Origin of the sequence: Hyphobacterium sp. SN044 (assembly GCF_021864465.1) — a bacterium.
Classification (GTDB): domain Bacteria; phylum Pseudomonadota; class Alphaproteobacteria; order Caulobacterales; family Maricaulaceae; genus Hyphobacterium.
Window position 1 is genome coordinate 502652 of record NZ_JAKKUV010000001.1, and the last position, 54854, is coordinate 557505.

General features: G+C 65.4%; 56 protein-coding genes (2 of these 56 running past the window's edge). 22 read left to right on the forward strand and 34 right to left on the reverse strand.

Annotated features, from left to right (window positions below; all coding sequences use genetic code 11):
- The 12 genes from L5876_RS02565 to L5876_RS14740 all read right to left on the reverse strand — a co-directional run.
- Positions 1-624, reverse strand: the 5' portion of a protein-coding gene (locus L5876_RS02565) for an SDR family NAD(P)-dependent oxidoreductase (protein ID WP_236954519.1). It extends 96 nt beyond the left edge of the window; the window shows 624 of its 720 coding nt (coding positions 1-624); it begins with the start codon at positions 622-624; the stop codon falls past the left edge of the window.
- Positions 621-2093 carry an amidophosphoribosyltransferase gene (gene purF, locus L5876_RS02570; RefSeq protein ID WP_039710659.1) on the reverse strand — a complete coding sequence of 491 codons (1473 nt, stop codon included), beginning with the start codon at positions 2091-2093 and terminating at the stop codon, positions 621-623. Before purF ends, L5876_RS02565 begins: the two co-directional genes overlap by 4 nt.
- A complete protein-coding gene (locus L5876_RS02575; RefSeq protein WP_236954520.1) occupies positions 2090-2695 on the reverse strand; it encodes a CvpA family protein in 606 nt (201 codons plus the stop codon). Before L5876_RS02575 ends, purF begins: the two co-directional genes overlap by 4 nt.
- A gap of 3 nt (positions 2696-2698) precedes the next feature.
- Positions 2699-4081: a DNA repair protein RadA gene (gene radA / locus L5876_RS02580; protein WP_236954521.1), complete on the reverse strand. Its 1383-nt coding sequence runs from the start codon at positions 4079-4081 to the stop codon at positions 2699-2701.
- A gap of 295 nt (positions 4082-4376) precedes the next feature.
- Positions 4377-5450 (reverse strand): alanine racemase, encoded by a 1074-nt coding sequence (gene alr / locus L5876_RS02585; RefSeq protein WP_236954522.1) that lies wholly within the window; start codon positions 5448-5450, stop codon positions 4377-4379.
- Positions 5431-6915, reverse strand: a complete 1485-nt coding sequence (locus L5876_RS02590) for a replicative DNA helicase (RefSeq protein WP_236954523.1) — start codon at positions 6913-6915, stop codon at positions 5431-5433. The genes alr and L5876_RS02590 overlap by 20 nt, the downstream gene beginning before the upstream one ends.
- A 175-nt stretch (positions 6916-7090) precedes the next feature.
- Positions 7091-7711 carry a 50S ribosomal protein L9 gene (gene rplI / locus L5876_RS02595; RefSeq protein WP_236954524.1) on the reverse strand — a complete coding sequence of 207 codons (621 nt, stop codon included), beginning with the start codon at positions 7709-7711 and terminating at the stop codon, positions 7091-7093.
- A 10-nt stretch (positions 7712-7721) separates the two neighbouring features.
- A complete protein-coding gene (rpsR, locus tag L5876_RS02600; protein WP_052289226.1) occupies positions 7722-7976 on the reverse strand; it encodes a 30S ribosomal protein S18 in 255 nt (84 codons plus the stop codon).
- Positions 7977-7987: 11 nt separating this feature from the next.
- A complete protein-coding gene (gene rpsF, locus L5876_RS02605; RefSeq protein ID WP_236954525.1) occupies positions 7988-8341 on the reverse strand; it encodes a 30S ribosomal protein S6 in 354 nt (117 codons plus the stop codon).
- 178 nt (positions 8342-8519) lie between these two features.
- The gene (locus L5876_RS02610) at positions 8520-8801 is read right to left on the reverse strand and encodes a type II toxin-antitoxin system RelE/ParE family toxin (RefSeq protein ID WP_236954526.1); all 282 of its coding nucleotides are present in this window, start codon (positions 8799-8801) and stop codon (positions 8520-8522) included.
- Complete coding sequence (locus L5876_RS02615; RefSeq protein WP_236954527.1) at positions 8802-9062, reverse strand: type II toxin-antitoxin system Phd/YefM family antitoxin; 261 nt, start codon at positions 9060-9062, stop codon at positions 8802-8804.
- 53 nt (positions 9063-9115) lie between these two features.
- Positions 9116-9247, reverse strand: a complete 132-nt coding sequence (locus L5876_RS14740; protein WP_272906797.1) for a hypothetical protein — start codon at positions 9245-9247, stop codon at positions 9116-9118.
- 178 nt (positions 9248-9425) lie between these two features.
- Between L5876_RS14740 and fabD the strand changes: the two genes are divergently transcribed.
- The 7 genes from fabD to gmk all read left to right on the forward strand — a co-directional run bounded on the left by fabD (position 9426) and on the right by gmk (position 15409).
- A complete protein-coding gene (fabD, locus tag L5876_RS02620) occupies positions 9426-10370 on the forward strand; it encodes an ACP S-malonyltransferase (protein WP_236954528.1) in 945 nt (314 codons plus the stop codon).
- A 5-nt stretch (positions 10371-10375) separates the two neighbouring features.
- Positions 10376-11113, forward strand: a complete 738-nt coding sequence (gene fabG / locus L5876_RS02625) for a 3-oxoacyl-[acyl-carrier-protein] reductase (RefSeq protein WP_236954529.1) — start codon at positions 10376-10378, stop codon at positions 11111-11113.
- A gap of 164 nt (positions 11114-11277) precedes the next feature.
- Entirely contained in the window at positions 11278-11514 is a 237-nt protein-coding gene (locus tag L5876_RS02630; RefSeq protein ID WP_039710667.1) for an acyl carrier protein, read from the forward strand.
- Between the two features lie 13 nt (positions 11515-11527).
- The gene (fabF, locus tag L5876_RS02635; RefSeq protein WP_236954530.1) at positions 11528-12811 is read left to right on the forward strand and encodes a beta-ketoacyl-ACP synthase II; all 1284 of its coding nucleotides are present in this window, start codon (positions 11528-11530) and stop codon (positions 12809-12811) included.
- 28 nt (positions 12812-12839) lie between these two features.
- Entirely contained in the window at positions 12840-13874 is a 1035-nt protein-coding gene (mltG, locus tag L5876_RS02640; protein ID WP_236954531.1) for an endolytic transglycosylase MltG, read from the forward strand.
- 1 nt (position 13875) lies between these two features.
- Positions 13876-14757, forward strand: coding sequence for a YicC/YloC family endoribonuclease (locus L5876_RS02645; RefSeq protein ID WP_236954532.1), 882 nt, complete (start codon positions 13876-13878; stop codon positions 14755-14757).
- Positions 14747-15409, forward strand: a complete 663-nt coding sequence (gene gmk, locus L5876_RS02650) for a guanylate kinase (protein WP_236954533.1) — start codon at positions 14747-14749, stop codon at positions 15407-15409. The genes L5876_RS02645 and gmk overlap by 11 nt, the downstream gene beginning before the upstream one ends.
- 121 nt (positions 15410-15530) lie before the next feature.
- Here gmk and rsmA read toward each other — a convergent pair whose 3' ends face one another.
- From rsmA to L5876_RS02680, 6 genes are all read right to left on the reverse strand, one after another.
- A complete protein-coding gene (rsmA, locus tag L5876_RS02655; RefSeq protein WP_236954534.1) occupies positions 15531-16379 on the reverse strand; it encodes a 16S rRNA (adenine(1518)-N(6)/adenine(1519)-N(6))-dimethyltransferase RsmA in 849 nt (282 codons plus the stop codon).
- Positions 16376-17359, reverse strand: coding sequence for a 4-hydroxythreonine-4-phosphate dehydrogenase PdxA (gene pdxA / locus L5876_RS02660; protein ID WP_236954535.1), 984 nt, complete (start codon positions 17357-17359; stop codon positions 16376-16378). The genes rsmA and pdxA overlap by 4 nt, the downstream gene beginning before the upstream one ends.
- A 2-nt stretch (positions 17360-17361) precedes the next feature.
- Positions 17362-18600: a peptidylprolyl isomerase gene (locus L5876_RS02665; protein WP_236954536.1), complete on the reverse strand. Its 1239-nt coding sequence runs from the start codon at positions 18598-18600 to the stop codon at positions 17362-17364.
- 77 nt (positions 18601-18677) lie between these two features.
- Positions 18678-20867 (reverse strand): LPS-assembly protein LptD, encoded by a 2190-nt coding sequence (locus tag L5876_RS02670; RefSeq protein WP_236954537.1) that lies wholly within the window; start codon positions 20865-20867, stop codon positions 18678-18680.
- An 80-nt stretch (positions 20868-20947) separates the two neighbouring features.
- Complete coding sequence (locus L5876_RS02675; protein ID WP_236954538.1) at positions 20948-22051, reverse strand: LptF/LptG family permease; 1104 nt, start codon at positions 22049-22051, stop codon at positions 20948-20950.
- The gene (locus L5876_RS02680) at positions 22048-23172 is read right to left on the reverse strand and encodes an LptF/LptG family permease (protein ID WP_236954539.1); all 1125 of its coding nucleotides are present in this window, start codon (positions 23170-23172) and stop codon (positions 22048-22050) included. The genes L5876_RS02675 and L5876_RS02680 overlap by 4 nt, the downstream gene beginning before the upstream one ends.
- Before the next feature lie 125 nt (positions 23173-23297).
- Between L5876_RS02680 and L5876_RS02685 the strand changes: the two genes are divergently transcribed.
- The 3 genes from L5876_RS02685 (at position 23298) to L5876_RS02695 (ending at position 25645) form a co-directional block, all read left to right on the forward strand.
- Positions 23298-24776 (forward strand): leucyl aminopeptidase, encoded by a 1479-nt coding sequence (locus tag L5876_RS02685; protein WP_369281005.1) that lies wholly within the window; start codon positions 23298-23300, stop codon positions 24774-24776.
- A gap of 6 nt (positions 24777-24782) precedes the next feature.
- Entirely contained in the window at positions 24783-25235 is a 453-nt protein-coding gene (locus L5876_RS02690; RefSeq protein ID WP_236954541.1) for a DNA polymerase III subunit chi, read from the forward strand.
- A gap of 113 nt (positions 25236-25348) precedes the next feature.
- Positions 25349-25645, forward strand: a complete 297-nt coding sequence (locus L5876_RS02695; RefSeq protein ID WP_236954542.1) for an I78 family peptidase inhibitor — start codon at positions 25349-25351, stop codon at positions 25643-25645.
- On the opposite strand, the gene L5876_RS02700 is transcribed toward L5876_RS02695, so the two are convergent.
- Both L5876_RS02700 and L5876_RS02705 read right to left on the reverse strand, forming a co-directional pair.
- On the reverse strand, positions 25642-26421 hold the full coding sequence (locus tag L5876_RS02700; protein WP_236954543.1) for a hypothetical protein: 780 nt from the start codon (positions 26419-26421) through the stop codon (positions 25642-25644). The genes L5876_RS02695 and L5876_RS02700 overlap by 4 nt on opposite strands.
- A gap of 2 nt (positions 26422-26423) precedes the next feature.
- Positions 26424-28307 (reverse strand): ABC-F family ATP-binding cassette domain-containing protein, encoded by a 1884-nt coding sequence (locus tag L5876_RS02705; protein ID WP_236954544.1) that lies wholly within the window; start codon positions 28305-28307, stop codon positions 26424-26426.
- A 99-nt stretch (positions 28308-28406) separates the two neighbouring features.
- Between L5876_RS02705 and ndk the strand changes: the two genes are divergently transcribed.
- Positions 28407-28829 carry a nucleoside-diphosphate kinase gene (ndk, locus tag L5876_RS02710; RefSeq protein WP_236954545.1) on the forward strand — a complete coding sequence of 141 codons (423 nt, stop codon included), beginning with the start codon at positions 28407-28409 and terminating at the stop codon, positions 28827-28829.
- Between the two features lie 64 nt (positions 28830-28893).
- On the opposite strand, the gene L5876_RS02715 is transcribed toward ndk, so the two are convergent.
- Positions 28894-29646, reverse strand: a complete 753-nt coding sequence (locus L5876_RS02715) for a class I SAM-dependent methyltransferase (protein WP_236954546.1) — start codon at positions 29644-29646, stop codon at positions 28894-28896.
- A 138-nt stretch (positions 29647-29784) separates the two neighbouring features.
- Between L5876_RS02715 and L5876_RS02720 the strand changes: the two genes are divergently transcribed.
- The 3 genes from L5876_RS02720 to L5876_RS02730 all read left to right on the forward strand — a co-directional run bounded on the left by L5876_RS02720 (position 29785) and on the right by L5876_RS02730 (position 32038).
- Positions 29785-30549: a DUF2268 domain-containing putative Zn-dependent protease gene (locus L5876_RS02720; RefSeq protein ID WP_236954547.1), complete on the forward strand. Its 765-nt coding sequence runs from the start codon at positions 29785-29787 to the stop codon at positions 30547-30549.
- A gap of 92 nt (positions 30550-30641) precedes the next feature.
- Entirely contained in the window at positions 30642-31652 is a 1011-nt protein-coding gene (locus L5876_RS02725) for an adenosine deaminase (protein ID WP_236954548.1), read from the forward strand.
- 59 nt (positions 31653-31711) lie between these two features.
- Positions 31712-32038 carry a YkvA family protein gene (locus L5876_RS02730; protein ID WP_236954549.1) on the forward strand — a complete coding sequence of 109 codons (327 nt, stop codon included), beginning with the start codon at positions 31712-31714 and terminating at the stop codon, positions 32036-32038.
- On the opposite strand, the gene arfB is transcribed toward L5876_RS02730, so the two are convergent.
- From arfB to purM, 3 genes are read right to left on the reverse strand one after another with little or no spacing between them, the layout of a single operon-like run.
- Positions 32035-32454, reverse strand: a complete 420-nt coding sequence (gene arfB / locus L5876_RS02735; RefSeq protein ID WP_236954550.1) for an alternative ribosome rescue aminoacyl-tRNA hydrolase ArfB — start codon at positions 32452-32454, stop codon at positions 32035-32037. The two genes, L5876_RS02730 and arfB, sit on opposite strands and share 4 nt — an antisense overlap.
- 11 nt (positions 32455-32465) lie before the next feature.
- Positions 32466-33107 (reverse strand): phosphoribosylglycinamide formyltransferase, encoded by a 642-nt coding sequence (gene purN, locus L5876_RS02740; protein WP_236954551.1) that lies wholly within the window; start codon positions 33105-33107, stop codon positions 32466-32468.
- A 4-nt stretch (positions 33108-33111) separates the two neighbouring features.
- Positions 33112-34140: a phosphoribosylformylglycinamidine cyclo-ligase gene (purM, locus tag L5876_RS02745; protein WP_236954552.1), complete on the reverse strand. Its 1029-nt coding sequence runs from the start codon at positions 34138-34140 to the stop codon at positions 33112-33114.
- A 113-nt stretch (positions 34141-34253) separates the two neighbouring features.
- Here purM and L5876_RS02750 point away from each other — a divergent pair, with 113 nt between their 5' ends.
- From L5876_RS02750 to L5876_RS02765, 4 genes are read left to right on the forward strand one after another with little or no spacing between them, the layout of a single operon-like run.
- The gene (locus L5876_RS02750) at positions 34254-35294 is read left to right on the forward strand and encodes a DUF2066 domain-containing protein (RefSeq protein ID WP_236954553.1); all 1041 of its coding nucleotides are present in this window, start codon (positions 34254-34256) and stop codon (positions 35292-35294) included.
- Positions 35295-35316: 22 nt separating this feature from the next.
- Entirely contained in the window at positions 35317-36009 is a 693-nt protein-coding gene (locus tag L5876_RS02755; RefSeq protein ID WP_236954554.1) for a hypothetical protein, read from the forward strand.
- On the forward strand, positions 36009-38225 hold the full coding sequence (locus L5876_RS02760; RefSeq protein ID WP_236954582.1) for an RNA degradosome polyphosphate kinase: 2217 nt from the start codon (positions 36009-36011) through the stop codon (positions 38223-38225). The genes L5876_RS02755 and L5876_RS02760 overlap by 1 nt, the downstream gene beginning before the upstream one ends.
- The gene (locus L5876_RS02765) at positions 38222-39724 is read left to right on the forward strand and encodes a Ppx/GppA family phosphatase (RefSeq protein ID WP_236954555.1); all 1503 of its coding nucleotides are present in this window, start codon (positions 38222-38224) and stop codon (positions 39722-39724) included. Before L5876_RS02760 ends, L5876_RS02765 begins: the two co-directional genes overlap by 4 nt.
- Before the next feature lie 24 nt (positions 39725-39748).
- Here the strand turns inward: L5876_RS02765 and rnd are convergent, their stop codons facing one another.
- From rnd to L5876_RS02785, 4 genes are read right to left on the reverse strand one after another with little or no spacing between them, the layout of a single operon-like run.
- Positions 39749-40900 (reverse strand): ribonuclease D, encoded by a 1152-nt coding sequence (gene rnd / locus L5876_RS02770; RefSeq protein ID WP_236954556.1) that lies wholly within the window; start codon positions 40898-40900, stop codon positions 39749-39751.
- A gap of 46 nt (positions 40901-40946) precedes the next feature.
- Positions 40947-42263 (reverse strand): MFS transporter, encoded by a 1317-nt coding sequence (locus tag L5876_RS02775; RefSeq protein WP_236954557.1) that lies wholly within the window; start codon positions 42261-42263, stop codon positions 40947-40949.
- Positions 42260-42967, reverse strand: coding sequence for a 1-acyl-sn-glycerol-3-phosphate acyltransferase (locus L5876_RS02780; protein ID WP_236954558.1), 708 nt, complete (start codon positions 42965-42967; stop codon positions 42260-42262). Before L5876_RS02780 ends, L5876_RS02775 begins: the two co-directional genes overlap by 4 nt.
- Before the next feature lie 11 nt (positions 42968-42978).
- Entirely contained in the window at positions 42979-43605 is a 627-nt protein-coding gene (locus L5876_RS02785; RefSeq protein WP_236954559.1) for a TetR/AcrR family transcriptional regulator, read from the reverse strand.
- A gap of 224 nt (positions 43606-43829) precedes the next feature.
- Here L5876_RS02785 and aspS point away from each other — a divergent pair, with 224 nt between their 5' ends.
- Positions 43830-45632: an aspartate--tRNA ligase gene (gene aspS / locus L5876_RS02790; RefSeq protein WP_236954560.1), complete on the forward strand. Its 1803-nt coding sequence runs from the start codon at positions 43830-43832 to the stop codon at positions 45630-45632.
- On the opposite strand, the gene L5876_RS02795 is transcribed toward aspS, so the two are convergent.
- Together L5876_RS02795 and L5876_RS02800 are read right to left on the reverse strand one after the other, a co-directional pair.
- Positions 45629-46987 carry a pentapeptide repeat-containing protein gene (locus L5876_RS02795; RefSeq protein WP_236954561.1) on the reverse strand — a complete coding sequence of 453 codons (1359 nt, stop codon included), beginning with the start codon at positions 46985-46987 and terminating at the stop codon, positions 45629-45631. The genes aspS and L5876_RS02795 overlap by 4 nt on opposite strands.
- Before the next feature lie 71 nt (positions 46988-47058).
- Positions 47059-47547 (reverse strand): pentapeptide repeat-containing protein, encoded by a 489-nt coding sequence (locus tag L5876_RS02800; protein ID WP_236954562.1) that lies wholly within the window; start codon positions 47545-47547, stop codon positions 47059-47061.
- Positions 47548-47678: 131 nt separating this feature from the next.
- On the opposite strand from L5876_RS02800, the gene L5876_RS02805 reads away from it, so the two are divergent.
- On the forward strand, positions 47679-49538 hold the full coding sequence (locus L5876_RS02805) for a hypothetical protein (protein ID WP_236954563.1): 1860 nt from the start codon (positions 47679-47681) through the stop codon (positions 49536-49538).
- On the opposite strand, the gene L5876_RS02810 is transcribed toward L5876_RS02805, so the two are convergent.
- Complete coding sequence (locus tag L5876_RS02810) at positions 49535-51646, reverse strand: hypothetical protein (RefSeq protein ID WP_236954564.1); 2112 nt, start codon at positions 51644-51646, stop codon at positions 49535-49537. The genes L5876_RS02805 and L5876_RS02810 overlap by 4 nt on opposite strands.
- Before the next feature lie 170 nt (positions 51647-51816).
- Here L5876_RS02810 and L5876_RS02815 point away from each other — a divergent pair, with 170 nt between their 5' ends.
- Both L5876_RS02815 and L5876_RS02820 read left to right on the forward strand, forming a co-directional pair.
- On the forward strand, positions 51817-52218 hold the full coding sequence (locus tag L5876_RS02815; RefSeq protein WP_236954565.1) for an NADH:ubiquinone oxidoreductase subunit NDUFA12: 402 nt from the start codon (positions 51817-51819) through the stop codon (positions 52216-52218).
- A 47-nt stretch (positions 52219-52265) separates the two neighbouring features.
- Entirely contained in the window at positions 52266-52715 is a 450-nt protein-coding gene (locus L5876_RS02820) for a DUF2155 domain-containing protein (RefSeq protein WP_236954566.1), read from the forward strand.
- Here L5876_RS02820 and aat read toward each other — a convergent pair.
- The 3 genes in view from aat to accB are tightly spaced (at most 25 nt apart) and all read right to left on the reverse strand, a layout consistent with a single transcriptional unit that may run on beyond the window.
- The gene (aat, locus tag L5876_RS02825; RefSeq protein WP_236954567.1) at positions 52682-53332 is read right to left on the reverse strand and encodes a leucyl/phenylalanyl-tRNA--protein transferase; all 651 of its coding nucleotides are present in this window, start codon (positions 53330-53332) and stop codon (positions 52682-52684) included. The two genes, L5876_RS02820 and aat, sit on opposite strands and share 34 nt — an antisense overlap.
- Positions 53329-54690, reverse strand: coding sequence for an acetyl-CoA carboxylase biotin carboxylase subunit (gene accC / locus L5876_RS02830; protein ID WP_236954568.1), 1362 nt, complete (start codon positions 54688-54690; stop codon positions 53329-53331). The genes aat and accC overlap by 4 nt, the downstream gene beginning before the upstream one ends.
- A gap of 25 nt (positions 54691-54715) precedes the next feature.
- A protein-coding gene (gene accB / locus L5876_RS02835) for an acetyl-CoA carboxylase biotin carboxyl carrier protein (protein WP_236954569.1) crosses the window boundary here: on the reverse strand, positions 54716-54854 show its final stretch. It continues 359 nt past the right edge of the window; 139 of the gene's 498 nt are visible here — the last part of the coding sequence; its start codon lies beyond the right edge, outside the window; the stop codon is at positions 54716-54718.

Here is a 54854-nt window from a genome sequence, read left to right on the forward strand (position 1 = left end):
CAGGCTCATCGGGTCTTCGCCCGGGAAGGCCTTGGCGCGCATCGCGGTGCGGGTCGGTCCCGGATTGAACAGATTGACCCGGAGCGCCGAGGACATGTGTTCCTTCGCCCAGCTCTCCACCAACGCATCCAGCGCGGCTTTCGAGGCGGCATAGGGGGCCCAGTAGGGCTTGCGGTTCTTCGAAGCGCCCGAAGTCAGGAAGACGGCTCGGCCGGCGTCCGATGCCATCAGCAGCGGCTCGAAGGCGCGGATCAGGCGCGCCGGGGCGATCACATTGATCCCGAACACCGAATTCCAGGTCTTCGCGCTGACATGGCTGGCCGGCGTCAGCTCGCCCAGTACGCCGGCATTGGCGACGAGGATGTCGAGCTTCTGCCAGCGGTCCTTCACGATCCCGGCCAGCTTCTCGATGCCGTCGCTTTGCATCAGGTCGAGCGGCACCAGCGTCGACTGTCCGCCGGCCTCGCGGATCGCGTCGTCCAGCTCCTCGAGGCCGCCTTGTGTGCGGGCGGTCGCGATGACGTGCGCGCCCTTCGCGGCGAGATCCAGCGCCACGGCGCGGCCAATCCCCCGCGAGGCACCGGTTACCAGTGCCACGCGGCCTTCAAGCGTTTTGTCTGTCATGCGTCGACCAGGAAGGAGAGCTGGCGGTCCTTGTCGGAGACCGCACGTTCGTTATCGATCAGGCGAGTGGGGTAATCGCCGGTGAAATAATGGTCGGCGAGCTGCGGCTGACGCGGATTGCGCGCTTCGCCGAGGATCGCCTCATACATGCCGTCGACCGACAGGAAGCCGAGGCTGTCAGCCCCGAGCGCTTCGGTCATTTCGGCGGTTTCCATGCGTGCCGCCATCAACTCGCTGCGCTGCGGCATGTCGATGCCGTAGAAATCCGGATTGATGATCGGCGGACAGGCGGAACGGAAGTGAACTTCCTTCGCCCCGGCCTCGCGCACCATCTGAACGATCTTCCGGGAAGTCGTGCCGCGCACGATGGAATCGTCCACCAGCAGAACGCGCTTGCCGCGCAGGACGGCGGCATTCGCGGAATGCTTGCGCCGCACGCCGAGATCGCGCTTGGCCTGCGTCGGCTGGATGAAGGTCCGACCCGCGAAGTGACCGCGGATAATGCCCATCTCGAACGGTTTCCCGGCCGCCTCGGCATAGCCCAGAGCGGACGGCACGCCGCTATCGGGAACCGGAACGATCACGTCGACATCGGCGGGAGCGTCCTGAAAGAGGCGGCGGCCCATCGCCTTGCGCGCCTGGTAGACGCTGATGCCGCCGATCACCGAGTCAGGGCGGGCGAAATAGATGTATTCGAAGGCGCACGGGCGCGCCGCGCGGGCCGGTGCAAAGCGCCGCGATTCCAGACCATCCTCGCTGATGATCACGACTTCGCCGGGCTCGATCTCGCGCTCGAACTTCGCGCCGACAATGTCGAGCGCGCAGGTTTCCGAGGCAAGGATATAGCCGCCATCGAGGCGGCCGAGCACGAGCGGACGGATGCCGAACGGATCCCGCGCGCCGATCACCCGGTTATTCACCAGCGCGACGAGCGCGAAGGCGCCCTCGATCTGCTTCAGCGCGTCGAGGAAGCGGTTGGCCGATTTCGCGCGCGGCGACCGCGCGGCGAGCTGCAGTATGACTTCCGTATCGCTGGTCGACTGGAAGATCGATCCGCCGGAGACCAGTTCCTCGCGCAGCGTGCGGGCATTGGTCAGATTGCCGTTGTGGGCGACCGCGATGCCGCCGCCGCGAACGTCGGCATAGAGCGGCTGGACATTGCGCAGCACGGTCGCGCCCTGCGTCGAATAGCGGACATGGCCGATCGCGGCATCGCCGGCGAGGCGCTGCGCGGTGTCGGGTCCGGCGAAATTCTCGCCGACGAGGCCGAGTTGGCGTTCCGTGTAGAAGCGGGCACCGTCATGGCTGACGATGCCGCAGCTTTCCTGGCCGCGGTGCTGCAGGGCATGGAGGCCGAGCGCGGCGACGAGCGAAGCTTCCGGCACGCCGGACACGCCAACGACGCCGCACTCCTCGCGCAGCTTGTCGGCAACTTCATCATAGGTGACGGTCGGAAAGCGAGGCGTCATGCGCCATCATCCTCATTCGTCCGCTCCCGGATCAGGTCCTCGATCGAGCGCGGCGTTTCGTCGTCTCGGGTCTCGTCTCCGGACGGCGCCTCAATAGCCGGACTCTGCCCGACACGCGAGTCCTCCGGGGCGAGCGCTTGCAGCACCCGGGCCGATGCATTCACCAGCGGATATATGCGCGACTCCACCATCCAGCTAGGGGCGGTGCTGCCGGGCGTCGCGGACGCGAAGACGATGAGGATGAGGCCGAGAATGACGAGGCCGCGAATGAGGCCGAAGATGAAGCCGAGCGCACGGTCCACGACGCCGACATCCTCGCCTTCCTTCACATTCCGGACGAGCCCGCCGGTCACGAAGCTGACGGCAAGGAAGACGAGGAGGAAGATCACGCCGAGCGTGACGATATTGGCGATGAGGTCGCTCGGGATGAATTCGCGCGCCAGGCCGATGAAGACCGGCCGGGCCCAGAGCGAGGCGAGCGCCGCTGCCACGAAACCGGTCACCGAAAGGGCCTCGCGGACGAAGCCGCGCATCAGCGCCATGAGGCCGGACCCGATGAGAATCGCCAGGGCGATGCCGTCAAACGCGCTGAGCCCTTCCATCGCCTACTCCTTTACGCTGAGCGCCTCGATCCGCCGCACCAGATCGATCACGCTCGATACACCGCTCACTGTAACACCGGCCGCAAGTTCCGTCGCATTCGAAGGTGCCAGCGCCTTCGAGAAGCCGAGCTTTGCGGCCTCCTTCAGGCGGGCATCGGCGCGACCGACAGGCCGCACATCGCCCGACAGGCTGATTTCCCCGAATACCACCGAATCGGCGGGCAGCGGCGCATCCAGCGCGGACGACACCAGCGCCGCCGCGACGGCGAGGTCGGCGGCCGGCTCGGCGATCTTCAGCCCGCCGGCGACATTGAGGTAGACGTCACGCCCGCCGAAGGCGAGGCCGCAACGAGCCTCCAGTACGGCGAGCACCATGGCCAGGCGGCCTGAATCCCAGCCCACCACGGTCCGTCTCGGCGTGCCGAGCGGGGATTGCGCGACAAGCGCCTGGATCTCGGTCAGGACCGGGCGCGTGCCTTCCATGCCGGCGAACACGGCAGCGCCTGAAGCCGGCTCTCCTCGCCCGTCAAGGAAGAGGGCGGACGGGTTGGCGACTTCCTGCAGCCCGCTATCGCCCATTTCAAACACGCCGATCTCGTCGGTCGGGCCGAAGCGGTTCTTCACGGCGCGCAGGATCCGGAACTGGTGGCTGCGCTCGCCCTCGAAATAGAGCACGGCGTCGACCATGTGTTCGACCACGCGCGGGCCCGCGATCTGCCCGTCCTTGGTAACGTGACCGACGAGGAGGACGCAGGCGCCGGTCTTCTTGGCGAAGCGCGTCAGCTCCTGCGCACAGGCCCGCACCTGGGCGACCGTACCCGGTGCCGCGGCCAGCTGGTCGGTCCACATCGTCTGGATGGAGTCGATGATGACGATGTCGGGCTTTTCCGCCTTCAGCCCGTCGAGAATCGCGGTGAGCGCGGTTTCCGCGGCGAGCTGCACCGGAGCATCGGCTAAACCGAGCCGCTTGGCCCGGCGGCGCACCTGTCCAGCGGATTCCTCGCCCGAGACATAGGCCGTGGTCACGCCCTTGCGTGCGAGGCCCGCGACGGCTTGCAGCAGCAGGGTCGACTTCCCGATGCCGGGATCGCCGCCGACCAGCAGGGCGGAGGCGGGCACCAGGCCGCCGCCGCACACCCGGTCGAACTCCGCGATTCCCGACTGCAGCCGCGTCGGGTCCGGGCTGTCGCCGCCGAGATCGACGAAATCGATCTTGCCGCGACGCGTCTTCTTCGGTGCGCTGGCGGAAGACCCGAGCGGCGCGGACGCGCCGGCCGTCTCTTCCATCAATGTGTTCCACTCGCCGCAGGAATCGCAGCGGCCCGACCATTTCGGCTGAAAGCCGCCGCAGCTCTGGCAGACGAAGACGGTGTCGGTGCGGGCCATGATATCGAATCGGTCAGCGGCGTCGGGGCTGCAGTTTCGGGACAGGGGCGGGAGAGGGCAAGAACTCCCTCAGTCGTCATACCCGCGTTGCCGCCATTTCCCCTCGCCCCCATTTGGGAAAGAGGGTGGCGCGTAGCGCCGGGTGAGGGGGCAGAGTCCCTCATCTGACTACGGAGCAGAACCCCTCATCCGCCCTTCGGGCACCTTCTCCCCTTCAAAAGGGGAGAAGAGAGCGCGCGCACTGTCGAATTCCCAATGCCTGTCCCCGTGAAGGCGGAGAAAGGACGAGGGGAACTCACACATAAACCCGTTCCAGCCTCGACCCGAGCCGCGTCAGGACTTCATAGGCCAGCGTGCCGGACGCCGCGGCAAAGGCATCGAGATCGGGGCCGAGGAAGCGGACGCTCTCGCCCGGTTTGGCACTATCGCCTGCATCGGTCACATCGAGCGTGATGAGATCCATGGAGACACGGCCCGCGATCGGCAATTTCACGTCCCCGATACGGCCATACCCGCCCTTCTGCGCCGCGCGGAACATGCCGTCGGCATAGCCGAGCGCCACGACGGCCAGCCTGCGGTCGGCTTCGGTCGTCCAGGTCGCGCCATATCCGGCACTGTCGCCGGGCCGGGCCTGCCGTACCTGCAGGATCGGGGTCTCGATGGTCGCCGCGGATTCGAACGGATTGGCCCCTGTCGCGCGCGGCGCCCCGCCGTAGAGCGCGATGCCCGGCCGGACGAGGTCGCCGTGCGCCGGGGTGTCGAGAAAGCATCCCGCCGAGTTCGCCAGCGAGGTTCGCACGCCCGGGAAGGCACCGCGCACGGTGGCGAAACGCTCGATTTGCGTGGCGTTGAGATTGTGTCCCGGCTCGTCGGCGCAGGCGAAATGGCTCATGACGAGATCCGGTTGACGCTTCCCCGCGAGGTCCGCGACGCCAGAGACGTCGATCATTGGTATACCGAGCCGGTTCATCCCGGTATCGAAATGCAGTGCGTATGGGCCGGCCGGCCCAGCCAGCCAGTCACGCAGCTGTTCAGGCGAGTTGATGACCGGGATCAGGGCAGACCGGGCAATGGCCTGCACGTCGGCGGACCAGAAACCGTGCAGCACGAAGATCTGCGCCCCGCCGCCTACGGCGGCGCGAACGATCTCGCCCTCATGGGCATTGGCGACGAAGAAAGACTTTGCGCCAGCATGCAGCAGGACGGGCGCGATCGCCGCGGCTCCGAGCCCATAGGCGTCGGCCTTCACCACGGCGGCGACTTCGGCTCCGGCGGTCATGTCCTGCAGGCGGGCATAATTCCGGCGGATCGCGCCGAGATCGACGATCAGGCGCGGGTAGGGGACCGCCTCACCGGATGGAGTCGTCATACCGGTCCGTCATGACGAGGTCGGAGAACTTCGTCCGCGCCGCGTCGAAGGCGAGCTTCACTGTGCCGATCGGGCCGTGACGCTGCTTGCCGATAATCACTTCAGCATGGCGTTCGATGGCGCGGAATTCCTCTTCCCATGCCAGGTATTCCGGCGTGCCTTCACGCGGCTTCTCGCGTTCCTTGTAGTAGGCCTCGCGGTAGACAAACATCACGACGTCGGCGTCCTGCTCGATCGAGCCGGATTCACGCAGGTCGGAGAGCTGGGGCTTCTTGTCGTCGCGCTGCTCGACCTGACGCGACAGCTGCGAAAGCGCGATCACCGGAACCGACAATTCCTTGGCCATGGCTTTCAGGGCCTGCGTGACTTCGGAGACTTCCTGCACCCGGCTATCGGACTTGCCCGACGACCCGGTCACGAGCTGGAGATAGTCGACCACGATCAGGTCGAGCCCGTGCAGCCGCTTCAGACGGCGCGCCCGCGCGGTTAGCGCTCCGATGGGCAGGCCACCGGTATCGTCGATGTAGAGCGGCAGGCCCTGGATCTCGAGCACGCCGTCGCGGATTTCCTCGTACTGCGCCGCATCGATCTCGCCGCGGCGGATCATGTAGCCGGGAATGCCGGTGTAGTCGGCGATCAGACGCGTCGCGAGCTGTTCGGCCGACATTTCGAGGCTGAAGAAGCCGACCACGCCGCCCTTGGTGGTCTTGCGCGTGCCGTCGGCCAGCGTTTCGTACTGGTAGTTCTTGGCGACTTCGAAGGCGATGTTCGTCGCCAGCGCGGTCTTACCCATCGAGGGACGGCCCGCGAGGATGATCAGGTCGGACGGGTGGAGCCCGCCGAGCTTCTCGTCCATCGCTTTGAGGCCCGAGGAGACACCCGACAGGCCGCCTTCGCGCTCATAGGCCGCCGCGGCCATCTCGATGGAGTCCGCCAGCGCATCCTTGAACGACACGAAGCCCTTCTGCGCGCCGCCGGTTTCGGCCAGTTCGAACAGCTTCTTCTCGGCCGTCTCGATCAGCTTGCGGCCATGCGTTTCAGGCGATGAATCGATGGCGTCCTTGGCCAGTTCCGCACTGACACGGATCAGCGCGCGTCTGAGGGCGAGGTCGTAGACCAGCTGGGCGTATTCGACCGCCGCGGCGCTGTCGGCGGCGCTTTCCAGCAGCACGGCGAGATAGGTCGAGCCGCCGATTTCCTTCAGCCCGCCATCGCGCTCGAAATCGGTCTTCAGAACGACGGCGTCGGCCAGCGAGCCGCGAACGATCCGGTCGGACGCCGCCTGATAGATGCGGCCATGCACGGGGTCGTAGAAATGCGAGGCCTTCAGCCAGTCGCCGACCCGGTAATAGAGCTCGTTGTCATAGAGGAGCGCGCCGAGAAACGCCTGCTCCGCATCGAGATTGTGCGGCGGCGCGTCGGCGGAAAGGTCGTGCGGTTCGGCAAGGGCGGGCAGCGCAGTCATGCGTCGGGTATAGCCGGGCACTGGCCGACCCCCAACCTCGCTTTGCCGTTAACCACACCTATTTTTCCGTGATGTGGATAAGCCGTGAAACGCCAATGAAACAGGCTCGACCGGGCAAAGAAAAAGGCGGGCCGCGATGGCCCGCCTTGATCGTGTGCGGATGAACCGGAGAGGATCAGTCCTCTTCGGACTCCTCGCCTTCGGCCGCGATGGCTTCCTTGGTGGCTTCCAGCTCGTCCGGCTCCTGGCCGGCTTCGAACAGTTCGGCCGCCTGGGCTTCGGCGATCGCGCGGTCTTCGTCGTATTGCGAGGCGATGACGTCTTCGCCTTTCGCCTGACGCTCCGCTTCTTCTTCGCTGCGGGCGACATTGATCGAAACGGTCACGAACACTTCGGCGTGAAGGCGGATGCGCACTTCATGAACGCCGAGCGTCTTGATCATTTCCTTCAGGTCGACCTGCGAACGCGCCACGGTCAGGTTGTCGGTCGACACCACATCGGCGATATCGCGCGAATTGACCGAACCGTAGAGCTGGCCGGTTTCGCCGGCCTGGCGGATCAGCACGTAGGAATTGCCGTCGATCTGCTTGGCGTCTTCCGACGCGGCATCGCGGCGTTCCGCATTGCGCTTTTCGATGATCTCACGCTCGCGCTCGAACCGGGCCTTGTTGGCGTCGGTCGCACGCAGCGCCTTGTCCTGCGGCAGCAGGAAGTTGCGGGCGAAGCCCGGCTTCACGGTGACGACGTCACCGATACCGCCGAGATTTTCCACGCGCTCGAGAAGAATGACTTGCATCTGATCCTCCCTACTTCACGGCGTACGGCAGGAGGGCGAGCTGGCGGGCGCGCTTGATGGCGCGGGCCAGTTCACGCTGCTTCTTCGCCGACACGGCCGTGATGCGGGCCGGGACGATCTTGCCGCGCTCGGACATGTAGCGCTGCAGCAGCTTCGGGTCCTTGTAGTCGATCTTCGGCGCGTTTTCGCCGGAGAACGGGCACACCTTCCGGCGGCGCGTGAACGCGCGGCGGACAGGCAGGTTCGAAATGGTGGTATCAGCCATGATCTGAACTCCTAGCGGCGATCGTCGCGGCGGCGGCGATCGTCCTTCTTGGACAGGATCGCGGACGGTTTCTCGTCCAGCTCGTCGATGCGCAGCGTCATGTGACGGATGATGTCTTCAGACAGGCGCTGACGGCGGTCCAGCTCGGCGATGACGTCGGCCGGAGCATCGATGTCGATCAGGCCGTAATGACCCTTGCGGTTCTTCTCGATGCGGTAAGCCAGATTGCGCAGACCCCAGTATTCGGTCTTGGCAACCTTGCCGCCCTTTTCCTCGATCATGGTTTTCACATCCTCGACCAGCGTCTCGGCCTGGGCAGGCGAGAGGTCCGGACGAGCGATGAAGACGTGCTCGTAGTAAGCCATTGGGCTCCCTTCCTTATGGACTGCGGCGCGTTGGAACCGAAGGGCCGGATTCCGCGGCGGTGGCTCCCCATTCGCGTAACGGCACCATGCCGTCACATGTCGGTGGAATGAGGACCGCAATCGCTCAAGAGGCGCGCAGGTAGCCGATTGCGCCGCAAAGGGCAAGGGAGAAGGGCGGTCAGGCCTTCCGGCTGCGCTTATGCCGGAAGGCAATGATCTCCATCACGCCGTCCCGAACGCGGTAGTGAAGAACGTGATGCCCGGATCGAAAGCGGCGAACCTTGCCCTCAAATCCGTCGATCAAGACGCCGAGTTCCGGGTGATTGGCGATCTGTTCGCATGTGGCGCGCAGTCCGTCGATGTATGCAATCGCCTGCGCATCACCCCATTGCTCGACGGTATAGTGCGCGATGGCCTCAATATCCGAGGCAGCCTCACGAGATAGTCTGAAGCGAGGCACTTATTTCGCGAGACGCGACTTCAAATCGTCGAAGAAGGTCGCCCCGTCGACGGTGCGGCCGGCATCAAGGTCAGCAAGCCCCTTCTCGATCTTGTATCGCTCGATTTCCGCGACCTGGAATGCCAGTTCGGCATACTCCGCCTCCGAGATCATCACGGCCGTGGCGCGGCCATGCTTCTCGATGCGGACGGGTTCGCGTTGTGCGGCGTCGAGCAATTCCCCGAAACGGTTCTTGGCATCGGCCGCTGAAAACGTGCGCATGAGGGACCCTCCAGCATTTTGACCATTTTAGCCAATTTAGCCAAAATGGCCAATCACTCCGCCTCCTCGCAATACCGGCCGGCCATCACGAAGGTGCCGCCGCGTTCCTCGCAGGCCTTGATCGGATCGAAGATGATACCGATTGCCACGACGATCGCCCCGCCGACGAGCAGGAAGAGGATCACTGAAAGGAATCGTTTCGCGAGCGGTCGTCTCATCCCGGGAACATATCAAATGAACGCGCGTCGATGAATTGAACGCGGTTCACTGGCAAGCATGCGCCGTTCGCGGCTTGCCAGCGCGCGCTTGCCCGGTCTATCGACGGAGCAACGAGGAACGAAAACACCGGGGGTACGACCCGCCATGACACTCGCATTCGTGTTTCCCGGACAGGGAAGCCAGGCCGTCGGCATGGGCAAGGGACTGGCCGAATCCTTTCCCGAAGCCCGCGCCGTATTCGATGAGGTCGACGCCGCGCTTGGTCAGAAACTGTCCGCTCTGATGTGGGACGGCCCGGCCGACGAACTGACGCTGACCGAGAATGCCCAGCCGGCCATCATGGCCACCAGCCTCGCCGTAATGCGTGTACTGGAAAGCGAGTTCGCCGTGACGGCTGATGCAGCGAAATTCGTTGCCGGTCACTCACTCGGCGAATATTCCGCGCTTGCCGCCGCCGGAGCGCTTTCGCTGACCGATGCTGCGAAACTGCTGAAACTGCGCGGACAGGCGATGCAGAAAGCCGTGCCGGTCGGCGAGGGAGCGATGGCCGCGCTGATCGGGGCTGATCTCGATCAGGCCGAAAAGGCCGCCGCCGCTGGGTCGGCGCAAGGCGTCTGCCAGGTCGCCAATGACAATGCCCCCGGCCAGGTCGTCATTTCCGGCGCCAAGACCGCGGTCGATGCCGCGATTGCTGCCGCGCAGGAAATGGGCGTGAAGCGCGCGATGCAGCTGCCGGTCTCCGCGCCCTTCCATTGCGCGCTGATGCAGCCGGCCGCCGACGCCATGGCCGAAGCGCTCGCCGCGGCCAGCATTTCTGCGCCGCGCGTCCCGGTCGTCGTGAATGTGCGCGCCCGTCCGGAGAGCGATCCCGAAGCGATCCGCAATCTGCTCGTCGAGCAGGTCACGGGCCGCGTCCGCTGGCGCGAAAGCGTCGAGTGGATGGCGGGTGAAGGCGGCATCGCCACCTTCGCCGAAGCGGGCGGGAAGGTGCTGACCGGCATGCTCAAGCGCATCGCGCCGGACGCCGCAGGCGTGACGCTCGTCGGCGCAGACGACATCGTGAATTTCGCAGCTTCCGTGAAAGGATAGCGATCATGTTCTCACTCGAAGGCAAGAACGCGCTCGTCACCGGCGCCACTGGCGGCATCGGCGGCGATATCGCCCGCGCGCTCCATGCCCAGGGCGCGACCGTCGCCCTGTCCGGCACACGGAAGGAAAAACTCGACGCGCTTGCGGCCGAACTCGGTGACCGCGTCCACGTGCTGCCGTGCAATCTGTCCGACGGTGAAGCCGTCGACGCGCTGCCGAAACAGGCGGCCGAGGCGATGGGCTCGCTCGACATCCTCGTCGCCAATGCCGGCATCACCAAAGACCAGCTTCTTATGCGCATGAAGGACGAGGACTGGTCTGACGTGCTGAAGGTCAATCTGGAAAGCTATTTCCGCCTGTCCCGCGCCGCGCTGCGCGGCATGATGAAGTCCCGGTGGGGCCGCATCATCGGCATCACGTCCGTGGTCGGCGTCACCGGCAATCCGGGCCAGACGAATTATTCCGCCTCCAAGGCCGGCATGATCGGCTTCTCCAAATCGCTCGCCCAGGAAGTCGCCTCGCGTGGCGTGACGGTGAATTGCGTCGCGCCCGGCTTCATCGCCTCGCCGATGACCGACGCGCTGACCGACGACCAGAAGGCGGCGATCCTCAACAAGATTCCTTCCGGCGATCTTGGCAGCGGCGCGGATATCGCCGCGGCCGTCGCCTATCTTGCCAGCGACGAGGCGCGATACGTCACCGGTGTGACGTTGCACGTCAACGGCGGAATGGCGATGATCTAGGGAAGAAATTCGGACGTGTCCGGGCCCGCCCGGACCGTCTGGCATTGCGTGGGGCTTCGTGTTACCAGCCCCGCATCATCAGGTTGGAAGCGCGTGTCTTTGGCGCTTCCCGCTCGCATCGGCGCCGCGTAAGGTTTCAGCGGCTAGAACAAAAGGACTGCCCCATGTCTGATGTCTTTGAACGGGTCCAGAAGATCGTTGTCGAGCACCTCGACGTCGAAGAGGACAAGGTCACGGAAAAGGCCAGCTTCATTGATGATCTCGGCGCGGACTCGCTCGACAATGTCGAGCTCGTCATGGCGTTCGAGGAAGAGTTCGATATTGAAATCCCGGACGACGCTGCGGAACACATCCAGACCGTTGGCGACGCCGTGAAGTTCATCTCTGAAAAGGTCAACTAAGACCGGGTTTTCGATGCGCCGCGTCGTCGTCACAGGTCTGGGTCTGGTCACACCGCTCGGTTGCGGTGTGGATCTGGTCTGGAAACGGCTTCTTGCGGGCCAGTCGGGCATCCGCCGGATCGATCATTTCGACGTCGAGGATCTCGGCTCGAAGATCGCCGGCATCGTCCCCCGCCATGACGGGCGGGGCGGCGGTGGCCCGGACGTGGAGGGGAGTTTCGACCCCGACGCGATCATGAGTCCGCGCGAGCAGCGGCGCATCGACGACTTCATGCTCTACGGCATCGCGGCGGCTGACGCCGCGATCGCCGATTCCGGCTGGCAGCCGGAGTCTGAGGAAGACCGCGAACGCGCCGGCGTGCTGATCGGTTCTGGAACCGGCGGTCTCGAAACCACCTACAACGCATCGATCACGCTAAGGGAAGAAGGTCCGCGGCGCCTGTCGCCCTTCGCCATTCCCGGCATGATCATCAATCTGGCGTCTGGCCAGGTCTCGATCCGTCACGGGCTGAAAGGTCCGAACCATTCCGTCGTCACGGCCTGTTCGACCGGCGCCCACGCGATCGGCGATGCTGCGCGGCTGATCCAGTATGGCGACGCCGACATCATGGTCGCGGGCGGTGCGGAGGCGGCCATCTGCCGCCTCGGCGTGGGCTGTTTCGTGGCAGCCCGTGCCATGTCGACCGGGTTCAACGACACGCCGGAGAAGGCCTCCCGTCCCTATGACAAGGACCGCGACGGCTTCGTCATGGGCGAAGGCGCGGGCATTCTCGTGCTCGAGGAATACGAACACGCCAAGGCGCGCGGCGCGAAGATCTACGCCGAAGTGTCCGGCTATGGTCTCTCGGGCGATGCTTTTCACATCACCGCACCGGCCGAAGACGGCAATGGCGGCTACCGCTCCATGCGCGCCGCGCTCAAGCGTGCCGGCCTCGAACCGGCCGATATCGATTACGTCAACGCCCACGGCACCTCGACTCCGAAAGGCGACGAGATTGAACTCCGGGCGGTCGAACGCCTGTTCGGCGATGGTTCGAAGAATCTCGTCATGTCGTCGACCAAATCGGCGATCGGACATCTGCTCGGCGCGGCCGGTGCGGTGGAAGCGATCTTTTCGATTCTCGCCATCCGCGACGGCATCTGTCCGCCGACGCTCAATCTCGACAATCCGTCGGTCGAGACACCCATCAATCTCGCACCCAAGGTCGCCGTAGAGCGGCCGGTGCGCGCTGCGCTGTCGAACTCCTTCGGGTTCGGCGGCACCAATGCTTCGGTCGTTTTCAAGTCCGTCGCGTGAACCGGAGCGCGGGGGAGGCGCACCCGTGATGAGCGTCCGTCATCCGTCCGAGTCCGATCCGCGCAGCGGCCGCGTTCTTGTCGCCCTGCTTGGCTTTCTGGTCGTCCTGATCCTCGCTGGCGCCGGCGTGGCCTTCTTCGCCTGGTCCTGGGTCCAGTCGAAGTTCGACGCCCCCGGGCCCGCAGTGGAGGAGACCATCGTGGTCATCCCGCGCGGTGAGGGCCTGATCCAGATCGCCAATCGGTTCGAGCGCGAAGGCGTCGTGTCGGACGCCCGGCTCTTCCGTCTGTTGGTGACGCTGGAGGAAGCCGACCGCGACCTGCGCGCCGGAGAATACGCCTTCCCGCCGGAAGCCTCGATGCGCGACATCCTGGAACAGGTTCGCGAAGGCGTGGTCGTGCAATACCCGATCACCTTCGCCGAAGGCCTGACCAGCGCGATGATCGTGCGCATTCTGGAAGCCAGCGAAGTTCTGACCGGCGAGATCGCCGAGACCCCGCCGGAGGGCAGCTTGCTGCCCGAAACCTATCTGGTTCAGCGCGGCACGCCGCGCAGCGAGATCATCGCCCGCATGCAGTCCGACCAGGACGCGCTCATAGCGCGGCTTTGGCCGAACCGCGCCGGCGACCTGCCTTTCGACACGATCGAGGAGGCGATCATCCTCGCCTCGATCGTCGAAAAGGAGACCGGTATCGCCGAGGAACGCCCGCGCGTCGCGGCCGTGTTCGTCAATCGTCTGCGCCGGGGTATGAGACTCGATAGCGACCCGACCATCATCTACGGCATCACGGGCGGGGAACCGCTTGGCCGCGGCATCCGGCGCTCCGAGCTCGACAACACGAACAACCCCTACAACACCTATCACTTCGCCGGTCTGCCGCCGGGTCCGATCGCCAATCCGGGACCGGACGCGATTGCCGCGGTACTGAACCCGGCGGACACGCGGGACCTGTTCTTCGTCGCCGATGGCACGGGCGGTCACGTCTTCGCCGAGACCTATGCCCAGCATCAGCGCAATGTCGCGAACTGGCGCCGGATCGAACGCGAACGGGGAGGCCGCTGACATGGCCAGACTGTCCGGAATGACGGGCTTTGCCCGCACCGAGGGCCAGCACGCAGGCTGGAACTGGACGTGGGAAGTGCGTTCGGTCAACGGCAAGGGGCTCGACCTGCGCCTGCGCATGCCGCCCGGCTATGACGCGATTGAAGGCCCGCTTCGCGACATTGCCCGTACCGCCTTCACCCGCGGCTCGATCCAGGCCGGTTTGACCATCGCGCGCGACGAGACTGCCGGTGCAGCTGCCATCGACGAAGCGCGTCTGGCCGCGCTGATCGAGGCGAGCCGCCCCTGGGTCGAGAGCGGCAAGGTGGCTCCGCCCGCATTTGACGGTCTCTTGCACGTGAGGGGCGTCCTGAAGGCGGAGGACGAGATCGCCGAAGAGGATCGAGAGGCGCTGCACGGAGCGCTGCTGACCTCGTTCGAGACGGCGGTGAAGGCGCTCAAGGTTGCGCGCGAGGACGAAGGCAAGGCGCTCTCGGCAATCCTGACCGCGCAGGTCGGAGAAATCGAGACGCTCGCCGCCGATGCCGCCCAGACCGCGAGCGCGCGGATCGACACCATTCGTGATCGTCTGGCCACGCGCATTGCCGATCTGGTTGGAAGTGACTTCCCCGAGGAGCGCCTGGCCCAGGAAGTCGCCGTTCTGGCACTGAAGGCGGATGTACGCGAAGAGCTCGACCGGCTGGGTGCGCACATCGCAACGGCGCGCGATCTGATCGCGGCCGGGTCGCCTGCGGGCCGCAAGCTCGACTTCCTGTCACAGGAGTTCAACCGCGAAGCCAACACGCTATGTTCGAAGTCCGGCGATTCGGACCTTACCCGGATCGGCCTCGCCTTGAAGACCGTGATCGACCAGTTCCGGGAGCAGGTCCAGAATGTCGAGTGATCCCTATCATTCCCCGCGTTATCCCGGTGGCCGCCGGGGAATGATGTTCGTCCTGTCGAGCCCGTCCGGGGCCGGCAAGACGACGCTGTCCAAGCGGCTGATGGACAAGAATCCCGACATCCTGATCTCGGTCAGTTGGACGACCCGCGCCCCGCGCCCCGGCGAGGAAAATGGCCGCGACTACGTCTTCGTCAGCCAGGATGAATTCGAAAAGAACATAGCCGCCAACGGCTTCTACGAATACGCCAAGGTGTTCGACCACTATTACGGTACGCCGCGTGCGCCGGTCGAAGAGGCGCTGGCCGAAGGCCGTGACGTGATCTTTGACATCGACTGGCAGGGCGCGCGCCTGCTCGCCGAGGCGGCCCCTAATGATGCGGTTCGTGTCTTCATCCTGCCGCCCTCGCTGCGGCTTCTGGAAGACCGGCTAAGGAAGCGCGGCCAGGACCCCGAAGCGGTGATCAGCCGCCGCATGGACCGCGCCGAGGCGGAAATCTCGCACTGGAACGAATACGACTACGTCATCGTCAACGAGGACTTCGCCCGCGCGCTCGAGGAGATCGACCTGATCCTCCATGCCGAGCGCCTGCGCCGCACGCGCCGCCCCTGGCTCGAAGGCTTCGTCTCCGAACTGTTCAAGGAACGGAAATAACTTACGACGTCATCGACGTTTCCCGGACGGCGAAGCCGATCCGGGATCCAGTCTGGACCCCGGTCTTCGCTTCGCGAAACCGGGGAGCGTCGGGATGAGAAACTGCATTGAGTCCCCCAACTTACCCCTTCGCCATCCGCCAAGCCTCTGCAAGGCGGAAGAAACCTTCTGGCGGAATCGTCTCGGCGCGGGCCGTAGGCTCGATTCCGGCCTCGGTCAGCAGATGCTCTGCGGTCGTTCCGGCCTTCGCCGCCGCCGCTGACAGGCTGGAGCGCAGCATCTTCCGGCGCTGGCCGAAGGCGGACTCCGTCACGGCTTCCAGCGCATCGAGATCGTTGAACCGCTTCTCCGCGGGCAGGGGATGGAGCACGACAACCGCTGATTCCACCTTGGGCGGGGGCGTGAACGCCCGGGCCGGGACTTTCAGGCCGATCCGCGCGCTGGCGACGGCGCCGGTCAGGACCGCCAGCCGGCCATAGGCCTTCGTTCCGGCCTTGGCGACGACCCGGTCGGCCACTTCGCGCTGGAACATCAGGATCGCCGCCGACCACCAGATCGGTGAGGCCTTCAGCCATTTGATCAGCAGTGGCGTACCGACATTGTAGGGCAGGTTGGACGCGATGATGGCCGGCTGTCCGGCGACGAGCGCCGCCTCGTCGGCTTCCAGCGCATCCGCCTCGATCAGGGTCAGGCGGTTGCCATGATGCGCTCCGGCCTCTTCGAGCGCGGGGAGGAAGCGCGGGTCCTTCTCGATCGCGATCACGTGGCTGGCCTCGGTCGCCAGAAGCGCGCGCGTGAGCCCGCCCGGTCCCGGTCCGATTTCGACCGCAATCAAACCTTCGAGCGAACCGGCAAGGCGCGCGATCTTGGCCGTGAGATTGAGGTCGAACAGGAAGTGCTGACCGAAGGATTTCTTCGCATCGAGCCCGTGCGAAGCGATCACCTCGCGCAGCGGCGGCAGTTCGCTCATACCCCGCGCCTCCGGCCCATGTCTGCTGCCAGCTTGATCGCCGCGATTAGGCTGTCAGCGCGCGCGATACCCTTGCCCGCAATATCGAACGCCGTGCCGTGATCGGGCGAGGTGCGCACGATCGGCAGGCCGAGCGTGACATTCACCCCGTTCCAGAAATCGAGCGCTTTCAGCGGGATCAGCCCCTGGTCGTGGTAAAGGCAGATCGCGGCGTCATATCCTGCGCGCGCCTCGGCGTGGAACATCGCGTCGGGCGGCAGCGGCCCAGCGATGTCGAGACCGTCCGCGCGCAGGGCGTCGGCGGCGGGAGTGATGATCTCGATCTCCTCCCGCCCGATATGGCCGTTTTCGCCCGCATGCGGATTGAGCCCGGCCAGCGCCAGCCTGGGCGATTCAATCCCGAAGTCCCGCTTCAGCGCTTCGTTCGTCACCCGCGCGACACGCTGGATGCGAGCCGCATCAAGCGAGGCGATCGCCTCACGCAGTGGCAGGTGGATCGAGACCAGCGCCACGCGCAGCGACGGGCCAGCGAGCATCATCACGGGGCCGCGCGCGCCGTCCACGGGCAGGTCGGCGGTCAGTTCCGCGACAAATTCGGTGTGGCCGGGATGCGTGAAACCTGCCTCCCGCAAGACCGATTTCGCGATCGGATTGGTCACCACCCCGCAGGCATCGCCGGCGACGGTCAACCCGACGGCGCGCTCGATCGAGGAGACGGTCGCGGGCGCATTCCGGCCATCGGGCACGCCCGGGCGGGCGGGCACGGCAAGACGGGAGGGAAGGACGGGCAGGGCGCGCTGAAATGTGCCCGAGGCATCGGACGGAGCGGCAATCCCGGCGGCGTCGGGTCCGTAAAGCGAGGGATCGCCGATCACGAAGAAGACCGGTCCGCCATCTTTCAGAGCCCGCCAGGCGGCACGCGTGATTTCCGGGCCGATCCCGGCCGGATCACCCTGCGTGACGGCGACGGGCCGTCCCATGGCTAGCGGTATTCGATCGTCGCTTCGCGGCGCAGGTCACGCAGCCAGCGGCGCGACTGATTGGACAATTGCTGGCCGCGCAGCTGTTCCTCGACATCGTCGCGGGTCGGCATGCCGGGGCCGCCGATCGAGCGTTCGCAGACGAGGAAGGCCTGACGCCCGGCTGCCGTGTCCAGCACCTGCGTGTGGTCGCCCGTGCCAAGACCGTTCAGCGCATCGCGGATATTCGGGAGCAGCGAGCTCGCCGGAATCTCGCCGAGCGGCGTCGCGAACGCGCCCGGAACGCCGGAAATTGCGCTGTCGACATTCTCGCAGTTCGCCCGCTCCAGCGCGCGGCGCAGTTCGTCAGCCGTCGTGTCGGTAACCGAGCTGGTCGGGACCGTCACCTGCGTCAGGTCATACTGGACCGTCGTCGTGCCTTCGCGCTTCTGGATCATCGCGATGATCATGTAGCCGCCCGGAACGCGGATCGGACGCGACAACTGACCGGGCTGAAGGACCTGCGCCACCTGCTCGACTTCCGGGCGCAACTGGCCGCCGAGCACCCAGCCGACTTCACCGCCATTGGCAGCGGACGGAGCGGCGGAGAATTGCTGCGCAACCACCTGGAAGGGCGCGCCTTCACGCAGCGCGTTCAGCGCCGCCGTCGCTTGCTGTTGCAGGCGCTCTTCGCCGCCCGCGGAGGTCAGTTCGAGAAAGATTTCCGCGATATAGTATTGCGGCTGCGACGCGCTGGCGGCGATGCGTTCCAGCGCGGCTTCGATCTGCTGGTTCGACACGCGGATCCGGCTGCCATAGCGGCCGCTGACGATGATCTGCCAGGCGATTTCCGCTTCCAACTGACGGCGCAGCGTGGAGATGTCCACGCCCGCGGACGCCAGTTCCTGCTGGATCTGGGCGCGGGTCGTGCCGTTTCGTTCGGCGATGTCGTCGATGGCCTGATCGACCTCGGCTTCGTCGACATCGACGTCGAATTCCGCGGCGGCCTGAAGCTGCAGCGTCTCGTCGATCAGGCCGCGCACGGCCTGTTCCTGGATTCGCTCGATGGCTTCGGGCGAAGGCTGTTGACCGGAAGACGCGATGATCATCCGCATGCGATTGCGCACGTCCACCGTCGTGATGGGCTGGTCATTGACCAGGGCGACGATGCCCTCGACCTGCTGGGCGGAAACCGCCGGAGCGGTTGCCAGCGCCAGGGCGGCGGCGAGCGAGGACATGAGAATGCGGGCGCGGTGCTTCATGACGTTCCGGTTCTTCAGACGCGTTCGAGAAAATACCCATTGGCGGGCAGGAGGCAATCGCCGCGACTGCACCCCGTTTAGTCTTCCGATCCGACGCTGCCGAGGGTGAAGAGGGTGAGGCGGATCTGGATGGATTCAGAGGGTCCGAGAATGCCGTATGAATAATTCTCGCGGGCGTAGAGAATTCCCAACTCGGTGCAATAGTCACGATAGGTAAAGCCGGCGGTTTGCAGGCGCGATACGCCAGCTTCGAGGTCGCGCGTCACACTGTATCCGAAAGACCAGTGGTCTGTGAGCCGCGTCGACAGCGCCAGATAGGCTTCCTCGCGCGGACCGGGCAGAACCTGACTGTCGTCGAAACGGGAATAGGAAAGGATCGTCGTCACCGGACCGATCGTGCCATAGGTCGAAAGGTTCAGGCGGTTGATCGATCCGCTCTCCGGGTCGATCCGGGAATTGGCGTTCACGATGAACGAATTCAGATCGACCCCGAAGTCCGCCACGATATCGGAATCGTCCGGGCGCAGGCCTGACCCCGCATCGAAGACAGGGTCGCCGTCGAGACGGCGGCTCTGGCCGACAAAGGCGGAGAATTCATACCCGTTGCTGAAGGTGGCATTGTAGCGGCCGCCAAAGGTGACCCGAAGGCCTTCTTCCCAGAGATCGTATCCCGGTGACCGGTTCGTGGCGAAGATGACGGATTCGGTCAGATCGACATTCTGACTGTCCTCGTTCGGGATCCGGCCGGCATGATCGTCGTCGCTTGCGGCGACCACCTGGATCACCGGCTCGAGGATCGAGTCGACCGATTGTCCGGGCCGGTAGAGCGGCCATGACAATTCCGCTCCGGCCATGCCGAGGAAGCGGCCGAAGGAATCCGACGTCAGCGGGTCCGCCGGCGTGGTGCCAGGAAGGTCTTCGAGCGCATAGTAATCGGCGCGGGCAAAGGCGAAGGGTTCAAGCACGAGGCCTTGCGGCGCGATCCAGCGCGCGCTCCAGTCCGCCTGTGCACTGGCCCGCCGATAGTCGATCCCCGCGTCGCGCGTCAGCGAGATCGTGTTCAGACGGGTGCGCAGAAAGCCGCCATGCTCGCCAAGCTGTGTTGTCGTCCGATAGTCCGCCATCGGTGCGGCGACGGGCAGCAGATCGTCATTCTCTCCGACGATCAGGCTCTGAAAGGCCGCCCCGGCGACTTCCGCATAGTAGTTCTGCCCCTGGCCCTGCAGATAGAGCTGGCTGGTCAGCCGGCCCGCATTCGTTTCCACAAGCCCCGGATAATCCTGATAGAGCTCGTTCAGATCATAGCGGCGGATATGCAAATCGTCTGATGCGATCTGAACGCCAAAACCCCAGTCCCACTGGTCCGAGATTTCGAACTCGCCGCCGCCGAACAGGTGATAACGCAGCGCATCCTCGCCGAAGCGGTTGCCGTCGCCGTCGATCTCGCGCTCATAGGTGATCGAGCCTTCGAAGCCGAGACGGCCCGAGTAGAAGCGCTTGCGGTACTCGCCGATCAGCAGCGGGCGGACATTCGTCATCACCCGCGGCGAGAAGGTGAAGTCCTGATAGGGCGAGATCGCCCAGTAATAGGGCTGCTGGTAGGACAGGCCGAGGCGCGACGACACGCCGACCGTCGGGAAGAGGAAGCCGGACCGGCGTTCCGAAGACGGGTCGGGGTGCGCAAAGGCGGGGGCGTAGAAGACGGGAACGCCGAGCGCCTCGAAGCGGACGTTCTCGTAATAAATCATCTGGTCTTCAGTATCCTGCACGACGCGCTGCGCGCGCAGGCGCCAGGTCGGCTCGTGTCCGGTCTCCGAACACAGCTGGCAGGCCGTGTAGTAGGCGTCGCGCAGTTCCAGCGTGCCGTTGCCGCGGCGCACCGCGTGCGCGGCGGCGGCACGCCCATTGTTTTCCATCAGCGTGGAAAAGCCGGTTGCGATTCCCGAACCCATCTGGTCGTCGAGTTCGACCTCGTCGGCATATTGCGGCGGCGCGTCGGCGGAATAGATGGTGACATTGCCGCGCGCGATGACGCGCCCGGTCTCGGGCCGGTATTCCAGCTCGTCGGCAGTGACGGTGCGATCGCCTTGGCGCGCTTCGACATTGCCGCGCGCGATATAGGCGCCCGAACCGCGGTCCTCCGACATCGTGTCGGCTTCGATATAGACCGGTTCGTTGTCGCCCGATTCCTGCGCGAAAGCCGGAACAGTTGCGACGCCCGCGAGGAGAAGCGCGGCGAGAGAGGCAAGTCCGGCTCTGACCGCCATGAATTCTGTCCTTCCGTCGGGCACGAAATACCGTGTTCGAATGGTTATCGGATGCGGCCGCGCGCGTCCACGCCGGATGATCACCCGTCTTCGGTCGATGCCAGATAGGCGAGAGCGAGCAGCGCGGTTATGGCCGGGGCCGCCCAGGCTGCCGTCAGCGGCGGCAAGGCCGCCGAACTGCCGAATGATGCGAGCAATTCCTGGACGAAATAGACGACGAATCCGGCCGCACCGCCGGCGAGCGCGAAACTGGCTGCGCCGCCAAGCCGGTAGAGCCGCAGCGTCGCCGCCGCGGCCAGCAGCGATACCGCGATCAGGGTCAGCGGCAGGGCAAGCAAGGTCTGCCAGCGCAGTTCGAAACGGTGCGTTGTCAGGCCCGCCTCGCTTGCCGCGGTGATGACGCCGGGCAGATCCCAGAACGCGATCGTGCGCGGCGAACGGGACCGTTCGAACAGGGCTTGCCGCTCGATACCCGTCGGCAAGGACAGGGCGGCGAGCGTTTCGGGCTCCTGACCGGGCGTGCTCTCGATCGCGTTTTCGAGCCCCCAGAACCCGCCGCGCAACACCGCGCGTTCGGCATCGATCCGGCGATCGAAGACCGGCCGACCGCCCTCGACCTGGCGATAGTAGAGGAAGCGCGGCCGCGTCACGGAACCGGCATCGCCATCGACGTCGGCCGCTGCGATGATGACGTACCCGTCCTCGGTCAGCTCACGCAGCCAGATCGGATTGCTCTGCACCCGGTTGTTGCCGGTCCGCGTGAGCGAGGCTTCCTGAGCCTCATAGCGCGCATTGAGTGCCGAGCCGATCGGATTGAGGGCCATCGCGCCCAGAAGCCCCCCGATCAGTGAAATCCACACGGCCGGCGCCACGATCCGCCAGGCCGAATAGCCCGATGCCCGCATCACGATCAGCTCGCTGCGCCGGTTCAGGCGGAACAGGGCCGTCAGGATGCCGAACAGGAAGATGAAGGGCAGGGTCTGCTCGATCAGCAGCGGCGCCCGCATCAGCGTCAGCATGAACAGTTCCGTGGCTGGAATATCGACCCGCGTGCCGATGGCGCGCGTCTGTTCGACAAAATCGACCAGAAGGATGATGGTCACGATCACGCTGAAGGACAGCGCCAGACCAGCCAGCATCTGGACGGCGAGATAGCGGCTGAGACGGGAGGAGAACGGAATCATGCTCCGGCCTCCCCGGCCTGCGCAGCGGTTCGCGGTTTCCGGACACGCGGCATGTAGAGGAAGACAAGAGCCCCGGCCGCACCAAGGATCGGGATCAGGTATTGAACCACATTCAGCGCATCATCGTCCGCCGCCGCGGATTGCACCGCGAAGCCGAGCAGACGAATGGCGAGCGCGGCGGCCACGCCGATCTGGACCCGGCGTCCATAACCCATCCGGGAATGCTGGCCGCCGAGGAACACCGCTGCAGCAATCAGCATCACGGTAATGTTGTAGAGCGGCGCGGACAGCCGGTAATGCGCCTCGGCATAGAGGCGTTCAGCCCCGTTCGAGCGCGCCACGGAAGCCGCGTCCGGGTTGAACAGCTCGTAGAGAAATTTGTCGCTGTCCTTGAAGAACAGCACCTGCGCCGCGTCGACGAATTGCGACAGGTCGAATTCATAGCGTTCGAAAGTCAGGATCGATAGCGACCCGTCCGGCTCGCGCTGCTGCACATTGCCGTCGAGAAGCACCATGACCGGGCGTTCCTCGCCGCGCACGATCACGCCTTCGCGCGCCGCATAGGATGGGCTGGATTCGCCGTCGCGCGCATCGTGAATGAAGACATCGAGCATGCGTCCGGTGGAGGTGGTCTCCCGAGCATACATGGTCACGCCCGCGCCGAGATCGGAGAAGGCACCGGGACGCACCAGGCTCGCCGCGACGTCCGTACGCAGGTCGTGGATCGCGCGGCGCATCTCGCGGTAGGCCAGCGGCTGGACGAAGAGATTGACCAGAAGGTTCGCAATCACCGCCAGCACGGCCAGCTTCATCATCGGCGAAATAAGCCGCCAGCGCGTCAGCCCGGACGCGCTGGCCACCGTGATCTCGCTTTCCACGGTCATCCGGTTGAGACCCGCGAGCGCGGCGATGAAAAGCGCGAAGGGCGAGAGCAGGGCAATCAGCTGCGGCAGGGCCAGCAGCGTCACCTTGACGAAGATGAAAGCCGTTTCGCGATAATCCGCGATCAGATCGATATTCGTCAGCGATTGCGTCAGGATGGCGAGGCCGGCGAAGGCGGCCGCGGCCGTCACGAAGGGCACGAGCAGCTGTCGGAAAATATAGCGCTGTACGAGAATCATTCCGGGGCCGGCTGCCTTGTGCGAACGCGGCCTTCTAACCTACATGCCAATCGGATACCACTACGCGCTGAACCTACCGCGCCGCGCATTCGCGCTGGCCGCACCGCAGACAGAAAGGCTCCATGATGAAGATCAAGTTCGCATCGGCGAACCCCTCGACCGGCTCCCTCGCGGTTCCGGTTTTCGAGAAGTCGACGCTGTCCGACGCCGCGAAGGCGGTCGACAAGGCGGCCGGCGGCGCGATCACCCGCGCCATCAAGGCTTCGCGCTTCTCCGGCAAGGCTGGCGAAACGCTGGAAATCTATGCTCCGGCCGGTGTCGATGCGAACCGCATCATCGCGCTCGGCGTCGGGGCCAAGGGCAAGCTTGATGGCAATGGCTTCGAAAAGGCCGGCGCCTCGCTCGTGAAATCGCTGCTGACCGGTGGTGAGACCGATCTCGCCGTCGTCCTGACGACGGTCGCCGACGCGGAGATGGCCGCGCGTTTCGGTCTTGGCTGCCGTCTGGCGGCCTACCGCTTTGACGCCTACCGCACCAAGCTCGACGATTCGAAAAAGCCCTCGCTGAAGAATGTGACTCTCGTCGTCGACGACGAGAAGGCCGGCAAGGCGGCGTGGAAGTCCTGGGGCGCGGTGGCCGACGGTGTCGACCTGGCCCGCGACCTGGTCAACGAGCCGCCCAATGTCCTGACCCCGCCGGCCTACGCCAAGAAGGTCCAGGGCCTCGCCGATCTCGGCCTCGAGATCGAAGTGCTCGGCGAAAAGGAAATGAAGAAGCTGGGCATGAATGCCCTGCTCGGCGTCGGCCAGGGCTCGGTGCTCGAATCCCAGCTTGTCATCATGAAATGGAATGGTGGCAAGAAGGGCGACAAGCCGCTCGCCTTTGTCGGCAAGGGTGTGTGCTTCGACTCCGGCGGCATCTCGCTGAAGCCGGGTCAGGGCATGGACGAGATGAAGGGCGACATGGGCGGGTCCGCCGCCGTTGTCGGCCTTATGCGTGCGCTCGCCGGCCGCAAGGCGAAGGTCAACGCCATCGGCGTGATCGGCCTCGTCGAGAACATGCCCGACGGCAATGCGCAGCGTCCGGGCGACATCGTCACCTCGATGTCGGGCCAGACGATCGAAATCCTCAACACCGACGCCGAAGGCCGCCTCGTGCTGGCCGACGCGCTGTGGCACACGCAGAAGGAATTTGATCCGGAATTCATCATCGACCTGGCCACGCTCACCGGTGCGATCCTGATCGCGCTCGGCCACGAGCACGCCGGCATCTTCTCCAACGACGACAAGATTGCCGAGGGTCTCACCAAGGCCGGTCTCGCCTCCGACGAAAAGGTCTGGCGTCTGCCGGTCGGTCCCGAATATGACCGCCAGATCGACAGCCCGGTTGCCGACATGAAGAATATCGGCGAAGGCCGTCTCGCGGGCTCGATCACCGCGGCGCAATTCCTCCAGCGCTATGTGAACGGCAAGCCCTGGTGCCATATCGACATCGCCGGTACCGGCATGTGGGCGGGGTCGAAGGATCCGCGCCTGCCGACCTTCGGCACCGGCTATGGCGTGCGCCTGCTCGACCGTTTCGTGCGGGACAATTACGAGAAGTAATCAGCGATGCCCGGCGAGCTGTGGTTCTATCATCTCGAGCGGACCACGCTCGCCGACGCGCTGCCAGAACTCCTTGAAAAGACGATTCAAAAGGGCTGGCGCGCCCTTGTCCGGGCGCCGTCCGAAGACCGGATCGACCAGATCGACGGTCTTCTCTGGACGGCGCGGGATGATGGTTTCCTGCCGCACGGACGGTGGGACGAGCCGGACCCGGATCGCCAGCCCATCCTGCTTTCCCTGAACGAAGACAACTCCAACAAGTCGGACGTCCTGTTCGCGCTCGACGGGGTCGAACCGGAGCGGCCGGACGCCTTCGCCCGCTGCTGCGTCGTGTTCGACGCCGCTGACGAGGGCGCGGTTCAGTCTGCCCGGTCGCTCTGGAAGAAGGCCAAGGCGGACGGTCATTCGATCGCCTACTGGAAGCAGTCTATCGAAGGCCGGTGGGAGAAGCAGGGATAGCCGTCTGGCGAACGATTTCATTCAGCGTTCAGGCGGATTGGCGGAACCTCCTCCAACGCGAGGTGTTGAATCACCGAACACAGGCCGCCGGACATCGGGCAAGGGAGACGACCATGAAACAGCGCGCTATCGCCGTCGGGATTATCGGGATCGTCGCCGCCTGCTCGACCGCGCAGGAAACCGGCATGGTCGGCCCGTCCCCGGAACCTGATCCCGTCATGGCCGAGTGCGCCGCACCCCAGCTGCAATATCTCGTCGGTCAGCGGATTGGTGAAGTCGATACCTCGACCCTGCCGCAACCGCACCGCATCGTGCCGCATGGCATGGCGGTGACGATGGAATACCGCGGCGAACGCACCACGATCTGGCTGGATGCGGGTGACCGGGTCGAACGCGTCGTGTGTGGCTAACGCCCCGCGGCGAACGCTTCGTCGCGTTTTCTGAAAGCAACGAGTTCCACCTCGAGACGGTCGATCTGCTTCAATCCCTTGTCGAAGCGCTTCACCAGTCCTGACTTGAGGTGCTGACGAACTTCTTCGGGATCATACCCGCTCGCCCGGACGAACAGGGCCAGCGCGGCCAGCAGCGTGTCCTCCGACAGATATCCCATCCGGCGCGAGGTCCAGCCTGTTCCGGCAAAGCCCTGATTGCCTTCGAATTCAAAAGCCGTATTGGCCAGGAAAACGCCGAAACCCATGTAGACTGCCGTCAGATCGGTCAGCAATTCGTGGTCTTCGTCCTCAAAGCTCTCGGGCAGATACCCCGCCAGAAGATAATGCGACAGTTCGTGCGCGAAGGTCGCGATCAGGTTTTGCGGCTGTTTCACCAGCGCGACGTCATACCGGATCAGAACCGAATTGCCTTCGATCGAGAACGTGCCCGCCACCTGCGCTTTTTGCGGGGTCAGGAAGTGATATTCACTGACCTGCTGCGTGCCGGCGCTTTCGAAACCCTCCAGCTCGACATGCCAGTCTGCCATACCGGCGAACTCGGCCACCGTGCGGAAAATCGATTCCGCCATCTCGCGGTCGGTCTCACCTTCGACGAAAAAACTGCCGAGCCTGGGCAGAACGAGCAGCGTCCGGCTGAGCTGTCTCTGGGGGCCGAGCTTCTCGTGCAACATCTCGAATCTGTCGAGAAGCCAGGCTTCGACATTCCGGTCGACAAGACGGCTGGATCCGAACATCGCTAGTCCTCAGCCCCCGCGGCTTCCAGCGCTTCGGCGGCATCGAGCCATTTCAGCTCCGCCGCCTCGATCAGTTCTTCGGCCTTCGCCCGCTTGATCTGAAGCTCGGTCGCGGTCTTCGGGTCCTTCTGATAGAGGCCCGGCGCGGCCAGCCCCTTGTCGATCACGGCGAGGATTCCCTTCAGCCGCTCGATTTCCTTTTCCCACCTCGCGGCTTCGGCCTTCAGCGGCTTCAGGGCCACGCGCTTGGTCGCGGCATCCCGGCGCTTCTCGGTCTTCACATCGGGAGGGGCCGCCTTGCGTTTTCCGTTCTCGTCCTTGCCCGGCCGGCCGGAAAAGCGCGCGCGATACTCCTCCATGTCGCCGTCATAGGGCTCGACCGTGCCGCCTTCCGACAGCCACAGCCGGTCGGCGCAGCTTTCGATCAGGTGCCGGTCGTGGCTGATCAGGATCACCGCCCCTGGATAGGCATTGATTGCGTCGATCAGCGCCGCGCGGCTGTCCATGTCGAGGTGGTTGGTCGGCTCGTCCATCAGGATCAGGTGAGGCCCGTCGAAGACGATCAGGTTGAAGAGGAGCCGCGCCTTCTCCCCGCCCGACAGCTTCTTCGCCGGGGTTTCCTGCAAATGGATCGGCAGGCCGAACGTCGCCAGGCGGGCACGGCGCTGCGCCTCGGTTGCGTCGGGCATGCGTTCGACGACATGGTCGTAGGCCGAATGGTCCGGCGACAGCGCATCCATCTGATGCTGCGCGAAATAGGCGACCTGCGTCTTCTTGTGTTTGCGGAAATATCCGTCGAGCGGCTCCAGCTTGCCGGCCAGCAGCTTGGCCAGCGTCGATTTGCCCGACCCGTTGCGCCCGAGAATGCCGATCCGGTCGTCGGGATCGATCCGCAGATTGAGGTCGCGCAGAACGACCTTATCGCCATAGCCCAGCACCGTGCCTTCCAGCCGCATCAACGGCGGGGCCATGATGCGCTGCGGGGCGGGGAAGTCGAACGGCGCAACCGGATCGTCGATGATGGTCGCGACGGGTTGCATCTTTTCGAGGCGCTTCACGCGGCTCTGGGCCTGTTTCGCCTTTGATGCCTTGGCCTTGAAGCGGTCGATGAAGGCCTGCAGGTGACGGCGTTCGTCGTCCTGCTTGGCCTTCAGCTTCATCTGCAGGCGTTGGCGCTCGGCAAGCTGGCGCTCGAAATCGTCATACCCGCCTTCATAGATCGAGACCTTGCCGCCCTTGAGATGGGCGATCCGGTCGACCGCGCCATTGAGCAGGTCACGGTCGTGGCTGATCAGAAGGACCGTGCCGGGATAGTGCTTCAGATAGGTCTCGAGCCAGACCGCGCCTTCCAGGTCGAGATAGTTGGTCGGCTCGTCGAGCAGCAAGAGGTCCGGCCGTGCGAACAGCACGGCGGCGAGCGCGACGCGCATCCGCCAGCCGCCGGAGAATTCGCTGCACGGGCGCTGCTGCTCGGCGGCGGTGAAGCCCAGACCGTTGAGGATCGAGCCCGCGCGGGCTTCCGCGCTGTGCGCGTCGATATCGGCCAGCCGCGTCTGGATTTCAGCAATGCGGTGGGGATCCGTCGCCGTCTCCGCCTCGGCGAGGAGGGCGGTCCGCTCCCTGTCGGCGGCCAGCACGACCTGCATCAGCGTTTCGGGTCCACCGGGCGCTTCCTGGTCGACACTGCCGATACTGGCGCCCGGGCGCACGCGCACATCGCCCGATTCCGGCGACAGATCGCCCTTCACGAGGCGGAACAGCGTGGACTTGCCGCAGCCATTGCGCCCGACCAGCCCCATCTTGCCCTTGGCGGGCAGGTGGAAGCTGGTCTGGTCGATCAGGATGCGGCCTTCCATGCGGAAGGTGAGGTCGTTGACGTGCAGCATGGCCGGCGCCGACTAGCACGGCTTCACAGGGCGAAAAAGCGCCGCTATAAGCCGCCGCGAATTCAACCGTCCTCCCCGACAGCAATGGAGTTTTCAAAGATGGCGCTCGAACGCACCTTCTCGATCATCAAACCCGACGCGACCGCGCGTAATCTGACCGGCAAGATCAATGCGATGATCGAGGCCGCCGGCCTGCGCATCGTGGCCCAGAAGCGCGTCCGCCTGTCGAAGGCCGCAGCTGAAGGCTTCTACGCCGTGCACAGCGAGCGTCCCTTCTTCAACGATCTCGTCTCCTTCATGATCTCCGGCCCGGTCGTGGTCCAGGTGCTCGAAGGTGAGAACGCCATCGCGAAATACCGCGAAGTCATGGGCGCCACGAACCCGGAAAACGCCGCCGAAGGCACGATCCGCAAGACCTTCGCCGAATCCATCGAGGCGAACTCGGTCCACGGTTCCGACGCACCGGAAACCGCGGCTCAGGAGATCAAATACTTCTTCTCCGATCTCGAAATCGTCGGCTGATTTTCGGACCAGCCCTGATATTCGAAAGGCCCGGCGGTGACGCCGGGCCTTTTGTTCTGCGCGGTCAGTCCACCCGGCGGGCGATGTAGAAGCCGTAGCTGACGAAGTCGCGATAACGTTCGTAGAGCGATATCTCCGTCTCTTCCGCCGCGACGATCGCCATCGCCGCCTCGCTGTTCGCATGGCGATCGAGAAACCCGGAAAAGCGCTGCTGCATCGGGCGGTAGTAGTGGTCGAGCCAGGCGGAGTCCGGCAGGACGAAATACCCCACCGGCGCATAGCCCAGCCGTTCGAGAACGGCCATCTTCGCTGACGCGGTATCGACTTCGGGATATTGCGCATCCCAGTGCGCCTGCAGCTCGGCCGGACGGTCGTGCGTCAGCCAGGTCAGCTCGGACACGGCGAGAACGCCGCCGGGTTTCAGATAGCGCTTCCAGGCGGCCGCTCCGGCTTCGAAGCCGATATTGTAGATCGCGCCTTCGGCCCAGAAGGCATCGAACTGCCCCGCCTCGAAGGGCAGGGCCTCCATCGAGGCTTCGAGCGTTTCGATCCGATCGCCGAGGCCCGCAATATTCGCGGCCGCGTTCAGGCGCTCAAGGAAGTCCGGCAGGAAGTCGACCGCCGTCACATGCGCACCCAGATCGTGCGCAAGCACCAGCGCGGAGGCTCCGGTTCCGCAGCCGATATCGGCGATCCGCAGATCGGACGAGGGCTCCAGCCCGGACAGAGTGATGGCCTGCCGGGTGACGGCCTCGCTGCCCGGTCCCTGGCGGCTGCCGTCCAGATGCAAATCGATGAGGAGTTGAAGATCATCCATGCGACGATTTTCAGCACAGTACGGGGACAGGCGCCACGGTTTTCCCGCTTACCCGGACGCGATCCGTCGCTACATAGGCTTCATCATGCGTCCCGTGACGCAGGAACGCCGGGGGGCGTCCGACACGGGAGACTGCCCATGCGTGCCGCCCTTCTTCTGGCCGCTTCAATTCTGATCATCGCGCCCGCCGGTGCGACCGCTCCGGCCGTGAAGGCCGAGGTCGAAGCCGTGACCGCCTTCGGGCTCGACGTGACCTTCGCTCCGACCGAAGCCGGATCGCTGGACGAAGACGTCCGGTCGGCCCTGTCCGCCATCCTCGATGCCACCTATGCCGACGTCGTCGCGCTCTATCCCGATCTGGGGGCCGTGACGGTCGAGGTGCAGGCGATCGACCGCTCCGCCGTCGATGCGATCGGCGGCGTCACCGGCCGCGCGCAGCGCCCCGGCGTGATCGTGATCGAGGTCTCGGTCACCTATCCCGATGGCGCGCTGGCAGCGGTCGAGGCCAATCTCGCCCGCAATTTCTATCACGAGCTTCACCATCTCGCGCGCGGCTGGACGATCGAGGACAACGCCTTCGGTCCCGGCATCCACATTGCCGCAATCAATGAAGGCCTCGCCGTCGTCTTCTCCGAGGAAATGACCGGGCAGGCGGACGCGTCCGGCGCCGTGCCCGATGACCCGGAAGCGTGGGCGCTCGAAATCCGCGACCTGCCGCTAAACGCCAATTATTGGGAATGGATGTTCGACCACCCCGACGGGCGCGAGGCGATCGGCTACCGCACCGGCACCTGGCTGGTGCGTCAGGCGATGGCCAACACCGGCCTCACGCTTCTGGAGATGGCCGAACGCTCACCTGACGAGATCTGGCAGATGGCAGGATTTGAACCGCGGGTAGAGTGAAGTCCGGTTTTCGATTTGCGAAACCGGGGCGTGTCGGGTCTAACCATCGTTTGGTTGGTGGACGCATGTCCGCCGGATTCCCGGAGCACCCCATGACCGACATCGCCGCGCTGGTTGCCCGCCTGCCCAAGGCCGAGCTTCACCTGCATCTCGAAGGCTCGCTGGAACCCGAATTGATGTTCGACCTGGCCCAGCGCAACGGCATCGCCATCCCCTATGCCTCGGTCGAGGAGATCCGCGCGGCCTACGAATTCTCCAACCTGCAGGACTTCCTCGATATCTATTATGTCGGGATGAACGTGCTGCAGACCGTTGAGGACTTCTACGACCTGACCCGCGCCTATCTGGAGCGCGTCCATGCCGACAATGTCCGCCATGTGGAGGTCTTCTTCGACCCGCAGGGCCATACAGACCGGGGCATTGCCTTCAAAACCGTGATTGACGGGATCACGCGCGCCCTTGATGACGCCGAGGCAGAGTGGGGCATGACCCACAAGCTGATCCTGTGCTTCCTGCGCCACTTGTCCGAAGAGGCCGCTTTCGAGACACTTCAGCAGGCGATGCCGCATCTGGACCGGATCGATGGCGTCGGCCTCGATTCCTCGGAGATGGGGCATCCGCCGTCGAAATTCGCGCGCGTCTTCGCCAAGGCGGGCGAACTGGGCCTCAAGCGCGTCGCCCATGCCGGCGAGGAAGGCCCGCCGGACTATGTCTATGAGGCGCTCGACCTCCTGAAGGTCAACCGGCTCGACCACGGCAACCGGTCGCTCGAGGACACTGCGCTGGTTGACCGGCTGGTGGCCGAAAAGATGACGCTGACCGTTTGCCCGCTCTCCAATCTGCGCCTGTGCGGCGTGGAGCGGCTGGAAGACCATCCGATGAAGCGCATGCTCGATCTGGGCCTGCGCGCGACCTGCAATTCCGACGATCCGGCCTATTTCGGCGGCTATGTGAACGACAATTATGTCCGCACCGCCGAGGCCGTCGGCCTCACCGCTGACGACATCGTCGAACTGGCGCGAAACAGCTTCCGCGGCAGCTTCCTGGAACCCGCCGAGATCGAGCGCCGCCTCAAGGAAATCGACGCCGCAGTGGCGGGCTGAAAGCCGCCACAATCGCCGATAGACTCTGCCCTGACTGGATTTTCGGGAAGGGAAGGCCGATGACCGACCACTCGCGTCACTACTCCGACGATGCCTATCGCGGGAAAATGGGCCGCATGGGAAAGATGCGCGGCGTCAGCGATCTCGTCGCGTCGGCGCAGCGCCTCTACCGCATGATGAAAAGCCCGGACACGCCGCGTTGGGTCAAGCTGATGGCGGTGTCCTCGCTCGGCTATCTGATCCTGCCGACTGATGCGGTCGCCGACCTCATCCCGGTCGCCGGTTTCATCGATGACGCCAGCCTGATCGCCGCCACGCTGGCGGCGATCGGCTCGCGATGGGACAAGGTCGAGGACCAGTCCGAAGGGCTCGACGAGGCGGCCTAATCCTCCACCTTGGGCGCCTGCCGCAGCGCCTTCTTCCGGCCCTGCTGCGCCTTGGCCGCCTTCCGCTTGCGCACCGACGAGATCGACGGCCGCGTCTTTTTCCTCGGCTTCGGGGCGTGCGTCGCACGTTCGATCAGCTGGGCCAGCCGGTCGCGGGCATCCTGCCGGTTGCGCTCCTGGGACCGGGCATTGCCGGCCTCGATCACGATCACGCCGTCCTTCGTCATGCGCGACCCGGCGAGGCGGCGCAGGCGCGACTTCACGACATCAGGCAGGGCCGGGGAGTTCATCGCGTCGAAGCGCAGCTGGATCGCCGTCGAGGCCTTGTTGACGTGCTGCCCGCCCGGACCCGAGGCGCGGATGTGCCGTTCCTCCAGCTCGCTCTCGTCGATGAAGAGTGTGTCGGTGACGCGCATCGCTCCGCCCCTCAGGCCGGATTGATCAGCAGCCCGTCGACCTTCGCGTCCGTCTTCACGATGTCGCCGCGCACCCGCGCCTTGCCCGATGCGACGAGCTTCACGCAGGCCGGGTAGAGCTTGTGCTCCGCCGCGAGGACGCGAGTCGCGAGCGCGTCCGGCGTGTCACCGCTGAGCACCGGCACGGCCGCCTGGCCGATGATCGGGCCATTGTCCATTTCAGCACGGACGAAATGCACCGTGCAGCCATGCAGCTTCACGCCCGCCTCGATCGCGCGCTCATGCGTGTGCAGGCCCGGAAAGGCAGGCAGCAGCGACGGATGGATATTGATCAGCCGGTCGCGCCAGTGATTGACGAAATCGGCGGTCAAAAGGCGCATGAAGCCGGCGAGACAGACCAGCTGCGCACCGGCGGCCTCGATCAAATCGCTCATCACCGCTTCGAAGGCTTCGCGCGTCTCGTATCCCGCATGGTCGACGACGGCGGTCGGCAGGCCGGCTTCCCTGGCGCGGTCGAGCCCCCCCGCATCGGGACGGTTCGACAGGACAAGCGCGATCTCGGCCGGGAAGCCGGGTTGCGCGCAGGCGTCGATCAGCGCCTGCATGTTCGAGCCGCGTCCGGAGATCAGTATGGCGAGCTTGGTTCTGGCCATCGTTCTACGCCGACTTCAACGCCCCGCACACGAAGGCAGTTTCGCCCGCGGCTTCGAGGTCCGCGATGACGCCATCGGCATCGTCCGCGGCGACCGCGAGCACCATGCCGATCCCGCAATTGAAGGCGCGCGCCATTTCGCTGTCCTCGACGCCGCCCGTCTTCGCCAGCCAGTCGAACACGGCCGGACGTGTCCAGCTGGAATAGTCGATGACGGGCTTGAGGTGATCCGGCGTCATGCGCGGCGGATTTTCCACGAGACCGCCGCCCGTGATGTGGGCGAGGCCCTTGATCCGGCCCGAGCGGATCACCGGCATCAGCGCCTTCACATAGATCCGCGTCGGCGCCAGCAGCGCGTCGCCCAGCGTCTGCGACGGATCGAACGGCGCGGGCGCGTCCCAGCCGAGACCCGACAGGCCGACAATCTTGCGGATCAGCGAATAGCCGTTGGAGTGCGGCCCGGACGAGGGCAGGGCGATCAGCACATCGCCGTCCTGCATCGTCTCGTGCTTGGGCAGCAGGGCATCGCGTTCCGCCGCGCCGACGACGAAACCGGCGAGGTCGAAGTCATCGCCGGAATACATGCCCGGCATTTCCGCGGTTTCCCCGCCGATCAGGGCGCAGCCGGACTGGCGGCAGCCCTCGGCAACGCCGGACACGATCTGCTCGCCGCGCGCCGGATCGAGCTTTCCGGTGGCGAAATAGTCGAGGAAGAAGAGCGGCTCCGCGCCCTGCGCCAGCACGTCATTCACGCACATGGCGACGAGATCAATGCCGATCGTGTCGAGCCGGCCGGTGTCGATCGCGATGCGCAGCTTGGTGCCCACGCCGTCCGTGCCGGAGATCAGCACAGGATCGGTGAAGCCGGCGGCCTTCAGATCGAACGCCCCGCCAAAACCCCCGAGCGCCGCATCCGCGCCGGGGCGCCTTGTCGAGGCGGCATGCGGTTTGATCCGGTCGACCAGCGCGTCGCCCGCATCGATATCGACGCCGGCATCGGCATAGGTCAGGGAATTGCTCTTCGATTCGCTCATATCGGGTCCGGCTCAGGCTTGCGTGTATGCACCGAATAGGTCAGGCACGGGCTTCACCCATGCCGCAGGGCGGGTATAGTCGCAAGTCAGCCCTGCCGACAGGAGTCTTTTCCGTGCGCATCCTTCTCGCCGTTCTGGCACTTGTCATCACCGCCTTCGCCGGTTCAGCGCGCGCGGATACGCCTTTCACCGTGACCGGGGTCGAGATCGACGCCTCGGCCGCCAACGCGCTCGAAGCCCAGACCGTCGCGATGCGCGAAGGCCAGGTCGCAGCGACCCGCGTCCTGATCAATCGCCTGACCCTGCCGGAAGACCGGGGGAATCTGCCGCCGATCGGCGCGGAAACCGCGGCCTCCCTGATCACCGGCCTGCAGGTGACCGACGAACAGCGCAGCGCCACGCGCTATCTCGGCGAGCTGACGGTGAATTTCTCGGCGCGCGAGGTGCGCGACTTCCTCAATGGTGCCGGCGTGCCCTTCGTCGACGCACAGGCGCGCGAAACCCTGATCCTGCCGGTGCTGCGCACGGGCGATGGCCTCCTCCTGTGGGGCGGCAATCCGTGGATGGAGGCATGGCGCGAAGGGGGCTTCATCCATGCCCTGACCCCCATCCGCGCGCCGGAAGGCGATGCGGGCCGCATGTTCATCGACGCGCAGACCGCGGCGAATTACGACACGCAGGCACTGCACGACATCGCCCAGGCCTTCGGCGTCCAGTCCGTCGCCGTGATTGTCGCCAGCGGCGGCGAGGGCGGCGTCAGCTTCAACGGCAATATCTTCGAATTCGAGCGCGGCGAAGTCGTCGCCACGACCCCGGTCTCCGGTTCCTCCGGCGGATACAATGGCGCGGCAGCGCGCGTGATCGACCAGCTGGAAGACGCCTGGAAGCGCCAGGTCGTGGTGCGCGGCGGTTCGGCTGCGGAGATCCGCGTCACCGTGCTCTACAATTCCCTCGAACAGTGGAGCCGCCTCCAGACCGCGCTCACCGGGGCCTCGCTGATCTCCAATGCGCGCCTCGATGCGGTCACGTCGACCGGCGCGATGATGACGCTGACCTATCGCGGCAGCGCCGAACAGCTGCGCCGCGAACTGGATGCGCGCGGTGCCGTACTTGGTCAGGACCCCGATATGGGGCTGACGGTGACCCCGCGCTGACACCTGCCGGACGGCCAATGCCATGAGTGAACAACTGGCGCTCGGTTTCGGGCCGCGAGACGAATTCAACGCTGCGGGTTTCGTCGCCAGCCCGTGCAATGCGGATGCGCGCGCCGCGCTGGAAAACTGGCAGGCCTGGCCCGGTCATGCCCTGGCGCTGATCGGCCCGGCCGGCAGCGGCAAGACCCATCTCGCGCGCATCTGGCAGGATCGCACGGGCGCGGTGCAGATCGACGCGCGGCGGATCGGTGAGACGCTGGACGCGCTGAGCCCCGAGACGCCTGTGGTGGTCGAGAATGCCGACCGGGGTGTCGACGAGGATGGCCTGTTCCACCTGATCAATCGCGCAGGCCAGGATGCCTTGCCCGGCCTTTTGCTGACCGCGCGCAGCGCGCCGTCCACCTGGCCGGTCAACACGCCGGATCTGCGCTCCCGGCTCGCGGCGGTGCCGGTGGCGGAACTGACCGAGCCGGACGATGCGCTCTTGCGGCAGGTGCTGCAGAAACTCTTCCGCGACCGGCAAAGTCCTGTCACGCCCGGCCTGATAGACTACCTCCTGCCGCGCATGGAACGCTCGATCGATTCCGCGCGGCGGCTGGTGGCGACGCTGGACCTCGTGGCGCTCGGGCGGCGCACACCGGTCACGCGGGCGGTGGTGCGTCAGGTTCTGAAAGACCTGTCGGAAACAGGCGAGTCGGATAATCTGGACGAGTGATGGAAAGCATGGACGGTCAGACCGCGAACACAGTGCCGGGCGCCGCCGCATCGAACAGCGATGCCGGGGCCGCGCTGCTGAATTCGCCTGACCGCTTCCTCAACCGCGAACTCAGCTGGCTGCAGTTCAACATGCGCGTGCTGGAAGAGGCATCCAACAAGCAACATCCGATCCTCGAGCGCCTGCGCTTCCTGTCGATCTCCGCGAGCAATCTCGACGAATTCTACATGGTCCGCGTCGCCGGCCTGCGCGCGCAGGTGCGCAACGGCGTGACCAGCCCTTCGATCGACGGCCTGACCCCTGCGGAGCAGTTGGCACGCATCAACCAGTTCGCTGGCGAGCTGATGGACGAGCAGCTGACGCGCTGGCGCCAGGTCCGCCGCGAAATGGCCCGTGCGGGCGTGAAACTGCTTGAAGCCGACCAGATTTCGAAGACGGACCGGGACTGGCTGCGCTCCGACTTTCTTGAACACATCCTGCCGGTGATCACGCCGCTGGCGATTGACCCGGCGCACCCCTTTCCCTTCATCCCCAATCTGGGCTTCGCGCTGGCGCTGAACCTCCGGCGCAATGCCGACCGCAAGCCGATGACGGCGCTGATTCCGCTACCCACAGGCGTGCGGCGCTTCGTCGAGCTGCCGGTGCGCCGCCGCAACAAGGCCGGCAAGCCGATCAAGCGTTTCGTGGCGCTCGAGACCGTATTGATCCTCTTCCTAGACACGCTCTTCCCCGGCTACACGCTCGAAGGGAAGGGGACATTCCGCATCCTGCGGGACAGCGATATCGAGATCGAGGAAGAGGCCGAGGACCTTGTTCGCGAATTCGAGCAATTGCTGAAGCAGCGCCGCCGCGGCGTGCTGGTTCGCTTGAAAGTCTCGGCGGAAATGCCGGTCGAACTGAAACGCTTCATCGCCCAGCACCTGAAAGCCGATCTTTCCGACGTGCTCGTCGTGGAAGGCATTCTTGGCCTGGCGCAACTCAGCCAACTGATCCCCGACGATCGGCCCGACCTGCTGTTCGAGCCCTATGAGCCCCGCTTCCCCGAACGCATCCGCGATCACGGCGGGGATTGTTTCGCGGCGATCCGGGCGAAGGACATCATCGTCCATCACCCGTATGAGAGCTTCGACGTCGTCGTTCAGTTCCTGCGCCAGGCGGCCGCCGATCCGGACGTCGTCGCGATCAAGCAGACGCTTTACCGGACCTCGAAGAACTCCCCCATCGTCGCGGCGCTGATCGAAGCCGCCGAGGCGGGCAAGAACGTCACCGCCGTCGTCGAACTGAAAGCCCGGTTCGACGAGGAAGCGAACCTGAAATGGGCGCGTGATCTCGAACGCGCGGGCGTGCAGGTCGTCTACGGCTTCATCGAGTATAAGACCCACGCCAAGGTCTCGCTGGCCGTCCGCCGCGAGGGCGGCGACCTGCGCACCTATGCGCATTTCGGCACGGGCAATTACCACCCGATCACCGCGAAGATTTACACCGACCTGTCGTTGTTCACCGCCGATCCGGCCTTCGGCCGGGATGCGGGGCGCTTCTTCAACTACGTCACCGGCTACGCGCGTCCCGAGGACATGGAGCGCCTCTCGACCTCGCCGGGCGACATGAAGGGACTGATCCTGCAGCATATCGAGCAGGAGATCGAAAACGCGAAGGCCGGAAGACCCGCGGCAGTCTGGGCGAAGATGAATTCACTCGTCCACCCGGCCATCATCGACGCGCTTTACCGCGCCAGCCAGGCCGGTGTGCGGATCGAGCTCGTAATCCGCGGCATCTGTTGCCTGCGTCCCGGCGTGCCGGGCCTGTCGGACAATATCCGGGTGAAGAGCATCGTCGGCCGCTTCCTCGAACATTCGCGTATCGTCTGCTTTGCGAATGGCGGCGAGATGCCGAGCGAACGGGCCAGGGTCTTCATCTCTTCGGCGGACTGGATGCCGCGCAATCTCGATCGACGCGTCGAAGTGCTCTGCCCGATCCAGAACCCGACCGTGCACCGCCAGATCCTCGACCAGATCATGGTCGCCAACCTCAATGACGAGGCCCAGTCCTGGTATATGCAGCCGACCGGCGAGTATGAGCGGGTTGATACGGCCCGCCGCGCCAAGCCGTTCAACGCCCACGCCTGGTTCATGACCAATCCCAGCCTGTCGGGCCGCGGACAGGCACTGAAGAACGACCAGCCCGCCACGCTGCCGTATTCGGGACCGCGCCTTTGAGCCTTTTCGGAAGCCGAAGCGACCGCGACATCGCCGTCATCGACGTCGGCTCGAACTCGGTGCGTCTGGTGCTCTTCCGGCTCGAGGGACGGGCGTTGTGGCCGATCTTCAACGAGAAGGTTTCCGCCGGTCTCGGACGGGGCATGGGCAAGACCGGGCGTCTGAGCGAGGAGGGCGTCGAAACCGCCGCCCGCGCTCTGAAACGCTTCGCCGCGCTGCTCGATGCCCGCAAGGTGAAGGAACGTTATGCCGTGGCCACGGCGGCGGTCCGCGCCGCCGAGGATGGTCCGGATTTCGTCGAACGCGTCCGCGAGGAAAGCGGCATCTCGATCAACGTCATCACCGGTGAGGAGGAAGCCCGCCTTTCGGCACTCGGCGTTCTTGCCGGTATTCCGGATGCGGACGGCGTGGCCGGTGACCTCGGCGGATCGAGCGTCGAGCTGACCCCGATTTCGGATCGCAAGACATCCGAAGGGATCAGCCTGCCGCTCGGACCATTGGCCCTTCCGGACGGGCTCGATACCGATCGCAAGACGATGAAGAACTTTGTCGACGAGGGGTTGGACGAATCCATCGCCATGCTGCGCGAGCAGGGCAAGACGCTCTATGCCGTCGGCGGAGCCTGGCGCGCATTGGCGCATCTGGCGATGGAAACGCTCGATCACCCGCTGCGCGTCCTGCATCAGTATGAACTGAACCAGAAGGATGCGGCCAAGATCGCCGACTTTGCGGCCTCGACTTCATCGGCTTCGATGTCCGGCGTTCAGGGCGTCTCCGGAAAGCGCGCCGATCAGCTGGCCTATGCCGGCCTCTTGCTGAAACGGCTCATGAAGCTGGGGAAGTTCAAACGCGTCGTATTTTCCGCCTATGGCCTGCGCGAAGGCGTCGTCTTCGATCACCTGTCGAAGCAGCTGCAGGCCGACGATCCGCTCATCGCCGGAGCCGACGCTCTGGCTTCGCCAGCCGCCCCGGCCCCGGAATTCGGCCGCGCGCTCGGTGAATGGCTGGAGCCGGTCTTCGCGGCGAAGGCGGAAATCCTCGGCGAGCGAGGTCCACTGGTTCGCTCTGCGGCCTGCCGGCTGGCCGATCTCGGCGCACGCTTCCACCCCGATCATAAGGCCAACTTGTCACGCGAACTGGTGCTTTACGCCCCCTTCGCAGGGGTGGCGCATGCCGAGCGGGCCTTTCTGGCGCTGGCGATTCATCACCGTTATGCCGGAAAGAAGCCGCCCGCAGACACGCGCATTTTCGATGCGCTTCTGAGCGAAGATCAGCGGGCCGGGGCGGTCGCACTCGGGCTCGGCATGCGGCTGGGCGCGGCCCTGTCCGGCCGGTCGGAGGACTTGCTGTCGCGTTTCTCGCTCGTCGTGGAGAACGGATCGCTCCGGCTCGAAACCCCCGCACGCGAACGCGAACTGGTGATCGAACGGGCCGCCTCGCGCTTCGAGCAATTCGCCGAAGCCGTCGAGAGAAGGCCTCAGATCGCCGAAACCGGCTGACGCGTTTCGGCTTCGAACCGGAAATTACACGTCGCGCGCGGCGACTTTTCCGTTTTCCAGAAGCAGCGCGATCTTGCCGCGTTTCAGCTTCAGTGCGGTATCCCCGAACACCTCGCGCCGCCAGCCCTGCATCGCCGCCACGTCTGCATCATCCTTCGCCGCGATGGCTTCGAGGTCCGGCACGGTTGCGATCAGGCGCGGAGCGACGCCGATATCGTCGGCCACCAGCTTCAGGAGCACTTTCAGAAGTTCGGTTGTCGGACCGGCCCCGGCAGGGGGCGGTTCCGGCGGCGTCACGCTCGGCGCGTGTTTCTTCGGATCGCTCAGCGCGATCTTTAACGCCTCCAGCAAACGCTCGGCCGGCTTGGAGCGTTCGAAACCGCGCGGGATGGACCGCAGTTGCGACAGCTGCTCCGGCGAGGTCGGTGCGGCGTGCGCGATCTCGTAGAGGCCCTCGTCCTTGATCACGCGCTGGCGCGGCATGTCGCGCGTCTGGGCCTCGTGCTCGCGCCAGGCGGCGACAGCCTTCAAAGCTGCGAGCCATTTCGGCGTCATCTTGCGCAGCTTCAGCCGCTTCCACTGGTCGTCGGGATTGAGCGCGTACGTGTCCGGATTGGACAGAATACCCATCTCCTCCGCGACCCAGGACAGGCGATCCTTCGACGCCAGCCGGTCGCGCAGGATCGGATACATGTCGCGCAGATGCGTGACGTCGGCGAGGGCATAGCCCAGCTGGTGGTCGGACAGCGGCCGGCGCGCCCAGTCGGTAAAGCGCGCGCCTTTCTCGACATTCCGCTTCAGCACCATGCGCACGAGATTGTCGTAGGCGACGCTGTCGCCGAGGCCGAGCGCCATGGCAGCGACCTGGCTGTCGAACATCGGCGTCGGGATCAGCCCCTGGCCCTTGTGATAGAAGATTTCGAGGTCCTGCCGCGCGGCATGGAAGACCTTCACCACGCTCTCGTCGCGCAGAAGCGCGAAGAAGGGCTCAAGATCAATCCCGTCGGCCATCGGGTCGATCAGCACCTCGGTCTCGCCGCCCGCCGCCTGGATCAGGCACAGGATCGGCCAATAGGTGCTTTCCCGCATGAATTCTGTGTCGATGGCGACGAATTCGCACTGCCGCAGCGCAGCGCAGGCTTCCGCCAGGTCCTGGGTCTTTGTGATCACATTCATGGGGACCGGGTTTAGCGATGCGCTGCGGCTTTGGCGAGGCAGTGTGTCAGGCGGGCATGTTCTTTCCTCGGTGCCCGATCCACCAGCGCCAGAAGGTGAGCACGGCGAACACGCTGCTGACCAGCGCGATCAGGAGAAAGGCGGTCGGGATCGGCAGGCTGAACAGGGCCAGGATCGCCAGCGTCGCCTGGCCAAGCGTCGCTGTCGCCGCGTTCAGGATGCCGCCTGCGGCTAGCAGGCGCCCGCGTTTATCAGCAGGCGCGCGCCGCTGCGCCATTGCCTGCAACGGCACCACGAACAGGCCGGCGGAGATGGCCGCGAGGCCAAGATCGGCGATCAGGCGCCAATTGCCGCTGTCCGCGATGAACTCGGCCGAGGTGACAAGCACTGCGTCCGCAGGCACGGGCGGGTGCCCCATCGTCTGCCAGGCGACGTCGAGCGGGAAGAGGACCAGGCCGACCGCACCGGCGATCGAAAACGGCAGGGCGTCCCCGTTTCCCGACAGGGTGCCGCAGAGAACCGCGCCGATTGCCGCGCCGATCGTGAACAGCGCGCTGAAGAACAGGACGACGGTCGCGTCTGCACCCAGCACGTCGCGTGCGAAATTCGGCATCAGTGTCACGATGGAGGCCGCGAGCATCCAGAACCAGGCGGCGCCGATCAACGGGCGCAGCACGTCGGGCGCGCGCAGGGCGTGACCGAAGACGCGGATCGTTTCGAAGACGAAGTTGTAGCTGACTTTCAGCTCCGGGGTCGCCGCAGGGGTCGTTGGCAAGGCGCGCGCGGCCAGCCAGCCGATCACGGCAATGGCGACGAGAATCGCGGCCACGATTTCCGGACCCGCTGTTCGCTCGATCAGAACCGTGCCGAATCCGACGCCGAGGAGGACAGCCATGTTGAGGCTGCCGGAAATCAGCGCATTGCCCGGAACCAGTTCCTGCGGCGCCAAGAGGGTCGGCAGGGCGGCGTTCTTGGCCGGCGCAAAGAAGGCAGACTGCGCCCCCATCAGGAACAGCGTCCCCATCAGGAGCCACGGATTCTCCAGCAGGAAGCCCGCTCCGGCGAGAATCATCAGCCAGATTTCCGCAAACTTCGTGAAGCGCAGCACACGCGTCCGGTCGAACACGTCCGAGACGCGCCCCGCCATCGCCGAGAACAGGAAAATCGGCAGGGTGAAGAGCGAGGCCGCGATGGGTACCAGGACCGTGCTCGGAAGGTCCATCACCGTCATGCCCTGATAGGCGACGAGGGTAACGAGCGCATAGCGGAAGAAGTTGTCGTTGAAGGCACCGAGCGTCTGGGCGACCAAAAGCGGCAGATAGCGGCGCTGGCCGAGGAGACTGAGGGCAATCCTGGCGCTCATGACCGGCCCTCCGCTTCGAGTTCACGCGTGCGGGCCGAGACCCGGTCTTCCAGCGTTCTCATGAAGTCCTCCTTCGACAGGCCCGGCGCGATCGGATCGAGGAACTCGATCACCGCCGTGCCGGGATGCTTGGCCCAGTCCTGGCGCGGCCAGAACAGTCCGAGATTGGTCGCGACCGGCACGACCGGGCGGTCGAGCATGGCGTAGAGCCGGTAGACGCCCTTGCGGAAGGGCTTGGTTTCGCCGACTTCGGTCAGGTGGCCTTCGGGATAGATCAGGATCGGCCGCATCTCGCCGTGCGAGCGGTGGATGCCGTCCTTCAGCGCCTCGATCGATTTCCGCCCGCCGCCATTGTTGACGACGATCGCCCCGGCCCGGGTGAGAATCCAGCCGATCAGCGGGAATTTCAGCATGTGGTCGCCGACCACGAAATTGATGTCGCCGGTCTTCGCCATCATCGCGATGCCGTCGCCCCACGACTGGTGCTTGGCAGCGATGATGACGGGCTGGTTTCTCGGCGGCGTGCCGCGCACCTCCACCTTTATGCCGGCGACATGGCGCATCAGAAAAACGGTGAAACGCGTATACGACCGGACGCCGTGCATCAGGAAGAAGCGGCCCGGGATCAGGCCGACAACCGCGCACAGGATCGCGTAGATGCCGGACATGCCCCAGTAGAGGGTGTTGAACAGGAAGGCGCGCATGGCGTGTCTCCTCAGCCCGTCTTCAGCACGGCCATGACGGCGCGCACGAACTGGTCGACATGACCGGTGAGGGGGGAACGGATCCGTCCGAACAGGCGGTATTCGCCAGCCTGCATCACCACGCCCATCGCCATTGCGCTTTTCAGTTCCGGGTCGTCCTTCGGGATTTCACCCGCCGCCATCGCGGCTGCGACCCGGCGTGCCATGAGGGAGGACGGGTCGGCCCCGCCATCGCCGGAGCGCGCGAGGAAGACGTTCCGCTGCGTCAGGTGGTAGGCGAATTGCGACGGCTCGGTTTCGGCGAGCTCGCAGAACGCGCTGACCACCGCGCGGACCGTCTGCTCCAGCGATGCGCCTTCGGCGAGGGTTTCCTTCACCAGACCCATCAGCCGCTTGTGGATCGCCTCGAATAGCTGGCGGGCAAGGGCCTCCTTGCTCTCGAAGTGGCGGTACATCGCTCCGTCGGAGAGATCACACGCCTTGGCGATGTCCTTGATCGACACGCCGTCGATGCCGTGTTCAGCAAACAGGCGCAGCGAGGCGCGTTCGATGCGGGCCTTCGTCGAGCCGTCAGGGGCGCTGACCCCGCGCTTGGGGTCCTCGCGCATGAACAGCGCCTTGTTGAGGTATTTCGACATCCGCAAACACTCCATGTGAGTGATCATTCACAGGAGGAATATCCGATCTGTGGATAACCCGCAAGTGAATACTTACTTACAAAATCTCGTGCGCATTTGACCGGCGTTTGCGGATGGCGCCGAAAGATGGGCGTTCTGACCGCCTCGATTCCTTGACAGGCAGGCCGCTTCGCGGGCATGTCGCGCCCTTCTGACCGATGCTTTCCCCCGAAGGGTTTTTCGCCATGCACGCCTATCGCTCGCACACTTGCGGCCAGCTCCGCGCCTCCGATGTCGGCGCCACCGTCCGCCTGTCCGGCTGGATCCACCGCAAGCGCGACCATGGCGGCCTGCTTTTCGTCGACCTGCGCGACCATTACGGCCTGACCCAGTGCGTGCTGGAGCCGGAGAACGCGCACTTCGCCAAGCTGGAACGCCTGCGCGTGGAAAGCGTCGTCACCATCACCGGCAAGGTCGTGGCACGCTCGGAAGAGACGAAGAACGCCAACCTGCCGACCGGCGAGATCGAGCTGCGCGTCGAGGACATGTCGGTCCAGTCCGAGGCCGAGGAACTTCCGCTGCCGGTGTTCGGGGAGCCGGAATGGTCCGAGGAAGTGCGCCTGAAGCACCGCTATCTCGACCTGCGCCGCGAGAGCCTGCACAAGCGCATCGTCCTGCGCTCGAAAATCATCGAGTCTATCCGCCAGCGCATGATCCGCGGGGGCTTCACCGAATATCAGACGCCGATCCTGACGGCGTCATCGCCGGAAGGCGCGCGCGACTATCTCGTCCCGTCCCGCCTGCATCCGGGCAAATTCTACGCGCTGCCCCAGGCGCCGCAGCAGTTCAAGCAGCTGATCATGGTTTCCGGCTTCGACCGGTATTTCCAGATCGCGCCCTGCTTCCGCGACGAGGATGCCCGCGCCGACCGCGCGCCGGGCGAATTCTACCAGCTCGACATGGAGATGAGCTTCGTCACCCAGGACGACGTCTTCGCGGCGATCGAACCGGTCCTGCTCGGAACGTTCGAGGAATTCGCGAATGGCCACGCCGTGACCAAGGCCCCGGTCCCGCGCATCCCCTATGCCGAGGCGATGCAGAAATACGGCTCCGACAAGCCGGACCTGCGCAACCCGATCGAGATGTGTGCCGTCACCGACACCTTCGCCGGGTCGGGCTTCAAGGTGTTTGCCGGCATGATCGAGAAGAACCCGGCCGTCGAGGTCTGGGCGATTCCCGCGCCGGGCGGCGGCAGCCGCGCCTTTTGCGACCGCATGAACGCCTGGGCGCAGAAGGAAGGTCAGCCGGGTCTCGGCTACATCTTCTTCCGTGACGGTGAGGGCGCCGGTCCGATCGCCAAGAATATCGGCGAGGAACGCACAGCCGCACTGCGCGACAAGCTGAACCTGAAGGATGGCGACGCCGTCTTCTTCGCCGCCGGTCAACCGAAGGACTTCGCCGCCTTCGCCGGCCGCGCCCGCAATGTCGTCGGCCGCGAGCTCGACCTCTACGAGAAGAACGTCTTCAAATTCTGCTGGATCGTCGATTTCCCGATGTATGAGTGGAACGAGGACGAGAAGAAGGTCGACTTCTCGCACAACCCGTTCTCGATGCCGCAGATGGACGCCGACGCCTTCATGGCGCTCGACAAGAACGACCATGAAGCCCTTCTGGGCATGAAGGCGTATCAGTACGACATCGTCGTCAACGGCGTCGAACTGTCGTCGGGCGCCGTGCGGAACCACCGCCCGGACGTGATGCTGAAAGCGTTCGAGTTTGCCGGTTACGGCCCGGAAGTGGTCGAGGAGAAGTTCGGCGGCATGCTGAACGCCTTCCGCTACGGCGCGCCGCCGCACGGTGGTATCGCGCCGGGTATCGACCGCATCGTCATGCTGCTGGCGGGCGAGGAAAACCTGCGCGAAGTCGTGATGTTCCCGAAGGACCAGCAGGCGCGCGACCTGATGATGCAGGCGCCGGCCGATGTCGATCAGCGCCAGTTGCGTGAACTGCACCTGCGCTGCGTGGTGACCGAGCCGAAGAAGGACTAGTTCGGCTCGGGCTCCGGCTCGTCCTCGTTGAAGGGGGATGTGTCGGCGGGCTTCGGCGGCATGGGCGGGGCGATCGGTTCGCCCTCCAGTTCGGACCCGAATTCGACTTCGCCGTCCTCGTTGCGGAATTCCCACCGGAAGCCGTAGCGCTGCTCGCCGCTCGTCACGACATCGCCATCGGGCGATACGACAAAGCTGTAGCTCGTCCCCGGAACCCGGACCTGCTGCGGGAAGCGATGGTCGCGCATCATGTGCTCCATCGCCTCAAGGCGTGCCCGGGCCGCGGCCAGTTCCGCTTCGCGGCGTTCCGCCTCGGCCGCATTCACCTCGGCCATGGCAGCAGTGCGCTCTTCTTCGCGGCGAAGCTCTTCCAGCGCCGCTTCGATCGAACGGCGTACCTCGGTGAGGTCCCCGGACCGGCGCACTTCCAGCATGACCTCGTTCGGAATCTGGGCGCCGACATCGCGCAGGGCGGAGACGGCGGCTGCCTGGGCTTCCAGGATCCGGGCGGTATCGACCACCTGCACGGTCCGGCCATTGCTGGAAACCGTCACATATCCGCTCGCGCGCATTGCTGCGGGGGGGCAGGGGGGTACGGCCAGATCGCCGGGAAGGTCGGTTTCCTCATCGCCGCAGGCTTGCACCAGCTGGGCTTCGGTCAGGCCGCGCGCGCGGGTGAACTGTGCGCCGGCCAGCACGGCGCCATCGAGCCGCGCCCCTGTGAAGTCGGCGCGTTCCAGACGAGCGCCGGTGAAGTTTGCAGCGCGCAGATCCGCATTGATGAAAACGACCCGACTTCCCTCGGCTTCGGTAAAGTCCGCCCGCGGCAAGCGGGAATCCCGGAACATCGCCCGGTCCAGCGTCGCTTCGATGAATTCGGCATGGTGCAATTGCGCGCGCGCCAGAACGGCGTTCGACAGGTCGGCGCCCTGGAAGCTGACCATGACCAGCCGCGCCCCGGACAGATCGCTGCCTGTCAGGTCCGAGTCCGTGAAACGGATCCGGTCGCCCTGGATGTTGATCAGCTGCGTATTGCTGAGATCGCTGTCGATGAAGGCGACACCGGAAAGCCGGACGCCCGACAGATTGGCATCGTTGAAATTCGTGTCGGCGAACCGGCATTCCTGCAGGCCGGCATTGATCAGCGTCGAATGCGAGAAATCGGACTGGTCGAACTGCGCGCCGATCACCAGGGCGTCCGAAAGGTTCTGTCCGGCAAAATCACATTCCTGGCAGCTGCCCGAAATCGTCACCCGGCGGTGCGGGTGCTGGCCGCCATTTCCGGCGTCAGCCGCGGCGGCAAGGGCGGTAGCGGCACAGCCGCCGAGCAGGAGGGTGGAAAGCGATCGCATCATGTCATGTCTGCGATACGCCAAACATGCTGCAGGATCGACTTAAATTGCGGTAAGCGCACGGTTGGCTGGAATTAACGGCAGCGCGGAACCCGCAAGCCCGCCGGCAATTCGGTCGTGGCATCACCGCAGGCGGTATTGAGTTGCGCCTGGGTCAGGCCCCGCGCCCGGCGCATTTCCGCACCGGAAAGGATCGCCCCCGTCAGGTCCGCGCCGGAGAAGTCCGCGCCGCCGAAATAGCCGCCGACCAGGTTGGCCTCACGCAAATTTGCATTACGGAAACTGACGCCGGTAAAACGCGCGCCGAACAAATTTGCGACCGACAGGTCGCACGCCGAAAGGTTCGCACCGTTCATCGTTGCAAGGCTCAGATCCGCCTGGCGCAGGCGCGAGCCGGACAAATTCACATTCGGCAGGTCGCGGTAGGCGAGGTCGGCCTGGAACAGATTGCAGCCGGAACACGAGGCTCCGCCCTGGACGCGCGCAATCTGGGACGCGTCCTGCGCAAGCGCCGGTGCAGCAGAAAGGGCGACAAGCGCGGCGGCGGCGATCAGACGTTTCATCCTGATACGGCTCCATTGTGACCGGCCCCCGGCCCTGCAAGTGCCGGGCCGCTTTCCTGCAAGCAATCCCGCCCCGCACGCCATTGCCCCGGTCCCGGTTTCGTGCGACTCGATGGCGGACAGGGGGGCGGATGGGATCGTTTATCAACGAGCTTCGGCGCAGGGGCGTGATCCGCGCGATCGCGGGCTATCTCGTTGCGGCCTGGCTGATCCTGCAGGTGGTGGCGGCGGTCGAGAACGCCGCAGGACTGCCGGTCTGGTCCGACGGGCTGGCCCTGATCGTGCTGATCGTCGGCTTCCCGATTGTCGTTTTCATGGCTTGGTCGTTCGACCTGACGCCGGAGGGCCTCAAGCCGACAGTCGTCGAGGGCGCGGTCGCCGAACCGACCAAGGCGCTCGACTATGCGATGTTCGCCGCAATCGCTCTGTTCTGCGGCCTGATCGCGTGGCAGCTGGCGTCGCGTCCGGCCCTGTTCACCGGGCAGCGCCCGGGGGACACGGTCGCGTTGGTCACACCGGCCGCGGCCGGCCCGCCGGCCGAAGTGGCGGTCGCGCCGCCGCCGGAACTCTCCGTCGCCGTGCTTCCGTTTTCTGCCTTCTCGTCCAACGAGGACGATGGCTATTTCGCCGATGGCCTGACCGAGGAAATTCTCAACTCGCTTGCCTCTCTCCCCGACCTTCTGGTGACGTCGCGAACCTCGGCCTTCCAGTTCAAGGGGCCGGACGTGCCGCCCATCCCGGAAATCGCGCGCAGCCTGAATGTCGCGCATGTCCTCGAGGGGTCGGTGCGCCGGTCCGGGGACCAGATCCGCGTGACGGCGCAGCTGATCCGCGCCTCCGATGACCGGCACCTCTGGTCGCAGACCTATGACCGGTCGCTCGATGACGTGTTCGCAATCCAGGAAGAGATCGCCGAAGCCGTCGCTTCCGTGCTGGAAATCGTGCTCGACGAGGATGCGCGTCGCCGGATGCGCAATTCCGGCACACGCAGTTTCGAGGCCTTCATCGCCTATCAGCGCGCACTCGAACTCTGGAACGAAGCCCATACCAGCGGGGATTTCACCCTCCTCGAAGAGGCTGACCCGCTGTTCGCCGCCGCGACCGAACAGGCTCCGGACTTCTTTCAGGCCTACCTCTTGCGCAGCGACCGGCATTCGCACCGGCTGGTCGAGATGTCGGAGAGCAATGAGCCGATCGATCAGGCGGCCTGGGACGCGCTTGAGGCCGAACGCGTCGCCTTGCTTGACGAAGCGATGCGCACGGCAGACCGGCTGGCACAGCGTTCCATCGTCGCGTCCAACCGTTTGCTGTTTCAGGACGACTGGTCGAACGCCTCGATCGTCATTCTCGACTCGTTGACGTCGGAAGATTGTCTCAACGACAACTGGCTGCAGACTCTTGTCGTGCTCTATCCGAATCTGGATGCGCGCCTCGTCTATGCCAACCGTCTTTTGACGTGCGACCCGCTCAATCCCGAAGCGCAGCTGGCGCGAGCCGACACGCTGATCGCGCGCGGTGACTATGAAGCGGCGTTGGCCGATGCTGACCGCCTGTTCGAAATGGATCAGATCCTGGAGAGCGAAACGATCCGGCTCGAAGCGTTGATGGGTTTGGAGCGCTATGAAGACGCCCGCGCCATGCTCGACGAGAGCTGGCATTGGGAAAACTACCGGCTCGACGCGCGGCTGGGGAACGCCGAAGCGCTCGCTGCGCTCTATGACGAACTCGCCTCGGAGGACGACTGGTCGGCCCTTATCGTGAGCGCCATTGCCGGCCGCCGTGAAGAAGCGAATGCGATCGCAGCGCGCATGGATGCCCGCCCACTCGGCGCGGTCAGCCTGATGGACGCGATTATCGGCTGCGGCTGCGGCGCACCCTTCGATCTCGAAGCGACGCCGAATTTTGCAGCCCGACTCGAAGGCAGCAGCCTGTCATGGCCGCCCCCAGCCGATCTCGGCTTTCCACTAATGGACGGGGCGGAGACCCCCTAATTCCGCCAACCGCAGGCGTCGCAGATCTGACCGCCTTCGGTCGCTTCCAGCAGGGTGAAATGCCCGCATTCCGGGCAGGGGTCGCCGTCGTAATTGTCCGGCCCGCGCGCCTTGGAGGCTTCTTCAACCGGCTCTTCCTTCGGCTTGCGCCGGTCCGCGCCCAGCATCACGACATTGTCCGGCAGCTGGCCGCGCGAAAAGCCTTTCGAAATGAAGTGCGCCGCGGTCTCGGCCATGAATTTCTCCCGCGCCACGCCGCGCCCGATCCCGCCGGTATTGTCCGGCTCGGTCTCGGCGAGGTCCTCCCGGCCGAGATAGGAGACGGCGAGCTCCCGGAACAGATAGTCGAGGATCGAGGTCGCGTGCCGGATCGAGTCATTGCCTTCGACCGGTCCCGCCGGTTCGAAGCGCGTGAACACGAAGGCGTCGACGAATTCCTCCAGCGGCACGCCGTATTGCAGGGCGATCGAGATCGCGATGGCGAAATTGTTCATCAGAGATCGGAAGGCCGCGCCTTCCTTGTGCATGTCGATGAAGATTTCGCCGAGTTCGCCGTCCTCGAACTCCCCGGTATGGAGATAGACTTTGTGGCCGCCGACCGTGGCTTTCTGGATATAGCCCTTGCGGCGGTCCGGCAGCTTGCGGCGATCCGCCGAGCGTTCGACGATCCGCTCGACCATCTTCTCGGCGAGACGGACCTGCTCCGGCGTTTCCGCGACCGCTTCAAGCGTGTCCAGGAGAGCGGTAAAGCCCGACCCGTGCCGCTGGACGGTCAGCAGCGGCAGTTTCATCTGCGCCGCCGCGCGGATCAGGGTCGCGACGGTTTCAAGCTCGGTTTCCGCGGGCAGGGTGATGTCGGCCGCGACCGGGCCGTCGAGGCGCGCCGCGAGCGTCGCCGCCAGGATCAGCACGGCTTCCGGGCGCGGCGGCGCGAACGCATCCGCCGGCACGCCGCGCGGCGGTTCCGGCAGTTCGAATCGCAGGCGCGACAGGCCCGCGGCGACACAGCGGCGCCACTGTAACGCGCCGTCGATTTCAGTGGTCAGCCCGTCGAGTGGCGCGATCCCGTCGCTTTCACTGCCCAACAGGCGGGCGGATACGGGTTCGGGGGCGCAGGCGCCGACCGTGACACGGTCCCCGGCGGAGGCTTCCGCCGTCTCGCCGATTTCGCGCACCAGCGCCATCGCCTCGTCGCTGTCATAGGCATGGCCGAGCGCGGCGAACAGCGCCGCGAAGCCGGTCAGATTGATGTGTCCCGCCGCGCCCTTGCCGCCGCGGGCGCGGAGAGCCTCGCCGATCAGGGCGAGATGACCCGACAACCGCATGCGGTCGAACCCGTCCGGTCCGGCGAAGGCTTCGAGATCGATTGCGAAACCCGGTCCCTCGGCCGTGCGGACGTCACTGAAGGCGAGGGCAGGGGCGCTGTGCGACCAAAGGCTCCTCGCCGCCCCGCGCCAGAGGTCCGCACGTGCCAGATCGCCCTCGGTGAGGGTCAGCACCGGCCATGCAGGCTCGGGGGCGGGATCGGCGGCCTGTACCGGTTCCTCGATGCCCTCGCGCGCGAGGTCGATCGTACGTTCCAGGGCCTCGTCCGGCACGCCCGCGCGCCGCGCATCGCGCAGCGCCTTGGCCAGTTCGGTATTGCGGCGCGGATCGGTCTCGCCGTCCGGTCCGATGGCCACGCGGACGGCATCCAGCCGCTCGGTCAGGATGCGCGTGCCGACATCGCGGCGGCTGGCCTCCAGCGCCGTGTCCGCAATCCGCGCGAACAGGGCCGGGCCTTCGGCCGCGTCAACGGGAGCAGGCGCGGCTTCGACGGTCAGATGGCCCGCCCACAGGGCCGGGCTCGGCGCGATCTCGCGCCTTGCGATCGCCGAGGCGAGGCTTTCGGCGGTCTCACCATCAAGCTTCAGCGCGGAGCAAAGCGTGCTCAGCGCGGCGCGGATATCCGTCTGCCCCGCGGCGTCGAGAAAGGCGAGGCCCGCGGCCTCGTCCCAGCCCATGGGCAGAACGAGGTTGATGGGGTCGGCGTCCGGATCTGGGGCGACCGGTACCACTTCGGTTGCCAGGTCCGCGAAATCGGAACCCGTCTTGCGCCGTCCGGCCATGATTGCCCCTCTCGCCTCAGGTCGCGGCGCGCATGCGCCGAATCGCGAACAGGATAAGGCGCTTGCGCCCCTGCACCAAAAGCGGCGGCTCGCACTGGACCGGGCGGGTTCAAGGCGGCATATTCCGCCCGGATTCTGAACCCCGAAACCGACCGGAGCGGCCGCACCCGATGGGACTTTTCGCCAAGATCTTCGCATGGTGGGATGACGCCACGCCCGGCACCTTCTTCACGCTCGCCAAGCGTGCGGAGAAGATCGGTGAGGACGAATACGGCAACCGCTACTACCGCGAACGCAAGCCCTCCGGGGCCAGCGGCCGCGAGCGCCGTTGGGTGGTCTACAAGGGCTATGCCGACGCGAGCCGCGTGCCGGCCGACTGGCATGGCTGGCTGCACCACACCTTTGACGAGCCGCCCACCGACGCGCCGTTGCCGCGCCAGAAGTGGGAGCTGGACCACAAGCCGAACCTCACCGGCACGCTCCATGCCTACCGCCCGACCGGCAGCCTTGCCGTTCCCGGTCCGCGCCAGCGCGCCTCGGGCGACTACGAATCCTGGACGCCGGACGCGTGAATCGCTTTCGCCTTGGCGATGCCGCAAAGCCGGGACATGCTGGACCCATGATCAGATCGCTTGTTACCGCGTTGATGTTCGTCGCTTCGGCTGGTTTGGCCGCTGCGCAGGAGTCCGGCCCGCAAACGGGCGAGCAGCCGGAAATGCGGTCCGATCGCCCCGCACGGCAGGAATTGACCAGCCGGCCCGGTTCCGTCCTGGTGCTGCGCGGTCTCGACAAGATCACCGCCCGCACCGAGGACTTCGAGATCCGCGTCGGCGAGACCCATGTTTTCGGTTCGCTGGAGATCACGGCGCGCTATTGCCGCCGCCGCCCGCCGGAAGAGACCCCGGAAATCTTCGCCTTCATGCAGATCGCCGACCGCCGCACCGACGGTTTCGGGTCGGAAGACGAGAGCGAGACCGTGTTTTCCGGCTGGATGTTCGGATCGAACCCGGCGCTCAACCCGCTCGAACACCCCGTCTATGACGTCTGGGTGATCGACTGCAGGGCCTGATCGCCGCTGATCACGTCCGGCAGGGCGTGAAAATCCGCATCGACTTCGATCGCTTCGGCGAGGCGCTCGCGATAGGCCTCGCGCGTGATCACCTCTGCGCCGAATTGTTCGAGATGCGCGGTCGTGAACTGCGTGTCGAGCAGGGTGTATCCACCGGCCTTCAGCCGCGCGACGAGATGGACCAGCGCGACCTTTGACGCATCGGTCGCACGGGAAAACATGCTTTCCCCGAAAAAGGCGGAGCCAAGCGCGACGCCATAGAGCCCGCCCACCAGATAGCCGGCATCGCGGCATTCCACGCTGTGTGCGTACCCCGCTTCGTGCAGCATCAGATAAAGCGAGCGAATCCCCGGATTGATCCAGGTCTCCTCCCGGCCTGCGCCCGGGGCCGCGCAGCCGTCGATCACGCCTGCAAAGTCGCGATTGATAGAAACTTCGAACGGTTCGCGCCGGACCGTCTTCCTCAGGCTGCGGGGAATATGGAAGCCGTCGAGCGGCAGGATGCCGCGCTCGTCCGGTTCGAGAAGATAGATGCGCGGATCGTCCCGGCCCTCGGCCATGGGAAAGACGCCCCGCGCATAGCAGTCGAGCAGGTCGGCCGGGCCGAAGCCCTTCACGCCGCCTCGCCGGCCGCCTTGCGTTCGGCGAGCCAGCTCTCCAGCCAGCGGATGTGATAATCGCCCGAGACGAAGGCGGGCTCCTCGAGAAGGTCGAGGAAGAGTGGCTTTGTCGTCTTCACGCCGGTCACGACCAGCTCGTTCAGCGCGCGCTTCAGACGCAGCAGCGCTTCCGGCCGGTCACGGCCGTGCACGATCAGCTTGCCGATCAGGCTGTCGTAATAGGGCGGGATCGAATAGCCGGCATAGAGCGCGCTATCGAGCCGCACGCCGAGCCCGCCCGGCGCGTGGAATTCCGTCACCTTGCCGGGGGAGGGCGCGAACGTCGCCGGATCCTCGGCATTGATCCGGCATTCGATGGAGTGGCCGTTGAAGACGATGTCGTCCTGCGTCATCGACAGCTTTTCGCCGGCTGCAACGAGGATCTGTTCGCGTACCAGGTCGAGCCCGGTGATCGCCTCGGTCACCGGATGCTCCACCTGCAGGCGGGTATTCATCTCGATGAAGTAGAACTCGCCATTCTCGTAGAGATACTCGACCGTCCCCACGCCGCGATAGCCGATGGCTGCAACCGCATCGCGCGTGATCGCGCCGATTTCCGCGCGCGCCTTGGCGTCCAGAGCCGGTGAGGTGGCTTCTTCCAGAACCTTCTGGTGACGGCGCTGCAGCGAGCAGTCGCGTTCGCCCAGATGCACGCAATTGCCATGCGTATCGGCCAGGATCTGGATTTCGATATGGCGCGGCTTGCCGAGATATTTCTCGAGATAGACCGAGCCGTCGCCGAAGGCCGCCGCCGCTTCCGAAGACGCGGTCTGAACGGCGCTGCGGAACATCTTGGCGTTCTCCGCGACCTTCATGCCGCGTCCGCCGCCGCCCGCCGCGGCCTTGATCAGCACCGGATAGCCGATATCGGCGGCGATCTTTTCGGCCTCGTCGATGTCCGAAATGCCGCCGTCGGAGCCTGGAACGACCGGGATTCCGGCATCCTTCACCGCCTTCTTCGCGGTGATCTTGTCGCCCATCAGCCGGATATGCTCCGCCGTCGGCCCGATGAAGGTGATGCCGTGCGCCTCGACGATTTCGGCGAAGCGGGCATTTTCGGACAGGAAGCCGTAGCCCGGGTGAACGGCCTGCGCCCCCGTGATCTCGCACGCGGCGATAATCTGGGGAATGTTCAGATAGCTCTTGCCGGCCGGCGGCGGCCCGACACAGACGCTTTCGTCGGCCAGTCGGACATGCATGGCGTCCGCATCGGCTTCGGAATGGATCGCCACGGTCTGGATGCCCATTTCCTTGCAGGCCCGGTGGACCCGGAGGGCGATCTCGCCGCGATTGGCGATCAGGACTTTATCGAACATCTCGGACGGCTCCCGCGCGTGCGCCTCAGGAAATCGCGAACAGGGCTTCGCCGTATTCCACCGGCTGGGCGTCGGTGACGAAGAGGTGGGTCAGCTTGCCGGACCGCGGCGCGGTGATCGGGTTGAACGTCTTCATCGCCTCGATCAGCAGGATCGTGTCGCCT

Excerpts from the sequence above, each read along its gene's own strand:
- L5876_RS02680 (WP_236954539.1), bottom strand. The coding sequence starts at position 23,172 with ATGATTCTCGTACAGCGCTATATTTTCCGACAGCTGCTCGTGCCCTTC.
- fabF (WP_236954530.1), top strand. The coding sequence starts at position 11,528 with ATGCGCCGCGTCGTCGTCACAGGTCTGGGTCTGGTCACACCGCTCGGT.
- L5876_RS02815 (WP_236954565.1), top strand. The coding sequence starts at position 51,817 with ATGGGACTTTTCGCCAAGATCTTCGCATGGTGGGATGACGCCACGCCC.
- L5876_RS02615 (WP_236954527.1), bottom strand. The coding sequence starts at position 9,062 with ATGCGCACGTTTTCAGCGGCCGATGCCAAGAACCGTTTCGGGGAATTG.
- ndk (WP_236954545.1), top strand. The coding sequence starts at position 28,407 with ATGGCGCTCGAACGCACCTTCTCGATCATCAAACCCGACGCGACCGCG.
- L5876_RS02780 (WP_236954558.1), bottom strand. The coding sequence starts at position 42,967 with ATGCGCGCCTTCCTGTTCAACACCCTCTACTGGGGCATGTCCGGCATC.
- L5876_RS02755 (WP_236954554.1), top strand. The coding sequence starts at position 35,317 with ATGAGTGAACAACTGGCGCTCGGTTTCGGGCCGCGAGACGAATTCAAC.
- rpsR (WP_052289226.1), bottom strand. The coding sequence starts at position 7,976 with ATGGCTGATACCACCATTTCGAACCTGCCTGTCCGCCGCGCGTTCACG.
- rsmA (WP_236954534.1), bottom strand. The coding sequence starts at position 16,379 with ATGAGCGAACTGCCGCCGCTGCGCGAGGTGATCGCTTCGCACGGGCTC.
- L5876_RS02720 (WP_236954547.1), top strand. The coding sequence starts at position 29,785 with ATGCGTGCCGCCCTTCTTCTGGCCGCTTCAATTCTGATCATCGCGCCC.
- purN (WP_236954551.1), bottom strand. The coding sequence starts at position 33,107 with ATGGCCAGAACCAAGCTCGCCATACTGATCTCCGGACGCGGCTCGAAC.
- rplI (WP_236954524.1), bottom strand. The coding sequence starts at position 7,711 with ATGCAAGTCATTCTTCTCGAGCGCGTGGAAAATCTCGGCGGTATCGGT.
- rnd (WP_236954556.1), bottom strand. The coding sequence starts at position 40,900 with ATGAATGTGATCACAAAGACCCAGGACCTGGCGGAAGCCTGCGCTGCG.
- fabD (WP_236954528.1), top strand. The coding sequence starts at position 9,426 with ATGACACTCGCATTCGTGTTTCCCGGACAGGGAAGCCAGGCCGTCGGC.
- L5876_RS02820 (WP_236954566.1), top strand. The coding sequence starts at position 52,266 with ATGATCAGATCGCTTGTTACCGCGTTGATGTTCGTCGCTTCGGCTGGT.
- L5876_RS02725 (WP_236954548.1), top strand. The coding sequence starts at position 30,642 with ATGACCGACATCGCCGCGCTGGTTGCCCGCCTGCCCAAGGCCGAGCTT.
- L5876_RS02705 (WP_236954544.1), bottom strand. The coding sequence starts at position 28,307 with ATGCTGCACGTCAACGACCTCACCTTCCGCATGGAAGGCCGCATCCTG.
- L5876_RS02630 (WP_039710667.1), top strand. The coding sequence starts at position 11,278 with ATGTCTGATGTCTTTGAACGGGTCCAGAAGATCGTTGTCGAGCACCTC.
- L5876_RS02775 (WP_236954557.1), bottom strand. The coding sequence starts at position 42,263 with ATGAGCGCCAGGATTGCCCTCAGTCTCCTCGGCCAGCGCCGCTATCTG.
- L5876_RS02590 (WP_236954523.1), bottom strand. The coding sequence starts at position 6,915 with ATGACTGCGCTGCCCGCCCTTGCCGAACCGCACGACCTTTCCGCCGAC.
- fabG (WP_236954529.1), top strand. The coding sequence starts at position 10,376 with ATGTTCTCACTCGAAGGCAAGAACGCGCTCGTCACCGGCGCCACTGGC.
- L5876_RS02675 (WP_236954538.1), bottom strand. The coding sequence starts at position 22,051 with ATGATTCCGTTCTCCTCCCGTCTCAGCCGCTATCTCGCCGTCCAGATG.
- rpsF (WP_236954525.1), bottom strand. The coding sequence starts at position 8,341 with ATGGCTTACTACGAGCACGTCTTCATCGCTCGTCCGGACCTCTCGCCT.
- purM (WP_236954552.1), bottom strand. The coding sequence starts at position 34,140 with ATGAGCGAATCGAAGAGCAATTCCCTGACCTATGCCGATGCCGGCGTC.
- L5876_RS02730 (WP_236954549.1), top strand. The coding sequence starts at position 31,712 with ATGACCGACCACTCGCGTCACTACTCCGACGATGCCTATCGCGGGAAA.
- radA (WP_236954521.1), bottom strand. The coding sequence starts at position 4,081 with ATGGCCCGCACCGACACCGTCTTCGTCTGCCAGAGCTGCGGCGGCTTT.
- L5876_RS02805 (WP_236954563.1), top strand. The coding sequence starts at position 47,679 with ATGGGATCGTTTATCAACGAGCTTCGGCGCAGGGGCGTGATCCGCGCG.
- accC (WP_236954568.1), bottom strand. The coding sequence starts at position 54,690 with ATGTTCGATAAAGTCCTGATCGCCAATCGCGGCGAGATCGCCCTCCGG.
- arfB (WP_236954550.1), bottom strand. The coding sequence starts at position 32,454 with ATGCGCGTCACCGACACACTCTTCATCGACGAGAGCGAGCTGGAGGAA.
- aspS (WP_236954560.1), top strand. The coding sequence starts at position 43,830 with ATGCACGCCTATCGCTCGCACACTTGCGGCCAGCTCCGCGCCTCCGAT.
- pdxA (WP_236954535.1), bottom strand. The coding sequence starts at position 17,359 with ATGGGACGGCCCGTCGCCGTCACGCAGGGTGATCCGGCCGGGATCGGC.
- L5876_RS02800 (WP_236954562.1), bottom strand. The coding sequence starts at position 47,547 with ATGAAACGTCTGATCGCCGCCGCCGCGCTTGTCGCCCTTTCTGCTGCA.
- L5876_RS02810 (WP_236954564.1), bottom strand. The coding sequence starts at position 51,646 with ATGGCCGGACGGCGCAAGACGGGTTCCGATTTCGCGGACCTGGCAACC.
- L5876_RS02685 (WP_369281005.1), top strand. The coding sequence starts at position 23,298 with ATGAAGATCAAGTTCGCATCGGCGAACCCCTCGACCGGCTCCCTCGCG.
- L5876_RS02715 (WP_236954546.1), bottom strand. The coding sequence starts at position 29,646 with ATGGATGATCTTCAACTCCTCATCGATTTGCATCTGGACGGCAGCCGC.
- L5876_RS02695 (WP_236954542.1), top strand. The coding sequence starts at position 25,349 with ATGAAACAGCGCGCTATCGCCGTCGGGATTATCGGGATCGTCGCCGCC.
- gmk (WP_236954533.1), top strand. The coding sequence starts at position 14,747 with ATGTCGAGTGATCCCTATCATTCCCCGCGTTATCCCGGTGGCCGCCGG.
- L5876_RS02785 (WP_236954559.1), bottom strand. The coding sequence starts at position 43,605 with ATGTCGAAATACCTCAACAAGGCGCTGTTCATGCGCGAGGACCCCAAG.
- L5876_RS02670 (WP_236954537.1), bottom strand. The coding sequence starts at position 20,867 with ATGGCGGTCAGAGCCGGACTTGCCTCTCTCGCCGCGCTTCTCCTCGCG.
- L5876_RS02795 (WP_236954561.1), bottom strand. The coding sequence starts at position 46,987 with ATGATGCGATCGCTTTCCACCCTCCTGCTCGGCGGCTGTGCCGCTACC.
- purF (WP_039710659.1), bottom strand. The coding sequence starts at position 2,093 with ATGACGCCTCGCTTTCCGACCGTCACCTATGATGAAGTTGCCGACAAG.
- L5876_RS02575 (WP_236954520.1), bottom strand. The coding sequence starts at position 2,695 with ATGGAAGGGCTCAGCGCGTTTGACGGCATCGCCCTGGCGATTCTCATC.
- L5876_RS02645 (WP_236954532.1), top strand. The coding sequence starts at position 13,876 with ATGGCCAGACTGTCCGGAATGACGGGCTTTGCCCGCACCGAGGGCCAG.
- L5876_RS02665 (WP_236954536.1), bottom strand. The coding sequence starts at position 18,600 with ATGAAGCACCGCGCCCGCATTCTCATGTCCTCGCTCGCCGCCGCCCTG.
- alr (WP_236954522.1), bottom strand. The coding sequence starts at position 5,450 with ATGACGACTCCATCCGGTGAGGCGGTCCCCTACCCGCGCCTGATCGTC.
- mltG (WP_236954531.1), top strand. The coding sequence starts at position 12,840 with ATGAGCGTCCGTCATCCGTCCGAGTCCGATCCGCGCAGCGGCCGCGTT.
- L5876_RS02700 (WP_236954543.1), bottom strand. The coding sequence starts at position 26,421 with ATGTTCGGATCCAGCCGTCTTGTCGACCGGAATGTCGAAGCCTGGCTT.
- L5876_RS02760 (WP_236954582.1), top strand. The coding sequence starts at position 36,009 with ATGGAAAGCATGGACGGTCAGACCGCGAACACAGTGCCGGGCGCCGCC.
- L5876_RS02690 (WP_236954541.1), top strand. The coding sequence starts at position 24,783 with ATGCCCGGCGAGCTGTGGTTCTATCATCTCGAGCGGACCACGCTCGCC.